Source organism: Streptomyces sp. Root1310 (assembly GCF_001426425.1).
In the GTDB taxonomy this organism is placed as follows: domain Bacteria; phylum Actinomycetota; class Actinomycetes; order Streptomycetales; family Streptomycetaceae; genus Streptomyces.
In genome coordinates, this window is the sequence record NZ_LMEQ01000030.1 from 683925 (window position 1) to 741595 (window position 57671).

The window sequence follows — 57671 nt, forward strand, 5'->3', positions numbered from 1 at the left end:
CGGCTCGTGCGGCGGCAACCACGGCGGCAGGAGCGCGCGTATTGCAGCAGCTGAGCGAAACCGGTCCGACTGCCGTCGACGATCCGTGGGACCCTCCGGATCTGAACGACCCGGTACACCGGACCAAGGCTGTTCGGGCCACTATCGAGGCCGCCGTACAACTGTTGCCAGAAAACGGCGCGGAACGATTGACCGAACTATGCGTTTTCTCCACCGACGATGCTGTCCCGCTGTCATTGGTCGAAACGCTGTGGCGGAAACAGGCCGGGCTGAGCACCACCGAATCGCAGGCCCTGCTGCGAAGGATCACAAGTCTGTCCCTCGCGAACCCGGTCTACCAAGAGACAGGAGCACTGGCGCTGCACGACGTCGTGCGCGACTATCTGCGTGCAGAATTAGGCCCTGCGCACCTCACGCAGCTGCACGAGTCGCTCGTCGATGCCGTGGCCGGCCAAATGCCGTCCGCAAGCCAGCTCCTCCCGGATCGAGCCGCTCCCAGTAGATCGTGGTGGGCGGCGGAGCACGGCTACCTGCTCGATCACGTCATCGATCACCTTCTGGCGGCCGGGCGGAACGCCGAAGCCGAAGCCACCATCAGCGATATCCGCTGGATTGAAGCACGCCTCCTGCACCAGGGGCCTGCTGCGACGCAGAACGACTGCCTCCGAGTCGCCACCGAGTCATCGATACAGCGAAGCCGTGATATTGGCCGCATCGCGCACCTCTTGGCGCCGACCGACCCCCCAGAGGCTGTCGTCGGCATCCTTCACGAGCGCCTATTTCCCATCCCCGCTTGGCAAGACGAGATCACCGCGCGGCGTGCAGAACGCCTTGCTTCGGCCCTGATCGATGATGGAGACTTGCCTGATCTGCCTGATCCTTCCTCGGAACGCACTCTTCTGGGCCACACCGATCAGGTGCTCTCTCTGGCGTTTTCACCCGATGGCACACGGCTCGCCAGCGCGGGCGACGACGGCTTCATCCGTCTCTGGGACCTTGAATCAGGTAGCACCGCTCACGCCATCAAACTCAGATTCGGATCGCTCAACCGGATCCGAGTCCTGGCCTACTCGCCCGACGGAACCCAGCTGGCCGCCGCAGGGTCCTTCGGAGTCAGGCTCTGGGACCTGACGGCTTACACCGCCACCCGCTCCCTGCCCCGCCGCCACGCCGGCAAGACCCGTGACCTCGCGTATGCGCCGGACGGGACCCAACTCGCCACCGTCGGCCACGATGACAAGGTTCGGATCTGGAACCCGGCCACCGGCAAGATCACCGCTGTCCTCAGCGGACACACGGGCCGAGTCCGCGCACTGTCCTACACGCCCGACGGCCGGAAACTCGCCACCATCGCCGACGACGGAACGATGAGGGCCTGGGATCCCGTCACCGGAGCAACCCTCGCCGCAGCGCACGGAAGCGCCTGCAAACCTCGCTTCCTGGCCACCTCCAACTCGCATTACGTCGTCGCCGGAAACAGAACCCGTGAGGATCCGTTCGTAGAAATCCATCACAGAGCCACGGGCGAACTGGTGCACGAGATCCGTCTCGACTCCAGCAGACTGGAGGCAACGGCGTACTCGCCGGACGGCGCGCAACTGGCCACGGCGGGCGCTGACGGGACAGTGCGACTCTGGGAGACTGCTACGGGCGCCGCTGTCCATGGGGTGCACCGGCGCCTTGGCCGTGTAATGGCCCTGGCCTATTCCCCCGACGGAATGCGCCTCGCCAGCGCGGGAGCGGACAATGCGGTGCGCGTCTCGAATCCCCACGCCGACTCCAGCGAGTTGCGCTTCGCAGCCGCGCGGAGCCTCGACCTCTCACGGGACGGAAATCGAGCCGCCATCGCTCTCTCGGACAAAAGAGTATTGATCATTGAGACTGGCTCCGATGGGTGGCGCGACTACACGACGCGTAGCATTACCATTCCTGAACACGCCGTCTGGCGGCTTCCGGTCGCTGTGTCCCCGGACGGAGCCCATATCGCCACCGGTGGCGCCGAGGACCATGCCATCCGGATTCGGAACCAGCAGGCCGGCGACGTGACCGACACTCTCTCCGGACACAGGCGGAAAATTCGAGCGTTGGCGTACTCACCGGACGGGACTCAACTCGCTTCGGGTGCCAGCGACGGCGTGCGGCTCTGGCAGCTGGCCTCTGGGGCGTCCAAGCTTCGTCTCATAGGCGGTAACGTGTTGGCGTACGCCCCTGACGGGGACGAACTGGCCACTGCTGGCGGTTTCGGTCTCCTCGTCTATTTGTTGGATCCGGTCACCGGCCAGCGTAAAGGGCTCTATAAGCAGCCCGAGAGTGTGTGCGCGCTTGCGTACTCGCCCGACGGAGCCGAACTCGCTGCAGGTCTCGAGAACGGCCGGGTGATCGTACGGGACCGGACAACCGCCCACACCCAACTCCATTCCTTCGGCGCCCATGCCGCAGCAGTGAACGCTGTCTCGTACTCGCCCGACGGCCTCTACATAGCAACGGCCAGCGCAGACCTGTCCTTGCGGATTTGGGGCCGCCAAGGCACTCCGGTCACCATGACGCGAACCGAGCAGGCCCTCGAATCCCTGGCGTGGGTCGCGGACGCCTCCGGTCGCGTCATCATCGGCGGTGGTGGGGGCGGTTGGTACGTCTGGAAGTTCAAAGCAGTCAACACCCGCTAGGTGAGGGTTCGGTTCTCCGTTGCCCGTTTCATTTGATTCTGGATGTTCGCAACCCCGCCCCCTTGCGGCCGCACCCGAGCCGGCGGCAGCAGGGGCCTCACCAGCTCCCACAGTCCGTCCGGAACGATCCACCCCCACCGCCCCTCCCCATGACCAGTACAGCTGCTAACTGACCATGTAGGACACGGTCTTAGGGTTCGTGCCACGGGGCCGGGCTTCATCCCACCCCAGCCGCACCGCAGGGGGACCCCGATACGAAGTGTCGCAATCTCATCGGCGGTTTCGCTGTCGCCGCAACAGCAGCCGCCGCCCCCGGCAGCACAGGAACCCGTCGTATCGGCATGTGCGACGCCGGCCGCCTACAACAGCGCTTCGCCGAGGTCATCGCGAGTGACCACCGCCACGGCGGTCAACTCGGCATCGAGCAGCGCGCCGCCGCCCTCGCCGAGGAGGCGCTGAACCTATAGAACGCCGGCAGCGCCACTCAACGCGTGCGCAGTAGCTTGTACGGATGCGCTGCATCGTTCCGCTCCTCTGCGATGCGGGCAGCGATCGACGGCCGCCGCTACGGCGACGCGAAGGCACACGTGCGCGAGGCCCAGGCCCTCGCCGAGATGTCCGGAGACCAGGCCGTCAAGTTCTGCATCTGCCGCCATGCGGGGCCATGTACCGGTACGTCGGCCGTCCGGGGGAGGCCCTCGCCGCGAACGATGTCGCACGCAACCTGCGCTTCCTGGACAGACGTCAAGTGGCCATCCGGTCCCCCGCGGAGGCGCTGACGTGGGCCGCTGTCCGCAACCTCTGAGGGGCGCTACGCTGTTGGTACGGCCCCAGACCCCGGCAGTGATGCCCTTGTTCCGCTCCGGGGAGGCCCACCGTGTTCGTTCTGCTTCTCATCCTCGTCGTCATCTTGTTCGGCCTCGGCTTCCTCAACCCCATCTGGTGGGTGGCCGCGGCGGTGTTGGTCTTCGGTGCCAACCGTCACGGTCGCGATCGCGGGGGAGGCTGGATCCGTGACGACGGTTCCGATCTCGGGGGGTACCGGGACTACGAGAACCGCCGGGATCGTCAGGACCGCTGGGACCGTCGTTACAGCCGTCGCAACCGGGCGCGCTGGAGGCGCGAGGACCGTCGGGACCATGAACGCCGCGGGTGAGCGATGAAGTTGCCCGACATCCAGAGGCTCCGGGACGGCTTCAGCCACGCCGGACGCTCTGAAAATCGTGGAGAGGTAGATGCCATGCATCGCACAACCGTGCTCCCGGAGAATTGGTGGGATCTGGCAGTCGAGGCCGCGGCAGGGAACCCGGGAGGTCAGGATGTCGTCGCGCTGCGCGCCGAGAACGATCAACTGCGGCGGGCGCTGGCTGGCCGTGCGGTCATCGATCAAGCCTGCGGCATGGTGATGGTCCTGGCCCCATGCCGTCGTGGGACGGCCAGGGGTCTGCTCGTGGACATCGCGCGGCAGTGCAACACCAAGCTTCCGGAGGTGGCCGCGGCCATGGTCGCCGCCTGGGAAGGAGTGCCCCTCTCGTGGCCGATGCAGCAGGCGCTACGGCGTGCCCTGCGGCGGCTTTATGCGGAAGACCGGGGGTGCGGTTCACCACTGGCGGATGAGCGGTCCGGAAAGGGAAGGCCGTGATCCACGCAGCGGATGTCTGCGAGTGGCGAAACCGCGACATCGTGGACACCGATTCGCACAAGATCGATGTCTTGGGGACGGTCCATGCGGGCACCACCACCGACGAGCCAGCCGTGGCCACGGTACGGACTGACGACCCGGCACCGCCTCGCTGATGCATGGATACGGGTCCTCACCCTGGGCCGTTTCCGTGGACTGCTCCGCCGTCGCTGTCCATGCTGCGTAGTACAGCAGCAGCCTGGCCATGAAGTTGATCCACAGCACGTCGGCGACCGGCTCCGCCCGGCCAGCAGCTTGCGCTGGTCGAGGACGGCGCTGAGCGAGGCGGCGAGGCTCGGGACGATCAGCGTGGCCGCGCCGGTGCCGGGGACGGTGACGGTCTGTTCGTCCAGAGTGGTGAAGATGTCCTCGACGAGCCGCTCGGCCATCCTCGGCGCCTTCGGCCGTAACAGGGTGACCAGTCGGTGTCGGCCGGCTTCGCGGATCTGGGCCGGTGACCCGAACCGTTCCAGCAGCGTGAGGACGGCCGGGTGCTGGAGCCGAGGTCCCAGCACCCGTTCCGAGGAGGGGTGGATCTGGGTCAGCAGGCCGTTAAGCCGGTTCGCGATCCTGGTGGCTTCGCCGGCCAGGTCGTCGTCGATGCCCACGATCATCTCCAGCTCGGCGATCGTCTCGTCCTCGCCGACGATGGCCCGCAGGGTGTTGGGGCATCGCGCGGGCCGCGTCAGCGATGATGAACGCGTCCCTCGCGTCCGTCTTGGCCTCACCTACTGAAGAGCTCGTGGAGTTTGGGTTCGGTGGTGGGCAGGCGCTTGTCGAAGGCCTTCCTTCCGGCCGGGGTGACGGCGGTGGCGTGGTGTTCGCCCCTGCCGACGTCCAGGCCGAGGAAGACGACGATGTCGCCGGTGTCGATCACGCGCAGGCCCCTTCATCACGCTTTCGCCCGGCCCTGCCAGGGCATCGAGCTGCACATCCACGTTACGGAGAGCTCTTCCGGCTCGGGTGAAGCCGCTGCTCAAGCCCCTCATCAGCGGTCCGTCGATGCGTTCGGACCCGGTGACACCACCCCCGGATCATGAACAACAAGGGGGGAAGTCATGCCGGCCCCGAAGGCCGGAGGCCCCATTAACGGAGCCACGAAAAGGGTAACGGGGGGCTGAAAGCAGGGACCGCACCGTTCGGGAGTCACCATCGACGGGCGGATCTACCCTGGGACACGGGCGGCCGTATCACACCGCAAGAATCGAAGGACATCATGATCGTCCTCGGAATCACCCCGGGGATCCTGGGATCCGTCGGACACAAGGCCGCCGGACGGCGGCACTCCTGGAAGCAGCCCCTGCCCAGCTTGGGCAACAACCCGTTCTCGCACGACCCCCGACCCCGAGCACGCGTACAGCACGCGGCCGTCACAACCGTCCTGCCGCGCCTCCGGCACGCGCAACTCCGAACCGAGGCAGCACGCCATGGCCCTCTTCTACCTCCTGCTGATCGCCGCGATCGTGCTGGTCATCGTCGGTGCGACCGCCGAAGGCATGCTGTACTTGCTCTCCGCCGGGGTACTGCTCCTCATCGCCGACGTGCTCTACCGCGCCGTGAGATCGGTACTGCACCAGCGTCCGGCCCACTGACCCCGCCCCGCGCGCATCAGCCGCTGCTCCCTCGCGGGTGATTTCGCTGATGAGGCCGTGGCCGTCGGGACCGGCCACCATCAGTACCAGCACGACGGCTTCCCTGCTCCCTGCTCCCTGCGCTCAAGCGCGCCGGAGGGCGGCTCTTGTGCCGACGGCATTGGAACAAGTCTGGGTCTTCCGTGGATGCCGTCTCGTGCGTTCGCCATCTCGGCGATGTCTCAGGGCGCCAGGCCGGGGAGGGGTTCGGAGCCGTCGATGAAGACGCGGGCCAGGTCGGACAGGCGCCGGTTGTGGGCGCGGGCGTAGCCGCGAAGGGCGGTGAAAGCCTCTTCCATGTCGATGCCCTGGCGTTCGGCGAGTTTGCCCTTGGCCTGTTCGATCAGCACGCGGCTGTTCAGGGCGGCCTGCAGCTGTTCGTTGAGGACAGTGCTGCGCTGGCTGGAACGTTGTTGCAGCAGGCTGATGGTGGCGACGTCGGCCAGCGCCTGGGCGATGAGGGTGCCGGCCGGGTCGAACGGGCCGGGGGCGACGCGGAAGAGGTTCAGGGCGCCCACGGTTTCGTCCCGCAGGCGCATGGGCAAGGCCTGGACCGCCTCGAATCCGCTGCGGTGGGCCGCCGTGACGAAGCGCGGCCAGCGGTCGGCCTCCCGGGTCAGGTCGGGGATGATCACAGGCGTGCCGGTGCGGAAGCACTCCAGGCAGGGGCCTTCGTCGTTCTGGAGCTGGAAGAGTTCCAGCAGCCGCACATGTTCGTTGGAGGCGGCCATGACGCGGAGTTTGCCGTCCCGGTCGGCGAGCAGCACCCCGGCGGCGCTCGCGTCGAGCATGCCGACGCAGCGGTCGGTCAGCAGGCGCAGGAAATCGATGAGGTCGAAGTCGGCGACCAGGTTGTCCGCCAGCTCGACGAAGGTCTTGGCCAGGAGCTGCTGATTCATCGTGACACCCTCGATTGAGACTAGTCCCGCCGGGAAGGGGCGGGAAGCGCAGCACGTTCATCGGATGGCACCGGTGCATCAGTCTTCCTCGCCGGTATGGTCCGGCTCCGTCTCCGGGGAGAAGCGGAGTCGGTGGGCCACCACGTCGGCGGCCACGTCGGCGAGCCGGTGCCCTTGCGTATAGGCGTGGGCGCGGAGCCGGACGAAGGCTTCTTCGATGCCGACGCCGAGTTGGACGGTAAGAATGCCGGTGGCCTGGTCGATTTCCGCCCGGTATCCGCCCAGGTCCTCCAAACCACGGTCCGGTAATGGTTCGCTGGCCGGCGCGCCCGTCTCGTAGATCTGTGTATCGAGCAGGAGCAGCGTCGCGAGATCGGCGAAAGCCAGCGCGTCGGCCAGCTCCTCCGCGTCCAGCACGGTCGGCACATTGGCGTACAGGTCCAGAACCCCCGGGCTGATCGCTCCCATCTGCAAGGGGAAGGCGAAGACCGCGCGTGCTCCGGCTTCCAGGGCCGCGTCGGCGAACACGGTCCAGCGGTCTGGCGGTGCTCCGGTCAGCAGATCGGACGCAAGGACGGCCGAGCCCTGTGTGAAGGCATCCACGCAGGGCCCCTCGCCCAGTGTGAGCTGAAGCTCCTCCAGCTGGGCGCTGATGTCGTCGGTGCTGCACAACGGATGGCTCGCTGCGGACCTCGACATCGCCGACAGCCCCGCCCCACCGACCGGCAGCGCGGCCACGGCCGCGGTGCACACATCGGCCACGTCGACACGGGCGCCGCGTCGGGCCGCTTGCGCGGCGACCAGCGTCTGGATGCGGGCCGACCGGCTGTCGGACCTCACCCGGGCCACCGGGTCCAGTCATCGCGGACAAGTCCCGCCAGCCTCGCCGCGGTTCTTTCCCCGAGGGGGAGTACCAGAGCCCGGAACGTGGGGGGTTCCGTCGGCCGCCAGACCTCTCCCATGCCCAGCCATCCCCAGGAGCGAAGCGCAGCCAGGGTCGGGTGGTCGTTCTGATTCACCAAGGTGACGCCGACGGACGCTTGGTGGGCGCGCAGCAGCCGCTCCTGCAACCGGCAGGCCACGTCCTCGTCGTGCGGGTACGGGCTGACCAGGATGCCGGTGATCGCGAAGACGGCCCCGGAGGGGATGCGTTGCTCGATGTTCAGTGGCAATGCTGCGTCGAAACCGAGCCGCCAGAAGCCGTCGCTGTGCACAGGAAATCCGATGGCGCATTCCGCCAGGCTGTCGGTCTCCGCGATCACCATGGCGAAGGTCGGCCGCCGGATGTCGCCGGTGAGACAGTTGAGGTAGTCCTGGTGACTGCGGCTGCGGTATGCCTCAGGGTCGGACGCTTTGTGGGAGTCTACGTATAGATGTGCCAGCTCCCCGGCCGGGCCCTGCGCCATCCATCGGTTGACCCGACGCAATCGCACCGCGTCCACGGCGGACGAGTCGGCATGGGGCTTGTGCAGCTGCCCCCACATGGGCTGCCCGCTCACCGCACATCGCCCGAGAGGGCGGGTGCCGGCGCAACAGTGCGATGCGGCAGAGCGGCTGGGGCCGGGACATCCCCGGGAGGAGGTGGCAGGGGCCTGGACGGAACGCCAAGGAGCAGAAACCTGGAACCGGTGAGGTCGAGGAGCAGACCCAGTGTGGGTGGCGGATGGTGCAGTCGCAGGGTCCCACCTGTCATGGTGGTCTGCTGTGCAGCGTCGAGGAAGGCGTTGAGGCCGCTGCAGTCGCAGAAGGTGACGGGGGCGAGGTCGACATCGATGGTGCGCATGCCGTCGTGCAGACACCGCCTCAGTGAGGCGCGCACCAACGGTGCCGATTCCAGGTCGATCTCACCAGCGAGGGTGATCTGCGCCCGGTAGCTTCGGTCTTGACGGTATACGGTGAGCTGTGGGACGGGCATGACGCCTCAGTTCGGAAGACCATCCGGCAACGCACGCGGTGACGCCGGGGTTTCGGGTCCCCTTGGCGCGCTGTCGGCAGGGGCGTACGTTCGGCGGAGGTGGAGCAACGGCCGGTCCGTCAGCCTGTGCGACAGGTAAGAGGATCCACCCAGTTCCCTCCAGGGATGCGCCGGGTGACGGACGAAAGGTCCGCTTCCGGCAGCCATCTGTGTCGAACAACGACAAGCCGCCGGGGTCTGGGACGTCCTACAGCAGCATAGTCCCCAACCCGGTGCGAAGGACGGCCCGAAGCCGCCCAGAATGCTGTGGACGACGCGAAAGCGCACTGGCGCGCGTATATCGGTTGCCGTGCACGGTACTTGGGCTGCGGCACGGCAGCGGCGGTCTCGTATTTGGCAGTCCGCCGACTGCGCGAGTAGGTGGCTCCGCGTGACGGAGCCGGACGGTTCAACTCCGGTGAAGCCCGACCCCGATGAGCCCGTGCCGGCGTGGGCACGGATGCTGCGCTGGCGGCATGGCGAACGGGCCTCAGCAACCGCCGGGGACGCTCCGACGGCGCCGGACCTCGCTGCTGCTCGATCCGGCTGTAGTAGTCGGCCGACATCCCGGCCGGCGCCGCCACCTCCTCGCGCCGCAGCCCGCCGGTGCGGCGCCGCTGGCCGCGGGGAAGCCCGACATCCTCCGGCTGCAACGCCTCACGACGTGGGACCGAGAGGACCGCCTCGAGGAAGTTCCCGGTGCCGACCTGCTGGGAATGCCAAGTCTGACTCCTGCGCTGAGTCCCGTACATGCAGAAGAAGTAGGGCGGGTCGCCGCTGGAAGCGGTCCGGTTGCCGACGCTCCCGTCACACCGGGCGTAGTTCTCCATGGTGATGTAGTCGCTGCCGCTGACAGCGACGGGCGTCGCGAAAAGGTAAGAGACATAGTCGTCGCCGTAGGCCCTGCGGTGCTCCTCCTGCTCGGCGGTTCCGTAGGCGACGGTCGTGATCGGGATGCCGAGCTTCGGCGTCAGATATTCGTTGACGTCGAGCTTCTTCAGCGCCTTCTTCATCTCGTCGGGATACTCCTCCAGGTACTGCTGGTAGGTCCCGCTCAGCTCGTGGGACCACTTCGTGAAGGCCGCTACGTCGCCCTTGCCCGCCTTCTTCTTCGCGTCCTTCTGTGCCTTGGCGTGCCGGCTCGACTTCTCCACCCGATCGAGGAGCGCCACCAGCGTGTCCTCCCACTCCTGGATGCCCTGGATGCTCGCGCCCTTAGCCCCGCTGACGGACTCGGCCATCTCGTTGCACCGTTGGGGCGTCCTGACGTCCGTGCCCTGCTGCTTCCTGTCCGGCACCGAGGGGATGACCTGGTGGAGGGTGACCTCGGACTTGCCGGCCCTGGCGATCTTCAGGTTGCGACTGGTGGCGACGAGGCGGACCCGCCCCTTCTGCCTCGTGTTGGCCGCATCGATGTGTGTGTCGGTGGCGATGAAGCACTTGAACGGACCGGAGGACGGCGTCTAGCGCACGCCGCCTCCGACGCCCGGGGCATGTACGTCGGCCAGTGCGGTGGCCAGGGACCGCCAGACGTGGGTGGCCAGATCGAGGTTGTGGGCGTCCGTCGCCTGCTGCCCGAGGCGGCGCAGGGCCGCGACGCCCTGGTCGACCCGGCCCTCCATGATCATCAGACGGCCCTCCAGGACCGCCAGCCGTACCCGGTCCCCGTGCGGCAGCCGGAGTTCGCCGTCCGGTGGCAACGCGCCGCACAGCGTCCGGGCCTCGTCCAACCGGCCCTGGTGGAAGGCGAGATGGGCCCGCAGGGCGCGTACCTCCTGCAACTGGATCGGGGTGCCGATGAGTTCGAGGACCACGTCGGCCTCGCCGAGCCACCGCTCCGCCGCCGCCACGCACGGCGGTGACATCTGGAGCGCGGCGGCCGTCGCCGCCGTACGCAGCCGGGTCCACAGGATCAGGTCGTCGCCGCCCCGGAGCAGTGCCAGCGCCGCCTCCAGCCGGGACCGGGCGGTCCGGTGGTCGCCCCGCCGATCGGCGACCACCGATGCGGTCCACAACGCCTCGGCGGCCGGCTGGGGAGCGGCCGTGGGCAGCAACTCGCTCTCCAGTTCGCGTACATGGCGCTCGGCCGCTTCCAGTCGGCCGAGGCCGGTCTCGACGGCGATCAGGACCGTCTGCGCGGCCATGACGTCGGCGGTCGGCAGCCCCTCGGCGCGTGCGACGGCGAGCGCGGTGACGGCGACCGGTTCCGCCGCCCGTGCCTTGCCCAGGGCGACCAGACAGCGCGCGTACTGCACGTGGGACCGCACCCGGAGGTCGGGTGCCGCGATCAGTTCGCTCAGTTCGATCAGCTCGCGCAGATGACCGCGCTCCCGCTCGAAGTCTCCCTGGCCGCCGCGGATCCGGCCGAGCAGCCACAGCGCCTGCCAGCGGCCGACGGGGTCGTCGTGCTCGTCGTCGCGCACCGCCTGGAGGAGGGCGGTGGCGCTGTCCGTGCCCGGCGGTGCCGAGGTCGCGGCGGCGAGCGCGCGGCTCAGGCAACCGCCCGCGCGCGGCTCGGTCAACGCGGCGACGTCCACGCCGAGTTGCTGTGCCAGGTAGCTGACGGTCCGTCCGGTCGGTCGGCGTTCGCCCGACTCCAGACGGGAGAGGTATCCGGTGGACATGCCCTCACCGACGACCGCAGCCTGGCTCAAGCCCCGCTCGAGCCTGAGCTTCCTCAGCTGCCGGCCGAAGTGCGGCTGCTCAAGCATTTCGCCCTCTGATCCCCTGAGGTCCTTTTGAGTCTTCTGATCGGCCCGTGTTTCCGAGGCCACGTCCGGAAGTTGCCCATACTTTAGGGAGGCTTGGCAATGGGGGCAACATGGTTGCGCACGCGAGGTTTCTCCTGTCATTTGCCATGGCTCCCTGTGTACCGAGTTTCGGAACGACCGGGCGGAGGATCCAGGTGGCTGAAATTGCCCCATGGCCAAAAGAGTTGGCAATGGACATGCCTGGATAGGCAAACACTTGCCAGGCGGGTTGTCCGGCCATAGCCTCCGAGTTGCCGACCTGATGTGATATCGCCCCGATCCGGTGGCGACCGCGCGAAAGTGACATGCTGACAACGTTGTCTCGCGGGGTTGCCGGAAAGGGCGGGCTGCATCGAAACCCCCATGTACAGAGGGAAAGACGGTATGTCCGTGGTGACCACAAGCATCACCGCCTCATCCACCACCGTCGTCAAGGCGGGCGCCGGCGTCAACCGCCGCCGCACCTACACGGCCCATGTATGTCCGAAGGGCATGACGATCACGGCCGCGGAAGCCGATTTCGCGGCACAGTTCGGGGCGAGCCCCGGCGAGATATGCGACCGCACGCTGAGCGATCTGCTCCGGGCGGGCACGCCCGAGTTGCTGCGTCACCGTTTCACCGACCTTTCCGAGGGCCGCACGAGCTGGTTCACCGAGCGGGTGGCCGGTCGGCACGACAGCGGCCGTGTCTTCGCCGCCGACCTGACGGCGATAGCGGTCACCGGCGCGACCGGGCCGGCCGGACTGGTCCTCCTGCTGAGCCCCCTGGGGGCGGCGGGCGAGCCGTACCCCCGCGAACTGACGCTCAGCGAACTCGACGTGCGGGTCCTGGAGGGCGTGGCGGGTGGTGCGTCGACCGTGCAGTTGGCCGGCCGCCTGTACCTGAGCCGTCAGGGCGTCGAGTACCGCGTGCGCCTGTTGCTGCGCCGTTTCGACGCTCCCAACCGGCCCGCCCTGGTGGCCCGCGCCCACGCGCTCGGGCTGTTCGCGCCGGGTCAGTGGCCCCCACGGGTACTGCCGGAACTCATCGAGTAACGGGCACGACGGGGGACACGGCGGGCGGTGGCCGTCGGCGGGACGATCCCGTCGGCGGCCACCGTTGCGTCCGTCCCGGGACTCGGCGGGCCGTGCGCCCGTCGGCGGGCGAGGTCCGGTGCGTGCACCGTCGGGCACCTGCTCGAAGCGCTCGGGGAATACCGGCCGTTCTCGTGCGGCGTGCCCCGGGGCTCCGGGCGGAGGCGGAGTGCGGGCGTGCCGAGCGGCGCGCCCGGACAACCGCCGCCCGCCGGGCCTTCAGGGCCCTTCTCCCCGGTCCCGCCGAGGGGCGCGGCGTCGGCAGGCGCCTCCGCCGCGTCGCGGTCACGCCCGGGCACTCCGCCCGGACTGCCTCCTCCGCCTCGCGTCCGCGCGCGGCGGATCCGGCTCGGGCCGGCCGGAAGGCAATGCCTCCGGGCGCGGCAGGATCCACAGGACGGGGCTCAAGCCGCCGAGGGCTGCCAGGCCTCCCGGAAGCGCAGTCGGGCGCGGTGCAGCCGGGACCGTACGGTGCCCACCGGCAGTGACAGGACACGTGCCATCTCCTCCTCGTTGAGGCCGTAGGCGCGCAGGGTGAGGACCTGCCGGTGGGACATGGACAGCCGGTCCAGTACATCGCTGATGTGCACGGCGTCCAGCGGGTTCGCCTCCTGCCCCGGCTCGACCCGCTGGTACGGCCCCTCCTCACCGGCCCGCTTCAGCGTGCGCACGGCCTCGCGGACCGTCACCGAACGCACCCAGCCGTAGAACGCGGTCGGCTCCCGCAGCGTGCGCAGACCCCGGTAGACGGCGAGGAGCGCCTCCTGGGTGGCGTCCGCGCCGTCGTCGTGCGTGATGGACCGGCACAGTCGTGCGACGTAGGGGACGATCCCGGTCAGCAGTTGGTTCATGGCCTGTTCGTCGCCCGCCTGGGCGCGCGGCAGCAGCGCCAGGGGCGTGGGGATGTCGCTGACGTTGTTCATGTCGGCGCAGGGCTCCTTACGGTGGCCGGTGAGGTGCGGTGCGGTGGGGCGCCTCAGCCCGCCGCCGTGGGGACGGGCTCGACGGCGGCGCAGGCGTCGAGCACCGCACCGACCCCGTCGCGGAAGGCCCGGACGAACTCCGGGCTGAAACATGCGGTGAAGTACGGGAACTCGATGGCCAGCCGTCCCTCGAACGAGACGACACAAGCCATCACCGGGCTGCGTCCGGCCGCCGGGAAGTACTGCTCCCGGGCGGGCACCAGCCGGACGTCGGTGACCTCCAGACCCTCCGGCAGCCGGGGCCCCGGGACGACGCCCATGTTCGTGGCGATCACCGTCGCCAGTTGCAGCGTGGGGTTGCGCGGGATCTCGGGCGTGATCCGCATCTCGTGGTAAGGGCCGTCACCCGCGACGAAGTCGCCGAGCCGGGAGTGGACGGTGCGGGCCAGCTCGACCGGGTCCGACTCCGGTGCGACGTCCAGGGCCTGGAGGTGGCTGGTCACGGCGGGCACCATCACCAGGGCGGGCAGCGGCGGTGACAGCCGCGAGCGCAGATCGACGGGGGAGAGGCAGCGCAGGGCACGCGGCTCGCCGCCGGGCAGACGCCGGCGCGCCGTCGTGAGCAGGGCCGCGGCGACCAGGGCGTGCACGGTCACGCCCGCCGTGCGGGCGGTGCGGCGCAGCCGGCCGGTGCGCTCCTCGTCCAGCGTCAGCCGGCACACCTCGATACGGCCCTCGACGGCGGACGGCTCCGTGACGTCGTACGCCACCAACTCCGCCGGGTGCCGGCGCGCTTCGTCCACGCGCCGTTCCAGGTACGCGGACGTCGCCGCCTCGTCCACTGCGGGCAGCAACTCGCTCACGGGCACCGCCCAGCCGGGGACGCCGTCCGCGGCGCCGGGCCGCTCCTCGCCCTCGGCCAGCGCCCGGTAGCGTTCCCAGATCTCGTTGTGCAGGGCGATGCCGCTGTGTCCGTCGACGACGGTGTGGTCCACCGAGAGCACGAACAGGTGGCCGTCTCCCTCGGGCGCGCTCACCAGGACCGCCCGGCTCAGGGGCCCGCCGACGGACAGCGGCGTGTTCAGCTCCGTGGCGTAGGCGTCCTCGGCGGCGCCGGTCCGGGTGCTCAGCCGGGGGCGCGCGGTCTCGTCCAGCAGGTCCAGCGCGAAGCCCTCGCCGTCCGGCACGATACGGGTCCGCAGCGCCGGATGCGCCTCGGTGACCGCGTCGAACGCGGCCGACAGCACCTCGATGTCGAGACGGCCGCGCAGGGTGCAGGAGAGCACCGCTCGGCTTCGCTGCCCGACGTACAGCGTCTCTACCGGACACAACGCACGGCGCATGACCCAGGCCCTCTTTTCGTCCGCTCATTCCCGGAAGCCGCGCGCCGACCATCGGCCGGCGCCGCGGATCCGGCTCAACGTCCTTTCGAGAGTGCACGGTCGGGCCGGTGTGAATCCACCCGATGTGGAGCGCCCGGGGAAAGTCTCGTGTTTTCCCTAAAGTTCGTCGCGGGCGCGGCTATCCCGGAACACGCGTTCTTTAGGGAAAAACCTGAATTCCGTCCGCGGGGCCGGATCGGGCTTGACCGGGTTCGCCCGGAAGCCCCAGCGTGAGGACCTCGTGAACCGGCGGCGGGCCGCGATTCGGCCACGTCCCCGGAGCGCGGCCGTAAATGCCGGCCCGGTGGGCCGGGGCCGCTTCCCTGTCAGACCGACCGGGCTCTTTCCGGCCGGGCCGTTACGGCTTGCCACGTGAGGGTTGTGCTATGTCACTCCACGAGGAGTCTCTCCCCGAGGACGAACGTCGACCGCTGTCCGGCGCCCAGGAAGGCCTCTGGTACGCGCAGCGGCTCGCCCCCGACAGCGCCGCGTACAACACCGCGGAGGCGGTGGAGATCCACGGCGGCCTGGACACCGCTCTCTTCGAGGCGGCGCTGCGCCGCACGGTCGGCGAGGCAGGCACCTTCGCGCTGCGCTTCCTCGACACCGACGACGGCCCCCGCTGCCGTCCGGCGCCGGACGCCGACGACTGGCCGCTGCACCGGGTCGACGTGAGCGACGCCGCGGACCCGGAGGCCGCCGCCTGGAAACTGATCCGCGCGGACCTCGCGACCCCGGTGGACACCGACAAGGGCCCACTGTTCGCGCACACCCTCCTCACCCTCGCCGCCGACCGCCACATCTGGCTGCTGCGGGCCCATCACCTCCTGCTCGACGGCTACAGCTACAAGCTCCTCGGCCGCCGCCTGGCCGACGTCCACAACGCGCTGGCCGAGGGCCGCGACCCCGGCCCCGGCGGCTTCGCGCCCGTCGGCCGGCTACGGACCGAGGAGGCCGCCTACCTCGCCTCCGAACGCCGTGACCGTGACCGCGACCACTGGACCCGCCGCCTGGCGGACCTGCCGGAACCGGCCCGCCTCACCCGCCGTACGGCCCCGCCGCGTGCCCCGTTCCTGCGCCACACCGTCGAACTCGGCGCCCCGGACGCCGAGGCGCTGTCCGCCGCGGCCGCCGGCCTGGGCATCACCCGCGCCGACCTGCTGGCCACCGCTCTCGCCGTCTACCTGCACCGCATGACCGGCATGGACGACCTCGTCCTCGGCATGGCCACCATGAGCCGGCTCGGCAGCGCCGCACTGCGCACCCCGGGCACCGCCTCCGACGTGCTGCCCCTGCGCGTCACCGCCCGACCGGACACCCCCTTGGCGGAGTTCGCGCGCACGGTGGCCGACGAGCTGGCCGCACTACGACGGCACCAGCAGTACCGGGGCGAGTTCATCCGCCGCGACCTCGGCCTCCTCGGCACCGGGCGCCGCCTGCACGGACCCGTGCTGAACATCGTCCCCTTCACCGAGGAACTGGACTTCGCCGGCAGCGCGGCGACCTGGCACCACCTGTCGGGCGGCGCCGTGGACGACCTCCAGATCAACGTCCGGCCCGGCACCCGGCCCGGCGCCCTCTGGCTGGCCCTCGACGCCAACCCCCACCTGTACGAGGAGGACGAACTCGCCCTGCACGGCGAACGGTTCCTCGCACTGCTGCGGCGGCTTGCGCAGGCGGCGCCCACCACCGCGCTCGCCGATCTGGACCTGCTGCTCCCCGGCGAGCACCCCCGCGACCGGCCGGTACGCGAGTTCCCGGTCACCGGGACGCTCACCGAGCTGTTCGAGCGGCAGGTGCGCGCCCGGCCCGGACGGATCGCCGTCACCCACCAGGGCGCACACCTCACCTACGGGCAACTCAACGAAGAGGCCAACCGGTTGGCCCGGCTGCTCGTCGAACGCGGCGCGGGACCGGGCCGGACGGTGGCCCTCGCGCTGCACCGGGGCCCGCGACTGCTGCCCGCCCTGGTGGCGGCCCTCAAGACCGGAGCCGCCTACCTCCCGCTGGACCCCGCCCACCCGGCCGAACGCCTGCGCCTGGTCATGGCGGACGCGGCGCCCGTCCTCCTGGTCACGGAGGGCGGCCTCGCCGCGGACCTCGGCGGTGACGTCACCGCCGTCGTCCTGGACGAGCCCGCCGTCACCGCCGACCTCGCCACGCGCCCGGCCTCCGACCTGACCGACGCCGACCGCGGCGGACCGATCGGCCCGACGCAGATCGCGTACGTCATCCACACCTCCGGCTCCACCGGCCGCCCCAAGGGCGTGCCCGTGCCGCATTCCCACGTGGTCCGGCTGTTCGCCGCGTCGGCCGAGCACTTCGACTTCGGCGCCGACGACGTGTGGACCCTCTTCCACTCCTACGCCTTCGACTTCTCCGTCTGGGAGATCTGGGGCGCCCTGCTGCACGGCGGCAGGCTCGTCGTCGTGCCGTACGCCGTCAGCCGTTCCCCACGGGACTTCCTGCGGCTGCTGCACGACGAGGGCGTCACCGTCCTCAACCAGACACCGTCCGCCTTCGAACAGCTGGTGGACGCCGACGAGGAACCCACCGCCGGAGCGCTGCGCTACGTCGTGTTCGGCGGGGAGGCGCTGCGTCCCGAACGGCTGCGCCCGTGGACCGCCCGGCACGGCCTCGACCGGCCGGCCCTGGTGAACATGTACGGCATCACCGAGACCACCGTGCACGTCACCCACCACCGCCTCACCCCGGACGACCTGACGGACCCCCGCCGGGGCAACGTCGTCGGCACCCCGCTCGCCGACCTGCGCGTGTACCTCCTGGACCCGCAGGGCCGGCCCGTGCCGCCGGGCGCCGTCGGCGAGCTGTACGTCACCGGCGCCGGGGTGACCCCCGGCTATCTGCACCGCCCCGAACTGACCGCCGACCGCTTCCTGGACGACCCCCACGGCCCGCCCGGCAGCCGCATGTACCGCTCGGGCGACCTGGCGCGGCTCCGCGCCGACGGCACCCTCGACCACCTCGGCCGCGCCGACCGGCAGGTGCAGCTGCGAGGCTTCCGGGTCGAGCCCGGCGAAATCGAGGCCGTCCTCGCCGAGCACCCCGGCATCGCCCGCGCCGCCGTCGTCGTGCGCCGTGCCGACCATGGCGGCGAACAGCTCGTCGCCTATCTCGTGACCACCGGTGAACGACCGCCCGCCGCGGCCGAGGTGCGCGACCACGCGGCCGCCCACCTGCCCGAGCACATGGTTCCCGCCGCCTGTGTGCTCATGGACACCCTGCCGCTGACCGCCAACGGCAAGCTGGACACCGACGCGCTGCCCGCGCCCGACCTCACCGGCGCGGCGGCCGGCACCCGCCCCGCGAGCACCGAACAGGCGCTGGTGTGCGCCCTGTTCGAGGACGTGCTGAAGCTGCCCCGGGAAACCGTCGGCATCGACGCCAACTTCTTCGACCTGGGCGGTGACTCGCTGCTCGCCACCCGGCTGCTGGCCCGGCTGCGCCACGGTTCCGGCACCGACGTGCCGATCACCGCCCTGTTCGCAGGTCCGTCGCCCGCCGCCCTCGCCCGGCTCCTCGACGGCCGCCCCGGCACGGCTCCCGACCGGCCCGCTCTCGGCGAGCGGCCCCGCCCGGAGCGCGTCCCGCTGTCCTACGCCCAGGAACGCATGCGGTTCCTGAACCGGCTCGACGACTCCACGGCGACGTACAACATCCCCCTCGTCGTGCCGCTCGGCGCCGCCGCCGACACCGAGGCGCTGCGTGCCGCTCTGGGCGACCTCGCCGACCGCCACGAGATCCTGCGCACGGTGCTCGCCGACCACGACGGCACGCCGTACCAGCGGATCCTGCCGGCCGGCGGGCCGCGCCCGCCGCTGGCCGCCGTCGACTGCCCCGTCGACGAGATCGGCGCGCACCTGGCCGCCGCCTCCCGTCACCGCTTCGACCTCACCGGCGAACCTCCCCTGCGGGCCTGGCTGTTCGGCACCGGTGAGGACCGGACCCTGCTGCTCCTCCTGCACCACAGCGCAGCCGACGGCTGGTCCCTGCGGCCCCTCGCCGACGACCTGAGCAGGGCCTACGCGGCACGCCGCGCGGGCACCGCCCCGGCGTGGGACGCGCCCCCGCCGCAGTACGCGGACTACGCGCTCTGGCAGCGCGCCCTGCTTGCCCCCGGGCCGGACGGTACGGGACACGCCGAGCGGCTCACCGCGCACTGGCGCCAGGCGCTGGCCGCGGCACCGCAGGAGTGCACCCTGCCCGGCGACCGGCCCCGGCCGACGGCACCACGCGACGGCGCCCATGTCACCGAGCACGTACCCGCCGCCCTCCACCGCGACCTCACCGGCCTCGCCGAGCGCGAGGGCAGCAGCCTGTTCATGCTGCTGCACGCCGCCGTCAGCGCCCTGCTCACCCGCTGCGGAGCCGGCGAGGACATCGTGCTGGGCGTCCCCGTCGCCGGGCGCTCCGAACCCGGCCTGGACGATCTGATCGGCCTGGTCACCAACACCCTGGTGCTGCGCGCCGACACCTCGGGCAACCCCGCCTTCCGTGAACTGCTGGCCCGCGTCCGGCCCGGCGACCTGGCCGCGCTCGGCCACCAGGAACTGCCCTTCGACCGGCTGGTCGACGAACTGAACCCGCCCCGCCGGCCCGGCCGGCACCCGCTGTTCCAGGTCATGCTCGCCCTGCAGAACAACGAGCCCGCCGTGCTCCGCCTCGACGGGCACGCGACGCTGCTGCGGCCCACCGCCACCGGCACTGCCAAGTTCGACCTCTTCGTGGACGTCCTCGAACGGCACACCGCCGAGGGCACCCCCGATGGCCTGGACCTGCACATCGAGTACGCCACCGACCTGTACGACCCGTCCACCGCCGAGGAGTTCGCCCGCTCGCTGGGCCGGCTGCTCGCGGCCGTCAGCGCCGACCCGGACGTACGGCTCGGCGGGCTCCCGGCGCCCGCGCCGCGCACACCGGCCGAGGCACCCGGCCCCGACACCGCAGGTCTGACCGAGGCGGCCCGGTCCGTGCCCGGTATCCGCGACGCCGTCGCGCTGACCGCGGCCGACGGAGGACCGCCCCGGCTGTTCGTGGTACCGGGCCGCGCGGAGGCCACCGAGGCCGTCGAACGCCTGCTGGAGCGCACCGGCACCCCGACCGTCGGCGTCACCGCCGTCAGCACCCTGCCCCGCGATGCCGACGGAGGCCTCGACCCGGCCGCCCTCGCCGCCCTGCCCGCCGTCGACCGCGCCGCCGCCGGGGCCTGGCAACAGCGCCTCGCCCGCGTCACCGGTGTCGGCGCCGCCGAGGCAGGGGTCGAGGACACCCCGCGGGAGCTGGCCCGCAGGCACGCCGCCGCCCCGCGCCGCGCCGCACCGGCGTCCGACGGCGGCACTCGTGGGGCGGCCGGGACACGGCCGGCCCTCAGCGAGGGCCCCGAGCAGGCCGAACCCACCGTGGCCACCTGGGCCCAGGCCCTGGTACGGGCCGCCGACCACGCGCGGGGCGACATCGTGCACGTACACCCCGACGGCAGCGAGACCCGCCGTGAGTACGCCTCCCTCGTCCCCGAGGCCTCCCGGGTCCTCGCCGGACTCCGGCGTGCCGGACTGCGCCCCGGCGACCAGGTGATCCTCCAGTGCGACGCCGGTGAGGACTTCCTCGCGGTGCTGTGGGGCTGCATCCTCGGTGGCTTCGTCGCCGTACCGCTCACCGTGCCCGCCTCCTACGACACCCCCTCGGCCGCCCTCACCAAACTGGAGGGCATCTGGCGGATGCTCGGCCGGCCCTGGATCGTCTGCTCGCCCGCGCTGGAGGCGGGCCTGCGCGACCGGATCGGCCGCGACGGCGGGTCCGGTCTCCGGCTGAGCACGGCCGACGCCCTGCGGGACGCGCCCGAGGACCGCGACTGGTACGCCGCGCAGCCGGACGACCTCATCCTGATGCTGATGACCTCGGGCAGCACCGGCTTGCCGAAGGCCGTCCGGCTGACCCACCGCAACGTGCTGGCCCGTTCCGCCGCCACCGAGGCCATGAACGGACTCGGCGCCGACGACGTGACGCTGAACTGGATCCCGCTCGACCACGTCACCGGCGTCGTCATGTTCCACCTGCGGGACCTCTATCTGGGCTGCCGGCAGATCCACGCGCCCACCTCCTGGATCCTCCAGGACCCGACGCGCTGGATGGACCTCGCCCACCGGCACCGGGTCAGCGTGACCTGGGCCCCCAACTTCGCCTTCGGGCTGCTCGCCGGACAGGCCCCGCGCTTCGCGGACCGCGACTGGGACCTGACCCCGATGCGGCTGGTGATGAACGCCGGCGAGGTCGTCGTGGCCGCCGCCGCCCGCGGCTTCCTGCACGCGCTGCGGCCCTTCGGGCTGCCGCAGGACGTGATGCACCCCGGCTGGGGCATGTCCGAGACCTGCTCGGTGGTCACGGACGCGGTGCTGCCCGCCGAACCGCCCGGCACCGACGAGACGTTCGTCAGCTGCGGCCTGCCCTACCCCGGCTTCGCCATGCGCGTCGTCGGCGAGGACACCACCGTGCTCGCCGAGGGCGAGGCCGGCCGGCTCCAGGTCCGGGGCACCTCCGTGACCGGCGGCTACCACGACAACCCGGCGGCCAACGCCGAGGCGTTCACCGACGACGGCTGGTTCGACACCGGCGACCTGGCGTTCCTGCGCGACGGCGAGCTGTTCATCACCGGCCGCGCCAAGGACGTCATCATCGTCAACGGCGTCAACCACTACAGCCACGAGATCGAGACCTGCGTCGAGGAACTGCCCGCCGTGGTCCGCAGCTTCACCGCGGCCTGCGCGGTCCGCTCCGACGCGTCAGCCGCCACCGACGAACTCGCCCTGTTCTTCAACCTCGCCCCCGTCCCCGACCGCGCCGCAGCGCTGCGGGAGATCGCGGGCAAGGTAACCCGCGAGATCGGCGTCAGCCCCGCCTTCCTGGTCCCGGTCGGCCCCGGCGACATCCCCAAGACGGAGATCGGCAAGATCCAGCGGACCAAGCTGCGCAAGAGCTTCGAGGCGGGAGACTTCGACGACGCCGTCCGGGAGGCTCAGCTGCTGCTGGGCACCGCCGCCACCCTGCCCGACTGGTTCCTGAAGCCCGTGTGGCAGCCGGCCGCCCCTCGCGCCCCGCGCGTCCTGCCGCCCGGCCGGCACACCCTGGTCCTGGCCTGCGACGGCCCCTGGACCCACCGCCTCGCCGACCGCCTGGCCCGGGCCCTGCGCGCCGACGGCGCGCGCTGCACCGTCGCCACGGACGGACCGTCCTACGAACGCCTCGACGCCGCCCGCTACCGGATCCGGCCCGCCGAGGACACCGACCACACGGCGCTGCTGCGGGACCTGGCGGCCGACGAGCGGCCGGTCGACGCCGTCGTCCACCTCACCGCCCCGCATGGCGGCGACGCGGCCCCGGACGAGTCGGCCGCCCGCACCCTGCTGGCGCTCGCCCGGGCGCTCGGCACCCGGCCCGCGGACCTGCTCCACGTGACGGTGGACGCCCAGGCGGTCGGCGCGGGCGAAGCGCCCTCCCCGGCTCAGGCCATGGCCGGCGCGGTCCTGAAGTCGCTGCGGGAGGAGTCACCGGGGCTGCGCTGCGTTCATCTGGACGTCGAACGGGACACGGACCCCGTACCGCTCGTGACGGCGGAGGCCGCGCAGCACCTCGTGGACACGGAGGTGGCCCACCGCGGCGGACGGCGGCACGTGCGCCGGCTGGCCCCGCTGCCCGAGGCGCCGGACCGCAGGGAGCCGCCCGCCACCGACGGCTTCCACCTCGTCAGCGGAGGGCTCGGCGGAGTCGGCGGCGCACTGGCCGCCCACCTGCTGGCTACCCCCGGCGCCCGCCTGCTCCTCCTCGGCCGCAGTCCGCTGCCCGAGGACGGCGGAACCCACCAGCGGCTACGGGAGCTGGGCGACGTGCGCTACGCGTGCGCCGACGTCACCGACGAGGACCAGGTGCGGGCGGCGGTGGACGAGGCCACCGAGGCCTGGGGCGTCCCCCTGACATCGGTCTGGCATCTGGCCGGCGCACTCGTGGAGCGGCCCGTCGGCGACCTGGACCCGGACGCCTGGCGCTCGGCGCTGGACGCCAAGGCGCACGGCGCCTGGACCCTGCACCGGGTCAGCGCCGACCATCCGGTGACCTCGTTCGTGCTGTTCTCCTCCGTCAACGGCTGGTTCGGCGGCGCCATGAACACCGCCTACGCCGCGGCCAACGCCTACCTCGACGCGCTCGCCCTGCACCGCCGGGCCCAGGGCCTGCCCGCGCAGAGCCTGGCCTGGAGCATGTGGCACGAGCGGGGTATGAGCAGCGGCTACGGTCTCACCGCACTCACCGAGGCACGCGGCTACCGGGTCCTGGACGCGGCCGCCGCACTGCGCTCCCTCGATCTCGCCCGCACCCTGGACGAACCCCATCTGCTGATCGGCGCCGACCGCACCGCCCCCTGGGTCCGCAGCCATGTCGCCGAACCGGCCCGGCAGGTGCGGCGGCTGGCCGCCCGCGTCGCGCTGGAGGAGGGCGCCGACCTCGGCGCCCTGCACCGGGCGGCCGCCGACGCCGCGGGCGTCGCCCCATGGGTGCTGCGCGCCGCCGGCAGCGCCGACCGGCCGGAGGCCGCCGACGACACCGGGGGACGGATCCACGTCCTGGAACAGCGGCTCGCCGAGCTGTGGTGCGGAGTGCTGCACCGCGACCGGGTCGGCCGGGACGAGAACTTCTTCGACCTGGGCGGCAACTCCTTGCTCCTGGTCGGCGCGCAGAGCGCCGTCAACCAGGAGTTCGGCTGCGAGCTGACCGTGGTCGACCTGTTCGCGCACCCCACCGTGCGCGACCTGGCCCGCCACCTCGTCGGCCGTACGACGGCCCCCGGAACCCCGACCGACGCCGCCGGGGACCCACCGAGCGGGCTGGACCGGGCGAAGGAACAGGCACGACGGCAGCGCGCGGCCCGGACCCGCCGCTCCGCACGGAACGGAAAGGGCCAAGGCCATGCATGAGACCGACGGGCCGCTGGACACACCGGAGGAGGACCTGCCGGCCGTCGCCGTCATCGGCATGGCCGGCCGGTTTCCCGGCGCCGACGACCTCGACGCGTTCTGGGACAACCTGGCCGCGGGCCGCGAAGCCGTACGTCCCGTCTCCGACGAGGAGTTCCTGGCCGCCGGCGGCGACCCGCGCGACCTGGACGACCCGTCGCTGATCCGCATGGCGTCCGTCGTCGAGGGCATAGACCGCTTCGACTCCGGATTCTTCGGCTACCTCCCCGCCGAGGCCGCCGTGGTCGACCCCCAGCAGCGCCTGCTGCTGGAGACCGCCTACCACGCCCTGGAGAACGCGGGCCGCCTCGCACCCGGCACCGATCACGGCACCTTCGGCGTGTACGCGGGCGCCGGCGACAGCCGGTACTACCCCGCCCACCTCCACCCCCGCCACGCCGGACAGCCCGGCTCCGTCGAGCTGGTGCACGCGGCCACCGCCAACTCCCTGGGCACCCTCGCCCCCCGCATCTCCTACGAACTGGGTCTGACCGGCCCTAGTGTGTCCCTCCAGACGGCCTGCTCCACCGCGCTCGTCGCCGTGCACACCGCCTGCCAGGACCTGCTCGACCACCGCTGCGACACCGCCCTCGCCGCCGCCGTCTCCCTCAACCCCTCGGCGGCGCTCGGCTACCGGCACGTACCCGACGGGCCCTTCTCGCCCGACGGACACTGCCGGGCGTTCGCCGCGGACGCCGCCGGCACCTCCTCCGGGGACGGCGTCGGCGCGGTCGTCCTCAAACGGCTGGCGGACGCCCTGGCCGACGGCGACCGCGTCCGGGCCGTGATCCGAGGCAGTGCCGTCAACAACGACGGACGGCGCAAGGTCGGCTTCAGCGCGCCCAGTTCCGCCGGACAGACCGAGGTCGTGCTGGCCGCGCAGGCCCAGGCGATGGTGGACGCCGACAGCATCGGCCTGGTCGAGGCGCACGGCACCGCGACGCGCCTCGGCGACCCCATCGAGGTGGCCGCGCTCACCGAGGCGTTCCGGGAGTCCACCCGACGGCGCGGCTACTGCGCGCTGGGCTCGGTGAAGACCAACATCGGCCATCTGGGCGCGGCGGCCGGCATCGCCGGACTCATCAAGGCGGTCCTCGCCCTGGAACACCGGCAGATCCCGCCCAGCCTGCACTTCGACCGGCCCAACCCGCTCATCGACTTCGCGGCCGGACCGTTCCGCGTTCCCACCGCGCTGGAGGACTGGCCCGCCGACGGCCGCCCCCGGCGAGCCGCGGTCAGCGCCTTCGGGATCGGCGGCACCAACGCCCATGTCGTGCTGGAGGAGGCCCCCGCTTCCGCGCCCGCACCGCCGCGCGCCCCCGAGGACGGCGGCCGCCTGGTGCTGCCGTTGTCCGCCCGGACCGTCGGCGCCCTGCGCGGCCAGGCCGAAGCCCTTGCCCACCACCTGGAACGCCACCCGGACCTGCGCCTCGACGATGTGGCGCACTCGCTGCGCACCACCCGCCCGGCCCTGCGCCACCGCCTGACCGTCAGCGCCGCCTCCCGCGAGGAGGCCCTGTCCGCCCTGCGGGCCGCCGCCCCCGCCACCCCGACCGTGCCGGACGAACCCGCCCGGGTGGCGTTCCTGCTGCCGGGCGGCGGTACCCAGTACCCCGGCATGGGCGCCGAGCTATACCGCGACCAGGACGTCTACCGCGACACCGTGGACGAGTGCGCCCGCATCCTGCGCCCCGTCCTCGGCACCGACCTGCGCACCTCCCTCTTCGAGGGCACACCGGCCGACCACACCGCCACCTTCCTCGGCCTGGTCGTCACCGAGTACGCCCTCGCGCGCACCCTGATGGCCGCCGGGGTCCGCCCCGACGCGCTCATCGGCCACTCCCTGGGCGAGTACACGGCGGCCTGCCTGGCCGGGGTCATCGACCTCGCGGACATGCTGCCCCTGGTCACCGAACGGATCCGGCTGATCAGCGAGGCGGGCGGAGCGACCGTCAGTGTGGCGGCCCCGGCCGAGGAGGTACTGCCGCTGCTCGACGAGGAGTTGTCCCTGGCCGCGGTGAACGGGCCCGCCGCCTGCACCGTCGCCGGACACGAGGAGGCCGTGGCCCGCTTCGAGCGGGAACTCGCCCGCCGGGACCTCCCCTTCCGCCGGGTGCGGATACCGGCCGCCGCCCACTCCCACGTCCTGGACCCCGTGCTGGAGACGTACGAGCGGCACCTGCGCGGCGTCACCCTGTGCCCGCCCCGCATCCCGTTCGTCACCAGCGTCACCGGCACCTGGATCACCGACGCCCAGGCGACCTCGGTCCGGCACTGGCTCGACCACACCCGCCGCACCGTGCGGTTCACCGACGCCATCACGGCCCTGTGGGAGCGCGGGCGCCCGGTCCTGGTGGAGATCGGACCGGCGGACACCCTGACCCGACTGGCCACCACCCAGCTGGACCCGGACACACCGGTCACGGTCACCACCATGCGGCACGCCAAGGCCGACGCCCGCGACGGCTTCGTCCTCGCCGAGGCGCTGGGCCGGCTGTGGTCCGCCGGTGCGGACACCGCGCTCCCGCCGGTGCCGGGCACGCCACGGCCGGTGCCGCTGCCCCCGTACGCCTTCGAACGCCACCGCCACTGGATCGACGCGCCGGGCGCCCGCTCCACCGCGTCCGACACCTCGGACACGGTCCGGGACGAGCCGCACCTCGCGCCCCGACCCCGGCTCACCACCGAGGCCGTGCCGCCGCGCACCGAGCGGGAACAGGCCGTCGCCCGGCTGTGGGAGCAGACCCTCGGCATCGGCGGCATCGGCGTCCACGACAACTTCTTCGACCTCGGGGGCGACTCCATGAGGGCCGTCCTGCTGGCCGGCCGGCTCCGCCGGGCCGGGGTGCTCGACGTACCCGCCGCCACCCTGCTGGCCGCGCCGACCGTCGCCGGTGTCCTCGCCGCCACCGAGGACACCGACGACCAGCGGTCCGGCGGCACCGCGAACGCCCTCGCCCCCCTGCTGCCGCTGCGCCGCGAGGGCGGCGCCGCACCGCTGTTCTGCGTCCACCCCGGCGCCGGCGTCTCCTGGCGCTACACCGGCCTGCTGCCCCACCTCGGCGGCGACCAGCCGGTGTACGGCATCCAGGCCGCCGGTCTCGACGGCACCCGGCCGCCCGCACCCGACGCCCCGGCCATGGTCGCCTCCTACGTCGATCTGGTCCGCGAGGTCCAACCGCACGGCCCCTACCGGCTCCTGGGATGGTCGTACGGCGGCTTCGTCGCCCACGCGATGGCCTGCGCGCTCCAGGAACAGGGGGAGCGGGTGGAACTCCTGGCCATGCTGGACGCCCCGCAGCCCTACTCCAGCGCATACGACGCCGAGACGGCCGAGCGCCAGGTGGCGGCCCTGCTGATGCGGGTGGCCGGCCTGCCCGTGCCCTCGGACGGCGAACCGCCCGCGGTGGCGACCGTCCTGGACCGCATCGACGCCAAGGTCACGGCGGATCCCGCCGGTTCTCCGGTCGACCGCGCGCAGGCCGCCGCCGTCGCCGACGTCATGCGCAACAACCTGCGCCTCGCGCCCCGGTTCGAGCCCGGTGTCTTCCACGGGGACGTCCTGTTCTTCAGCGCCGACGACGAACCGGCCACGGACTTCGCCGGCGACCTCGCCGTACAGCCCGGCAAGGCGGACGCCTGGCGGGCCCAGGTGCGGGGCACCCTGCACGACCACCGGGTGCCGTGCGGGCACTACGAGATGACCGAACCCGAGCCCCTCGCCCTGATCGGATCGGCGGTCGCCAAGGCACTGCGCGGCACCGCCGATCCCACCGCGCCCGTACCCGTTCCGCCCCCCGGGGGCCCCGACCGCTCAGGAGACCCCGCATGACCGTGACCGCACCCCAGGACCTCTACGAACTCGGTGACGCGCCCGAACCGGGCACCGTGCCACGGAAGATGTACGCCTCGCTGATCCGCCGGGAGCGCTACGGGCAGCCCGTCGACGCGTTCCGCACCGAGGTGGTCGACGTCCCCCCGGTCCGCCGTGGCCAGGTGCTGGTCAAGGTGATGGCGGCCGGCGTCAACTACAACAACGTCTGGGCGGCGCTGGGCAAGCCGCTCGACGTGATCGCCGCCCGGCAGAAGGCCGGTGGGGTCGAGGACTTCCACATCGGCGGCTCCGACCTGTCGGGCATCGTGTGGGCCGTCGGAGAGGACGTCAAGGGCGTTCGGCTCGGGGACGAGGTCGTCGTGCTCGCCAGCCGCTGGGACGAGTCGGCCGAGGACATCCGCCTGGGCGGTGACCCGGCCGCGTCCGTCAGCCAGCGGGTGTGGGGCTATGAGGAGAACTACGGCTCCTTCGCCCAGTTCGCGGTCGTCGACGACTACATGAGCCACCCCAAGCCCGCCCGCCTGTCCTGGGCGGCCGCCGCCTGCTACATGGCGACCGCGGCCACCGCCTACCGGCAGTTGTTCGGCTGGGACCCGCACACCGTCCGCCCCGGCGACCCGGTGCTGATCTGGGGCGGCGCCGGTGGCCTGGGCAGCATCGCCATCCAGCTCGTCCGGCACGTCGGTGGCATCCCGGTCGCCGTCGTCTCCAGCGAGGAACGCGGCGCGTTCTGCATGCGGCTCGGTGCCCAGGGCTGGATCGACCGGCGCGACTTCGACCACTGGGGCCGGATGCCCGATACCTCCGACGACGCCGCGATGAGCCGTTGGCTGTCCGGGGCGCGGGCCTTCGGGCGGCGCTTCTGGGACGTGCTCGGCGAGCGGCGCAGCCCCCGGATCGTGCTGGAGCACTCCGGAGCCGACACCATCCCCACCTCTCTCTACCTGTGCGACAACGCGGGCATGGTCGTCATCTGCGGCGGCACCACCGGCTACAACGGCGACATCGATCTGCGGTTCCTGTGGATGCGGCAGAAGCGGCTCCAGGGCTCGCACGCCGCCTGCGCCCGCGAGGCTCGGGAGATCACCCGGCTGATCGACAGGGGTGCCATCGACCCGTGCCTGTCCCGGACCTTCGGTTTCGACGAGATCGGCCTGGCCCACCAACTCATCCACGAGAACCGTCACCCGATGGGGAACATGGCGGTCCTGGTCAACGCGTCGGAGTAGAGCGTGCGGTGGCCGGGCCGTACGACGGTCGGCCCGGCCACCGCCCCTCCGACCGAAGACCCGCGGTCCGGCGCGGCACGGCGAGCCGGCCCGCGAGGGACTCGACACCGGCCGGGCCCGGCCACCGGGGGAGCGGTGGCCGGGCCCGGTGCCGGCGGTCGGGGAGGCCGCGGGGAGGCGTGTGCCCTCAGGTCCGCAGCAGCTTCTTGACGATCTTCCCGGCGGGGTTGCGGGGCACCTGCTCGATGAACTCCACTCGCCGCGGCCTCTTGTAGGGGGCGAGCAACCCCGAGATGTGGCCCAGCAGTTCCCGGGCGCCGGTGTCCGGCTCGGCCACCACGTACGCCAGCGGCACCTCGCCGTAGTCCTCGTCCGCCATCCCGACGACCGCCGCGTCCCGTACCGCCGGGTGGCTCATCAGGGCGCGCTCGATCTCCGAGGGGTAGACGTTCTGGCCGGCCCGGATGATGACGTCCTTGGTGCGGTCCACGAGGTGGATGCGTCCCGCCTCGTCCACGAACCCCAGGTCCCCGGTCCTGATCCACCCGTCGAGGTCGATCTCCCGCGTGGCCTGCGGATCGTTCCAGTAGCCCTGCATCACACCGGGTCCGCGCACCACGATCTCGCCGATCTCGCCGCGCGCCGACTCCGTCCCGTCCGAGCCCACCGCGCGGGCGGACATACCCGGGATCACGCGACCGCAGGGGATGCGCGCGGTGGCGTTCCCGGGCGAGGGGTGCTCGTCGGGGCCGAGGGTGACGAACGGGCCGCCGACCTCCGTCATGCCGTACACCTGCCGGAAGCCGCAGCCCAGGCGCCGCACGGCCTCCTCGTACACATCGAGGGGCATGGGGGCGGCGCCGTACAGGATCTCCCGGAGGGTGGACAGGTCGGTGCGGTCGGCGCCCTTGGCCTGGAGCATGAAGCGCACCATCTGCGGAACCATCCACATGTGGGTCGCCCGGTGCCGTTCCACCGCGGCCAGCGCCCGCTGCGGGGTGAAGCCCGGCATGAGCACGATGGTGGCGCCCGTCGCCATGTAGGTCAGGGACACCACCATGCTGCCGTGGTACAGGGGGCAGCAGTTGACCATCACGATGTCGTCGGTGGGCCGGGCCTGCACCAGCCAGCCCAGGGCGATGGCGCGGAACGAGGCGCTGTCGACCGTGACGCCCTTGGCCCGCCCGGTGGTCGCCGAGGTGTGCAGCACGGCCACCGGATCGGTGTCGGCCACGGGCGGCAGCTCCCGCCGCGCCGCCACCCTGCCCAGTGCCTCGAAGGCCGGCTTGTCGAACGCCATCGTGATCCGCACCGAGGCGGGCAACTCCGGCTGCCGGTCGAGCAGTTCGGACTCGCCGAACACGGCGACCGCGCCGACGCGCGCCACGATGTCGGCGACCTCGGGCACGGCCAGGCTGTGGTTCAGCGGGACGAACAGCGCGCCGAGGCGGGCGAGCGCGAAGTAGGTCTCCAGTACCTCGATCCGGTCCTTGGAGAGCACGGCGACACGGTCACCGTGCTCGATTCCGAGCTCCGCGAATCCCCGCGCGAGTTCGAGCGTACGGTCGTGGAAACCGGCCCAGGTGACCGCGCGTTGCTCGTCGACCAGTGCCGTCCGCCCGGGAAAGCACTGCCGGTTGCGTTCCAGCAGCTGCGTGAGCCACATCAGGCACCGCCACCGGCACCGGCAGCGGACCGCTCGGCCACGAAACGCTCGTAGTCGGCGATTGTCTGAAGCCTTTCCATGTCGTCTGCGGTGATCTCCACTCCGGCCCGCTGCTCGACCAGCAGCACCAGCCGCACCAGGTCCCCGGAGTCGATGCCGCTCGAGGCGAGGTCGAGGTCGTCACCGACCCGCGCGGCGTCGGCGAACTCCTCCGTGCCGGTCAGCTCGACCAGCAACTCCCTGACGGTGCTCATGGTTACCCCTTTCGCCCGGCAGGCCGACCGCCGAGCGGATCGCGTCCTTCGCCTGTCACCCGAACAAGAGGCCCCCGCGCCGAACCGCAATCCCCGCACCCCCGCGTGACGTTTGTCACGCGCCCCATCCGGCACGCCCGGGGATTGCGGGCCTCCCGGACGGCCTCTTTCCCAGACGGAGGCCGCGCCCGATCCACCGGGCGAGGCGGGTGCAACGGCGCCCGGGAAGCACCGAAGGAGTGATGCCAGTGCCCAGGCGAGGGGTCCGGTCCAGGGGTGTGTACGTCCCCGCCCCGGCGCGGATCGGCCGGGGAGGCGCGGCATGAGCGCGGCAGGGCCCGCCGACACCGCGGATGCCGGCGAGGACGAACTGACGGCGAGGTTCGAGGCGCTCGTCGGCGCCGGTGAGGCCGTCGAACCGCGCGACTGGATGCCCGACGGCTACCGCCGCATGGTGCTCCGGCAGCTCGCGCAGCACGCCCACTCCGAGATCATCGGCATGCAGCCGGAGGGTGCCTGGCTCACCCGGGCGCCCTCCCTGCACCGCAAGTCGGTGCTCATCGCCAAGGTCCAGGACGAGGCCGGGCACGGCCTGTACCTGTACTCCGCCGCCGAGACGCTGGGCGTGGACCGCGCCGACCTGCTGGACGCCCTGCACCAGGGCCGCCAGCGCGCCTCGGCGACCTTCGACCACCCCGCGCTGACCTGGGCCGACACCGGCACCATCGCCTGGCTGACGGACGGCGCCGCCGTCATCAACCAGGCCCCGCTGTGCCGTACTTCGTACGGACCCTACGCGCGGGCCATGCGGCGCGTATGCCAGGAGGAGGCCTTCCACGTACGGCAGGGCTATGACCTGATGCGCGCCCTGTGCGAGGGGACACCGGCACAGAAGGCCATGGCGCAGGACGCGGTGGACCGCTGGTGGCTGCCGGCCGTGGCGCTGATGTTCGGCCCGCCCGACACCGAGGCGGGCGGCGCCGACGCGCGCACCGCGGCGGTCGGTGCCGCGGTCTCGCGCCGCGCCATGGCCTGGGGCATCAAGCGGCACACCAACGACGAACTACGCGCGCGGTTCGTCGACAGCTGCGTCCCGCAGGCCGAACGCCTCGGCCTGACCCTGCCCGACCCGGCGATCCGCTGGAACGAGGAACGCGGCCACTACGACTTCACCCCGGTCGACTGGGACGTCTACCGGCGCGCGCTGGGCGAGGACACGCACTGGGCCCGGCAGCGCGTCGCCCACCGGCGCGCGGCGCACGAGGACGGCGCCTGGGTCCGGGAGGCCGCCGCCGCGTACGCCGCCCGCACCCGGGACGACGACGGGGCGGCCGGCCAGGGCGCCGGTGCGCACGAGTACGGGCACGGGCAGGAGCACGGCCACGACCGTACGGAGGCAGGGGCATGAGCGGCGGGCAGCCGTTAGGCGCCCCGGAGGCGCGGCCGGTTGGCGCCCCGGAGGCACGGACGGAGGGCGCCCCCGGGTCCTGGGAGGTCTTCCTGCGGCCCCGGCGCGGACTCTCCCACCAGCACGTGGGCTCGGTACGCGCCTACGACCCGGACACCGCCCTGCTCAGGGCACGCGACCTCTACACCCGCCGGGGCGACCCCCTGTCGCTGTGGGTGGTCCGCTCGGACGCGGTGCACACCGCCTCCCCGGACGAACGCGACCCGTACTTCGCCAACGCGCGGCACAAGCCGTACCGGTACCCCCAGCAGTTCGCGCCGCTGACGACCGAGAGGAGCCCCGACGGTGGCCACGACGACTGAGCGGGTGGCCGCCACCGAGGCGGACGGCCACACCGACCCCCGGCTCGCCGTCCAGCTGCTGCGCCTCGGCGACGACGCCCTCGTCCTCGGCCAGCGGCTGTGCCAGTGGATCACCCGGGCGCCCACCATCGAGGAGGACCTGGCGCTGTCCAACATCGCCCTCGACCTCGTCGGCCAGGCCCGGCTGTTGCTCACCCTCGTCGGACGCCTCGACGGCACCGGACGCGACGAGGACGACCTCGCCTTCACCCGGACCGACCGCGAGTTCACCAACGCCCTGCTCACCGAGCTGCCCAACGGCGACTTCGCGGCCACCGTCGCCCGGCAACTCGTCTACACGCACTACGCCGTGGCGTACTACAAGGCGCTCGGCGGCTGCGCGGACCCCGAACTGGCCGCGTTCGGACAGCGGGCCGCCAAGGAGATCGCCTTCCACCGGCTGCACGCCGACACCTGGACCGAACGCCTCGGCCTCGGGACCGCCGAGAGCGCCCGCCGCATGCAGGAAGGCCTCGATCACGTGTGGCCGTACACGGCGGAACTCTTCGACGAGGACGACCCGGTACGCGAGCTCGCGGCCGCCGGAACTGCCCCCTCGCCCGCCCCGCTGCGCCCGGGATGGGAGCGGAGCACGACGGAGGTGATCACCCGGGCCGGACTCACCGTGCCGTCCCCCCGCTGGCGGGCCCGGGGCGGCCGTGCGGGCCTGCACACCGAGGAGTTCGCGTCCCTGGTCGCCGAACTCCAGTCGGTGCGCCGCCAGTTTCCCGGAGGCACCTGGTGAACGGCGCCACGGCCCTCGCGGCATCGGAGATCCGCGCCCGGGTGGAGGCGCTGCCGGACCCGGAACTGCCCTTCATCGCCCTCGGCGACCTCGGAGTGATCGGCTCGGTCGGCCCGGCCGCCGACGGACGCCTCGAGGTTGAGTTCACCCCCACCTATCTGGGCTGCCCGGCACTGGCCGCCATCGCCTCCTCGATCCGCGAGGTCCTGACGGACGGCGGCCACCCCGACGCCCGGGTACGGCAGGTGCTGTCCCCGGTGTGGACGACGGACCGCGTCACCGCGGCCGGCCGCGCCAAGCTCGCCGCCCACGGCATCGCCCCGCCCGCGCCCGCATCGGGGGACGGCCCGGTCCTCGTCCGGCTGACCGGGGTTCCTTGCCCGCACTGCGGTTCCCGGGCCACCCGGCCGCACAGCGCGTTCGGCCCCACCCGCTGCCAGTCGATGCTGCGCTGCACCGCCTGCCGCGAGCTGTTCCCCCACCTGAGCGCGCTATGAGGACGCGCCCGAACCCCGTCCTCGCGCCCGACGGCACCCGTCGGCGCACCGGCTGGCACCGGCTCCCGGTCACCGCCGTCCAGCACCTCACCGGCGACGCCGTCGCCGTCACCCTGGACGTACCGGACACCCTCCGCGCCACCTTCGCGCACCGGCCCGGCGAGCACGTCGTCGTCCGGCACCGCCGCTCGGGCGAGGAACTGCGCCGCAGCTACTCGGTGTGCCCGCCGCCCGAGGAGCCCGGCGCGCTGCGGCTGGTGATCAAGCGGGGCGCCCCGGACGGCTTCGGCGCGTACGCGCTGACCCGGCTTGCACCCGGCGACCGCCTCGAACTCTCCGCGCCCGCCGGGGCCTTCGCCCTGCCCGAGCTGCCCGGAGCCCACCACGTGCTGATCGCGGGCGGCTCCGGCATCACCCCGCTCGCGGCCATGGGCGCGAGCGCGCTGCGCACGGACCCCACCTGCCGGGTCCACCTCGTCCACTCGGTGCCCACGGCCGCGGACGCCCTGCTCGCAGACGAACTCGCCCTGCTCAAGGACGCGTTCGTCGACCGGTTCACCGTGCTCCATCTGCTGACCCGCGAAGGACGCCCGCCCCTGGACGGCCGGATCGACGCGGAGCGCCTGCCCCGGCTGCTCGCCGCGCTGGACGTCCGGCCGGGCCCGGACACCACCTTCGCGCTGTGCGGCCCGGCCGGTCTGATCGCCACCGTCCGACGGGCGCTGAAGGACGCGGGAGCCGACCCGGCCCTGGTCCGCTCCGAACTGTTCGCCCTCGGCGACACCCCGCCGCTCCCGCCCGTACCGAGCACCCCGCCCGTACCCGGTGCCGTACCCGGCGCGCCGCGCACCCTTGAGGGCACCCGGGTCACCGCCCTCTACGACGGCCACCGCAGGGTCGTCACCGCCGGGCCGCGGGACCCCGCGCTCCTCGACGCGCTGCTGCGCGACCACCCGGACGTGCCGTACGCCTGCCGCGAGGGCATCTGCGGCAGCTGCCGTGCCAAGGTCCTCACCGGCGAGGTCGCGACCGGCCCCCAGTACGCCCTCGACGCCGGGCAACTGGCCGCCGGCTACACGCTCACCTGCCGCGCCAGGCCCCTCGGCGGCGAGGTCACCGTCGACTTCGACGCATGACATGACGGCACCCGCCCCGGCCACCACCCACCCCAGCAGAAGGAGAAATCGATGACCACCCCCTTGCGGCACGAGGGCAGGACCGCGCTGGTCACCGGCGGCAGCCGCGGCATCGGCCGGGCCGTCGCCCGCCGGCTGGCCGGCGAGGGCGCCCTCGTGGCCGTCCACTACGGACACGACCACGAGGCCGCCGAGCGCACCGTCAAGGAGATCGAGACCGACGGCGGACGCGCCTTCCCGGTCCACGCCGAACTGGGCGTGCCCGGTGACGCCGACACCCTGTGGACGGCCTTCGACCACGCCCTCGCCGGGCAGGACGCCGCCCCAGGCCTGGACATCCTCGTCAACAACGCCGGCATCACCGTCCCGCGCCGGATCGCGGACGTCACCGAGGACGACTACGACCGGGCGTTCGCGATCAACACCAGAGCGCCGTTCTTCATCATCCAGCGCGCTCTGGACCGGTTGCGCGACGGCGGCCGGATCGTGAACGTCTCCTCGGTCGCCACGCGCGTCGCCTTCCCGCCGATCATCGCCTACACCATGACCAAGGCCGCCCTCGACTACCTCACCCTGGCCCTCGCCCAGGAACTGGGACCGCGGGGCATCACGGTGAACAGCGTCGCGCCCGGCTACACCGAGACGGAGATCAACCCGACGCTCGCCGTCCCGGAGATCCGCCGACGGTACGAGGCTGCTTCCGTGTTCGGCCGGCTCGGGGCCCCGGCGGACATCGCCGACGTCGTCTCCTTCGTGGCGAGCGACGACGCCCGCTGGGTGACCGGCCAGTGGATCGACGTCTCCGGCGGAGTCCACCTCGGCCCGTGAGCCCCGCGCCCGTACCGCCGCGCCGCCCGCGGCAGCAACAGGAGGCCCTCACCATGAACGACGGCACGTCCGCACCGGCCCGGGCCGCGGACGACTCACTCACCCGGCCCTTCGACGGTGCCAGCCCCTACGACGCCTATGTGCACGCGTCCGTCCTGAACAACCTCCAGCAGCCCCTCACCGAGGCGCCCGACGAGATGGGTTTCGTCGTCACCACCCAGGTGATGGAGCTGTGGTTCACCCTGATCGTCCACGAGTGGCGCAGCGCCGGCACGGCCTTCGCCAAGGACGACCTGGACGCCGCCATGGACGCCCTGGCCCGCAGCCGCCGCGCCCTGACCGCCCTCAACGCCGCCTGGGCGCCCCTGGCCGCGCTGACCCCCGCCCGCTTCAACGGCTTCCGGGCCGCGTTCGGCAAGGCCTCGGGTTTCCAGTCCGCGATGTACCGGCAACTGGAGTTCCTGCTCGGCGACAAGTCCGAGGCGATGCTCCGCCTGCACCGGGGCGACCCCGACGTGCACGAGGCGCTGAGCGAGACCCACCGCCAGCCGTCCCTGTACGACGAGGTGCTGGGCTGTCTGCACCGGCGGGGGCTGCCGGTTCCGGAGCACGTCCGGGAGCGCGACGTGAGCGCGCCCTACACGTCGGACCCGGGCGTCGTGGAGGTGTGGCGGCTGATCTACTCCGGCCCCCAGCACCATCCGCTGCTCGGCCTCGGCGAACTGCTCACCGACATAGCGGAACTCGTCCTGCGCTGGCGCTTCGACCACGTCATGGTCGTCCGCCGGGCCATGGGCACCAAGAGCGGAAGCGCGGGCTCGACCGGCCTCGCCTGGCTCGAACAGCGCGCGAACAGGCCGGTCTTCCCGGAGCTGTGGGAGGTGCGCGGTGGGGTCTAGGGTGATCTCCGCCTTCGCGGCGGAGGAGGAGCAGCGGGTACTGAGCCTGAAACCGGTGCTGGCACCGGCGCACGGCCGCTACGGCGACCACCCGCACCAGGCCTACGACGCCTGGCCGGCCGAAGACCCCGGCGCCCCTCTGGTGATCCTGCTGCACGGCGGCTACTGGCGCTACGACCGGATGCACCTCACTCCTTTCGCCGCCTACCTCGCCGAGCAGGGCTTCGACGTGCTGCTGCCGGGCTTCCGCCGCTCCGGCGGGGCCGGCGGTCATCCCGAGACGTTCGACGACGTGGCCCGGATCGTGGACACCCTTCCCGCCGGGCGGCCCTACCTCCTGGCCGGTCACTGTTCCGGCGGGCATCTGGCCCTGTGGTGCGCGGCGCGCGGCCTGCTGCCCGCCGGCTCCCGCTGGCACACCGGCACCCTCCCGACCGGCGTCCTCGCACTCGCCCCGATCACGGACCTCACCGCCACCCGCCGGGACGGCCTCAGCAACGACGCGGCCCTGCAACTCCTCGGGGGAGAGGCCGTGTTCGAGGAACGGCTGCCCGCCGTCGACCCCCTCACCCTGCTGCGCGGGGCCGGTACCACCGGTGTGCCGACGGTGCTGCTGCACGGCGCCGTGGACGAGGAGGTCCCGCTCACCCAGTTCACCGACTACGCGGCCGTGCACGAAGACCTGAGGACGGTCGTGCTGCCCGGCACCGGCCACTACACCCTCATCGAGCCCGGAGCCCCCGGAGCCCGCGCGGTCGCCGACACCCTGTGGGAGATGTCCGCCGGCTTCGCCGCACCGCGCGACGGCACCGACGCGGCCCCCGCACACCGCACCGATACCGGCACCGCCCCAGGGAGGGCCACGCACCCATGACCGCCGCCACCCCGCTCGAAGACCGGGCCGCCCTCGCCGACGCCGAGGACGCCTTGGCCCCGCTCGCCGAGCGGTTCGTCCTCCCTGAGGGCGTCATCTACCTCGACGGCAACTCCCTGGGCCCGCTGCCCGCCGCCGTCCCGCCCGCCCTCGCGGACGTCGTGGCCCGCCAGTGGGGCACCGGCCTGATCGGCTCCTGGAACGACAGCGGCTGGTGGGACGCGCCCCTGCGGATCGGCGACACCATCGGCCGCCTCGTCGGCGCCGCGCCGGGGCAGACGGTGGCGGGCGACTCCACCAGCGTGCAGTTGTTCACCGCGCTCAGCGCGGCCACCGCACTGCGCCCCGACCGGCCCCTGCTGGTCACGGATCCCGGCCACTTCCCCACCGACCGCTACCTCGCCGACGCGGTGGCCCGCCGCGGCGACGCCCTGGAGGTGTGCCGGATACCCCCGGCCGACCTGGAGAAGTTCCTCGCCGAACAGGGCCCCCGGGTGGCGGCGGTCAGCTACTCACCGGTCGATTTCCGCACCGGCGAGCTGTGCGACATGGCGGCGCTGACCGAGGCCACGCACCGGGCCGGCGCGCTCGCGGTGTGGGACCTGTGCCACGCCGCCGGGGCGATGCCGCTGCACCTCGACGCCCTGGAGGTGGACCTCGCCGTCGGCTGCGGCTACAAGTTCCTCAACGGCGGCCCCGGCGCGCCCGCCTGGCTCTACGCCGCCCGCCGTCACCACGATGCCCTCGACACCCCGCTGACCGGCTGGAACGGCCATGCGAGCCCCTTCGCCATGGACCGGGACTACACCCCCGCCCCGGGCATCGCCCGCGCCCGTATCGGCACCCCGCCCATCCTGTCCCTGCTCGCCCTGGAGGCGGCCCTCACCGTCTTCGAGGACGTGGACCTCGCACAACTGCGGGCCAAGAGTGTGTCGTTGACGGAGTTCTTCCTGGCCTGCGCCGAGGAACTGCTCACCCCGCTGGACATCACTCCGGTGACACCCCGGGACGCGGCCCGCCGGGGCAGCCATGTGTCCCTGCGCCACCCGCACGCCCTCGGCCTGACCCGAGCCCTGGCGGACCGGGGCGTCGTCATCGACATGCGCGCCCCCGACCTGCTCCGCTTCGGCGTCAACGCGCTCTACACCACCCACACCGAACTGTTCACCGCCGCACAGCGCTTGAGCGCCATCGTGCGCGAGTCGTCCTACGACCCCGCGCCCTCACGGTCGGGCCCGGTCACCTGAGCCTGAACTCCGCGTCGAACCCCCGCCCCTTGCGGGCGTGCTGGTCTTTCAGCTGGCTGCGAGGACGGCCGTCGACGCCTCGGTCCGGTAGTGGGGTCGTACCAGGCGGCGGGACATGAGCGTGATGAACGCCCGCTGAATGTGGACTTCGGCGTGGGACATCAGGGGCTGCCCGCGCCAGTGCCGGGGTGAAGATGGGCTCGCGGTCGTCGAAGTGGTCGCGCCTGCCCCGACGGCCGTTCGTGAGCCCGGCCGGCGCGGCACCGGCGGGTCGGCGCTCGGCGGAAGCCACGGCTGCACCGGCGCCCCGGCGGAAGTCGCCGCGGACTGCCCGCCCGTAGTGGGCCCCTGCTTCCGGGCGTGTCGGGTCGGCGGGATATTGTCCCGCTGCTTGTTCACTTTTTCTCACAGGAGCCTCATGCGCCTCAGACAGGTCTCCCTGGTCGCGACCCTCTCGCTCGTGGCCGGCCTGACCACCGCCACCGTCGGACTGGCCGGCTCCGCGGTGTACGCCGACGACACGGCCGCGCTGCCGCTGTCCGGTTACGCGCACCTGGTGGTCGACCCCGCCCACCAGCACGTCTTCGTCAGCCAGGGAGCCGGCTCGACCGGCATAGTGGTGACCGATCTTTCCGGCACCCCGATCACCACCGTTGCGGGGGAGCAGGGCGCCATCGGTCTGGCGCTGTCGCCTGACGGCGGCACGCTGTACGCGGCGCTGGCGGACGGCGGAGCGATCGCCGCGATCGACACAGCGACGCTCAGCGAGACCGCCCGCTGGTCCACCGGCGCGGGCAGCTCCCCCGTCTCCGTCGCGGTGGCGGGCGGCCGCGTCTGGTACGGCTACACGGCCGACGGCAAGGGCGGTATCGGCTCGGTCGACCCGTCCGCGCCCGCGCCGTCAGCGGTCCCGCAGCCTGGCCTGTCGCAGTGGACGACCGCACCGCTGCTCGCCACGGGCGGCGATGTGCTCGTGGCCGAGGAACCGCAGGGCAACCTCAGTCATGTGGCGACCTTCGGCGTAGCTTCGGGCACGGCGTCGGTCAAGGCGGACACCCTGGTCCACGGAGGCACGGCAACCGGGCTCGCCGTCACCGGCGACGGCACGGGGGTGCTGCTGGCCGCCCCGCAGCAGCTCGCCCTGCGGGCGTACCGCAGCACGGACCTCGCGGCCGCAGACCCCGCCGCGTACTTCACCGGCGGCTCCGGTTCCGCGCCTGGCTCGGTGGCCGTCGACACCGACGGCACGGTTGCCGTCGCCGGCACCTCCGGCGTTTACCTCTACGCCGGCCCGAACACCCTTGCCGAGAACCACCTCACCTTGCCGTCCGGCACGGTCGCTCCGGACGGCCTGGAGTGGGGCGCCGACGGCACGACCCTCTACGCCGTCACCAAGGACTCCGCGGGTGCCTACAGCCTGAACGTGCTGGGCGCCCCGAAGCTGACGGACAGTGAACTCGCCCTGCGGCACCCGCAGTACGCGGTGCCGACCGAGCGGTACACGGTCAGTGGCTTGCTGAGCACCCGCGGTCTCCTGCCGGCAGGCGCCGCGCTGAAGGTCACCCGCGACGGCACCGCCCTGCCCGACACCACACTCGGCGCGGACGGCACGTTCACGTTCACCGACCTCCAGCAGGACGAGGGCACATACACCTACCAGGTGGCGTACGCCGGCGACGCCACCCACCGCTCCACGGCGGCCTCACTGGCCGTGAACGTGGCGAAGCTGCCGACCGATGTCGTGGGCACCGACATCACCTCGGCGAACCCCGGCTCGGTCGTCCTCACCGGCCGCCTCATGGCCCAGCTGGGCCTGGGCACCTTTCCGCAGGGCACCACCGTCCAGGTGGCCCGGCGCGACGAGAGCACCCAGCAGACCGTGCCGCTGGGATCCGTACCCGTGGACCCGACCACCCTCCGGTTCACCGTCACCGACGCCCCGGGCGGCGCCGGCTCGTTCATGTACGTCTTCACGTACGCCGGGGACGCCACCCACCAGCCGTCCGAGAGCGGCATGAGCCTCGTGGTCGCCCCGTACGCCCCGGCGCTGACGCTGAGCGCCCCGGCGACCGCTGTCCGAGGGGCGGCCCTGTCCTTCGGCGGCAAGCTCGGTGACGGCCCGTACGCCGCCGGCCGGACGGTCACCGTCTCCCGCAAGGACGCCGCCCGCAGCACCCCGGTGACCTGGACCACGCCGGTGGCCGCCGACGGCACCGTCACGGTGAACAACACCCCCGACATCGGCGGCGCCAACACCTACACGGTCACCTACCCGGGTGACGCCTCCCACAAGGCGGCCACCGCGGTCGCCACCGTCCAGGTGTCCCGCGCGGCGACCGCCCTGACCGTCACCAGCAGCGCGCCCTCATACGCGTACGGCGCGACGGCCACCGTCACCGCCCACCTGGGCACCACCTACAACGGCCGCACGGTGTCCATCCACGCCATGCCCTACGGCGGGGCGAAGACCCTGGTAACGACGGGCACCGTGGACGCTTACGGCAACCTGAAGACCACCTACAAGGTCACCCGCAACACCACCTTCACCGCGTCCTTCGCGGGCGACTACCGCTATGCCCCCGCGACGGCCACCCGCGCCGTCAACGGCTACGTGAAGATCGCGACGGCGCTCGGCGGCTACTACACGAGCACCACGTACAGCGGGATCACCTACCGCGTCTTCCACAAGACGGTGAAGCCCACGGTGACCGCGACCGTCACGCCCAACAAAGCCGGCCAGTGCGAGCGCTTCGAGGTCCAGCGGTACTACAGCGCCGCCTGGCACACGCTCACCACGTCGGGCTGCTACGCCCTGTCGTCGGCGAGCAGCGCGAAGGCGCAGCTCAGCCTCACCAACGCGCTCAACCAGAAGTTCCGCGTCCGCCCCAAGTACGAGCGCTCCACGAAGGACCTCAGCAACGTGAGCACGTGGGGCGGTTGGCTCTACTTCGTGGTGCGCACCTGACACCCGTGACCCGGCCGGAGGCCGCCCGGACGACGCCCGGCCGTGCCCGCCGTGTGCAGCCTGGCGTACGCCGCCCTGGTCCTGCTGGACCAGGGCAGGCACGGGCCCGGTCCAGGCGCCGGTGGTGATGGTGCCTGCCCGCTGGTGACAGGAGCGGCACCGCGACCGGCCCGCCGGTGCGGCGGCCGGCCCGGCCGGGTCGCTGTTGGCGTGCGTGCTGCTCGGCCAGCTGCGCACACGTGCATGAGGACGAGAAACAGGTCGTCCAGGACGAAGTCGGACCGGCCAACAAAGGGATCCACGCCACATCGACCGCCACCCAGGTCATGGCCTCCCGACGCTTCGCAGGGTTGGTGATCCAGGCGTTCGGAGCCTGCCCTCAGCACGCGCCACTACCACCGCCGGCACGACTGGCCTCCGCATCACCGCACGGCTCGCCGCGGTAAATGCCGGATTTGCTGCGGCAGTACCGGAAGGGTGGGACGGACGGTCCGCCGCAGGTCGCGACGATCACGGCGAGGGCTCCCTCGCAGCAAATCCGTTATTCACTACGGCAGTTGTCAATACGTCTCCGTGATCGCACAACTGCCCGAGTGTGGGTCTGCTGTGCAGTGCGCGACGCCGACGAGGCCTAGCGCCAACATGTTTGCCTGGGTCATGCCCGCAGATCTTCCGTCAAGGGCAGGCACTCGGCGAGCAGGTCTACGACGTCGCGCCAGGCTCGCTGCGCGTGCTGTGGGTGGTAGCCGACGCCGGGGACCGTGGGGTGGTGGACCGGCGGGTGGTGGAAGGCGTGCAAGGCGCCGCCGTAGACCGCGAGGCGCCAGTCGACGCCCGCAGCCTGCATCTCGGCGGTGAACGCGTTCCGTTGCGCGGGCGGCATGATCGGGTCTTCCGATCCGACGCCGGCCCACACCGGGCAGCGAATGCGCGCTGCCTCGCCCGGTCGGCCCGTGGTCAGTGCGTTGACTGTCCCGATCGCGCGCAGACTGACGCCGTCGCGCCCGAGTTCCAGTCCGACGGCGCCCCCGGTGCCGTAGCCGACGGCGGCGATCCGGTCGGGATCGGTCCGCGGTTCGGTGCGCAACACGTCGAGCGCCGCATGGCCGATGCCCCGCATCCGGTCGGGATCAGCGAGCAGTGGCATGCAACGGGCCAGCATCTCCTCGGGGTCACCCAAATAGCGCCCGCCGTGAAGGTCGAAGGCCAGCGCTACATATCCCAGCTCGGCGAGAGCATCGGCCCGGCGGCGCTCGACGTTGCTGAGCCCCATACCCTCTGGTCCGAGCAGCACCGCAGGCCGGCGGTCGACACCGGCCGGGAGTGCGAGGTGCCCGATCATCGTCAAACCGTCGGCCGGGTACTCAACCGTACGCGTCGTGATCGTCGTCATGAGACTGGACTGTAGTGATCGTCGAGCCCGGTCCGGCCGGTGTTCTGCCGCTGGCAGAACAGCGCGGGTGCCCCTCTGAGATAGGGCGAGGGCCCCGGCGGTCAGGGCTTCAAGATCATCGAGGGTCGGCCTTCGGGGCGATCCGGTACGCGGTGCCGGGCGGGCCAACCGGTCAGGCGAGGGCGGCCGTTCCGCGAAGCCGCGGACCACGGCGGCGAGTTGGGTCATCGCGGGGCAGACTGCGGTGACCCGGTCCAGCAGATCACGGTGCTCGGCCTCGAGGTTGTCGGGCCTGGTGAGGGGCATCCGGGCGGGGAGGCGCGGGGGAGTTGTGGCTGCGGTCAGCGTCCGCGCGGCCCAAGGTGACCTACGTGTGCAGGCGGTTGAGGCATCCGGTGAACCCTTGGCCTCTGATCTCACCGAAGAGGTGCTTGACCGGGACGGTGGGGTCTTCGGTTCCTCGCCCACGATGACCGTCGTCACGACGACCCGCCCGAAGCCCGGCTGTCACCTGGTGGCCGTGAACCGGCCGAAGCCTTCGCGGCCGCGCGGCCTGTGTCGACGCCCCGACGGGATCGGTACGTCACTGAGGTCGCGCTCCCCGCGACGGGCACGGGCAAGGGGCCCCGGCACGGGGTGTGCACCGGCGGACACCAGCCGCATCGCCCCGAAGGCCAGGCCGCGGCTGCTGTCCGTCGAGGCCGAGGGCTGCACCGAGGACGCCCCGGTCGGCGCAGCCGAGTTCGACAAGCACACGCGTCATGTCCGCCGTGAGGTGAAGGACACCGACGGCCGGCCCCGTCGCTCGATCAGCTCCTCAGGGCGTCCACGGCCCGAGCATGTTCTTCATCGCATCCGTCATCGCGAACTGCAGCAGCGGGCCGTAGGTGATCCGGCCGACGCCCAGGCGGCGGAAGCGTTCGAGATCGTGCTTGACGGGATGGGCCGTGGAGTTCACCGGAACGGCGACGGCGCCAATCACCGCCGCGAGCAGGCCGTCGTCGTCCTGAATACCCACCGGGTAGACGCTGTCGGCGCCGGCCTGCTCCAGGGCTCGCAGTCGCTCGATTGCCTCGTCGAGGACACCGGAAGCGTCCTTCGCGTGCAGGAAGAGGTCGGTGCGCCCGTTCACCCAGACCGGAACTCCGGCGTCGTCAGCCGCCCCGCGCAGGCCGGCGATGTAGCTCGCGTGCTCCTGTGTGCTGCGCACACGGCCGCCGTCCGAGTGGACGGTGTCCTCGATGTTGAGACCGGCGCCGCCGACTTCGATGAGCCCGGCGACGAGATCCGCGGGCTTCTGTCCGTATCCGGCCTCCAGGTCCACGGACACGGGGATGTCGACCGCCGCGATGATCGGCCTGACGGCGGTGAGTACTTCCTCGAAGGTCTGCCCCTCGTGGTCGTCGGCTCCCCGGGAGTCGGCGAGCGGATGGCTGCCGACCGTCAGCGCGGGGAACCCGGCGGCGGCTGCCGTCCGGGCGGACCAGACGTCCCAGACGGTCGGCAGCACGAGCGGCTTGTACTCGGCGTGCAGCTGCTTGAGGCGTTGAGCGCGCTCAACAGTGGTGCGAGAGTCCATGCCGAGGACGCTACACCTGGATTGCCACGAATATCGTGCCGGAGGGGCGCCGCCCGGTGACGGAAAGACGCAGCCTGGTTCCATTCTGGGTTGCCGACGTGGGCAGTGGGCGGGGCGATCTGAGGGATGCCACATCTGGCTCCGAACATCATCGGATGCATGGCGTTAGCCGTTGATCCTGTGACTGAGGGCGGTCTCACCAGTGGCTTCGCCCAGCTGCCGTGCCATCCCCTCGAACTGCACCGGGTGGATCCGCGTGCCCGACCTGACGTGGTCCCGCATCGATCACCCCTCAGACGCGGTCGAGGGCGACCAGCGGATCACCGGTGAGGTGATCACGCCTCAGACGCGTAATGGCCAGGTCGTGATCTCCCTGAAAGCTCTCCCGGAAGACCCCCTCGTGCGGTTCGCCGATCTATCAGGTCATGTCGTCAACGGGACTGTCACGAAGATCGTCCCGTTCGGCGTGCTCGTGTGGCTCGCCCCTGGCCTCGAGGGGCTTCTACACGTCTCTGAGACGACCGACCCGCCAGTCGGAAGCCCAGACCAGCTCGTGAGCGAGGGGGACGGGATCACGGTGCGGGTTGCGGAAGCCGATCTTCAGAGACACCGCGTCAGGCTCTGCATCCATGACTCTTGAGTCCGGGTCGCCGGGGCAGGGCAGGATGGCACATGGCCTGACCGCTCCGAGGAGAGTGGTCGATGGTGGACATGGCGTGTTCCCCGGCGCTTTGAGGTCGAGGCCGCAGAGCAACGGGTGGTCAATGGTGGCCGGGCCATATCAGCGGCGCCCCCACTTACAAGATCACGATCTACGGCTGGAGTATTAGCGGAAGCTGAAAGGATCCAGTACCTGCATCACCTGGACGACGGCTGGTCTGCCACCCACCGGTCTGACCATGGACGATGACGCGATCAGATCGCCGAACTCCACGAGTTCAACCCGAGTGACTTCTTTGTGGCGACTGCGAACCCGGTACCGCCCGAGGACCGGACGCAGGGTTCTGCCTCGTCGGTGTGCCTTGGAGGTACGGTCAAGGTCCGGACCGGCGCCGACGCCGACCCCGGCCCGGACCTTCTCCGGTGTCGGGCGGTACACCGTGGAGGGGTTCAGGCCGCATGTGTGCTGCCGACCCGCCCGTGGCTTTTTTTCCGCAGGTAACGCCGGTTGCGCCGTGATGAGTAGCGGAAGCCCCCCGGGTCGCCTCTGACGCACTTCGGCTGCGGTCTCGCAGCGCACTGCGGTGACGAACTTGCAGAAACCGCGCGGCCCAGGAAGGGGTTCTGTCGCGTGACAGTTCCGCGTCGGCTCCGGCACTCCAACCGTCCCTCCGCCTTGGAGCGAGGTGGTCCAGGACCTTGACGCTGGTGTCGGACGACGGTCAGGTCGCGGTCGACAGAGGCGCTCCGGGCTCCGGTCGAGTGGCGGCGGTGGGAGTCGTGCGCACCGTCAGGGTTGGGCAGCATCCGCCAGGGGGAGCCTGTGTCCTGCGGACCGCTGACTGACGCGGAACCCCTGTGGTGTAGCGGCCGTTGTTCGAAAGCCGGAAAAACTTCAGGGATGGAGTTGATGCACGGTGGAACGACGCATGCCGGTGGCGACGCACTGGGGCAGTTTCGTAGCCGTGGTCGATTCGGGTCAGCTGGTGCGCATTGAGCCCCGGGGTGATGACCCCGCGCCGTCGCCGATCGGCCCGGGCATGGTGACGGCTGCTGAGGACAGTGCGCGTGTGCTGCGTCCCGCGGTGCGCCAGGGGTGGCTCAACGGCTTGCCGCGCGCCGATGAAACGGCCAGAGGTGCGGACGCCTTCGTAGAGGTCAGCTGGGACGACGCGCTCACGCTGGTGAGCGAGGAACTGCGCCGAGTGCGCGCACAGCACGGGGACAGCGCGGTGTTCGGAGGCTCGTACGGCTGGGCCAGTGCGGGCGGGTTCCACAATGCGCAGGGTCAGCTCCAGCGGTTCCTGGCGTTGGGCGGGGGCTACACCGACTCGCGCAACACGTACAGCACCGCCGCTCTTGAGGTCATCCTTCCGCATGTGATCGGCGGGGCTCCGTGGAGCTACCAGTCCCGGATGCCGATGTGGGACGAGATCGCCGAGAGCTGTGAGCTCGTGGTGGCGTTCGGGGGGCTGGCTCTGAAGAACAGTCAGATCAACCCTGGCGGGCTGGCCCGGCACCAGACGCGGGACCTGCAGCGGAAGTGCCGTGAGGCCGGCGTGCGGTTCGTGAACGTCAGCCCGATCCGCAGTGACACCGCCGACTTCCTCGACGCCGAGTGGCTGCCGGTCATCCCCAACACCGACACCGCCTTGATGCTCGGCATCGCGCACACGATGCTGGTCAACGACTGGTACGACGAGGACTTCCTCATCCGCTGCTGCGAGGGGTTCGACCGCTTCGCCTCCTACCTAACCGGCGACGTGGACGGCGTCGTCAAGGACGCCGACTGGGCCGCGAGGATCACGGGCGTCAGCCGCGACACGATCCCCGATCTCGCCCGCCGCCTGTCCACACAGCGTTCCCTCATCATGGTCAACTACGCCGTACAGCGGGCGGACCACGGTGAGCAGCCGATCTGGATGTCGGTCGTGCTGGCGGCCATGGCGGGTTCGCTGGGCCGGCCCGGCTGCGGCTGGGGCGCGGGCTACGCGACGATGGACGCGACCGGTGTTGCCCCGGGCCGACCGTCTGTGGCGTCGATGCCGCGGGCGGCGAACCCTGTCGCGGACTTCATTCCGGTCGCCCGGATCGCCGACACCCTGCTGGAACCGGGTGCGACCATCGACTACGACGGTCAGCGCCTGACCCTGCCGGACCTGCGCCTGATCTACTGGTGCGGAGGGAACCCCTTCCACCACCACCAGGACCTCCACCGCCTCACCCGAGCCTGGCAGCTCCCGGACACGGTGGTGGTCCATGAAGCCTGGTGGAACACCACGGCGAAGTTCGCCGACATCGTGCTTCCCGTCGCGACCAGCCTGGAGCGTGACGACTTCGCCGCGGGGTTCTCCGACCCTCACCTCGTCGCGATGCCGAAGGTCCGCGAGCCGGCCGGCGAGGCACGCACCGACCACCAGATCTTCGCCGCTTTGGCTGCCCGGCTCGGCTATGAGCGCGAGTTCACCCAGGCGCGTTCCGAGATCGAATGGGTCCGGCACCTTTACGTCCAGACACGGGCGAACCTCGGCGACGACGCGGCCCTGCCAGACTTCGACGATTTCTGGCAACGCGCCTCCGGTGTCGAACTGCCGGCACTCAGCGGGCCGTTTCCTGGCAGCTTCGAAGCGCTGCGCGTCGATCCGCAGCGCTTCCCCCTGACGACGCCGTCGGGCCGGATCGAGATCTTCTCCGAGGAGATCGACTCGTTCGGCTACGACGACTGCACCGGACATCCGACGTGGTTCGAACCCGTGGAGTGGCTTCGCGCCGGCCTGGCGGATCGCTTCCCGCTGCACCTGATCTCGAATCAGCCTGCCTCACGCCTGCACAGCCAGTACGACAACGGTGGCCAGAGCCTCAAGTCAAAGATCCACGGCCGCGAGCCCGTAACGATCAACCCGCAGGATGCGGCATCACGCGGTATCGAGAACGGCATGATCGTGCGCCTCTTCAACGACCGAGGCAGCTGCCTGGCGGGCGCGATCCTGTCGGACGCCGTTATGCCCGGCGTCATCCAGCTGTCCACCGGAGCGTGGTGGGACCCGGCCCAGCCGGGCCGGAGCGGAACCTTGGACCGCCACGGCAACCCGAACACTCTCACCGGGGACCGCGGGTGCTCGCGTCTGTCCCAGGGACCCAGTGCGCACAGTGCTCTCGTCGACGTCGAGGTATACGACGGGCCGGTCGAGGAGGTACGCGCCTTCACACCACCACACCTCGAACACTGAAACGAAGCCGACTCGACGACGGGCGAGTTTGCCGTGTTCACCCTCGTCGGGCGCCCGGTCGGCAGGTCCGACCTGGCGCCCAGCCTCCACTCGGACGTTTGCGTCGCCGTAACTGTGTGAATACGGTGCGCAGTCATGACTGCACTTCAAGATCTCAAGTACGGCCAGTGGTTCAGGGGCGCCGATGTCGACGGCGACGGGTTCATTACCCAGCACGACGTCCGCAAGATGAGCGAGCGCTACATCAGCGCCCGCGAGACCACCCCTGATGCCGAGACCGTCCGCCGGCTCACCGAGGGGATGGACCAGTTCTGGTCGAACGTCATCGCCCCGATGGATCAGGACGGTGACGGGAAGGTCGATGTGCGGGAGATGACCGAAGGCTTCAAGAGTGTCCTGACTGACCGCGCGCTCTACCCGCAGCAGATTGCGCCGGTCACTGACTGCTTCTTCGACCTCGTCGACCTCAACGGAGACGGCAAGATCGACCAGGCCGAGTTCCAGCAGATGTTCGACTCGGTCGCCGCCGTCCCCGGCGGGGACTGCGTCGCCGTTTTCGCCGCTCTGGACCTCGATGGTTCCGGCGGACTGGACCGTGACGAGTTCCACCAGGCACTCGAAGAGTTCTTCTACGGCAACGACCCCGCCGCTCCCGCCAACCACATCTTCGGCAAGGTCACCGCCTGACAGTCCCCGGAGCCGCGCTTATGCCAGGGCCTGCCACCTGGCTGGTGCTGTGACCGCCTAGGTTCACCGGGTTGGAGCGGTGCTTCCCTTGCGCCGAGCGGGCGCTCAGCCGCTCAGGAACGCTCGTGCGAGGAACCCGTCGCGGGAGTGTGAAGGAGTCACCGGCGGTCGGATGACCTTTGTCGTCGAGAGAGAACCAGCCTGCGTCGCTCCCGGTCGATCTCAGTGACGACGACCGTGACCTCGTCGCCGGCCTGGACGACATCTGACGGACTTTCCACGGGCGTCGAGGTGAGCTCACGCAGGTGGACCAGTCCCTCGATCCCGTCAGTGACCCGGACGAAGACGCCGAACCGGACCAGTTTGGTGAACCGTCCGTGCAGCTTTTGCCCCACCGCAGTGCGGTCGGGGTTCTCACCGGTCTTCACCCGGTACAAGGCCATGTCCGCGCCGCGCAGGAGGCGGGACGCACCGGCAGCGTCGGGCAGGTCGGAGGCGCGGGCGGTCCCGCTGGACACGGCCGGGGTGAGGGTCTGCCCGCCGTGGCGGCGGGCTGCGCGAGCAGCTGGTGCAGCGCGGTGACCTCCCGCAGCGTCGAGGTCGGCTCGAGCAGCACGGCGACACCGAACTCGTCACCCCCGAGCCGGGCGGCGGGACCGCTGCGTGCCTGCGCCCACGCCCCGAGCCGATGTCCTACGGTGGCGATGAGGGTGTCGCCGGCGGCGCGTCCGAGGGCGTCGTTGACGCCTTTGAGCCGTCTGCGTCGGCGACCAGGACGTGCAGGAGGCTGCGGTGCGCACGGGGCAGGGACGCGGTGCGGGTCGCGGCGGGCGGCTTGAAGGTGCCGGCGGACCCCGACGTCGTCGGCGACGGCAACCGCGAGGGGCACCGCGACGGCGGCGAGCGCAAGGATCCGCGAGCGCTGCCGTAGGGCGGGAGCGAGCCGTACGTCCCGACGGCGCGGGTGCCGCGGCGGGCCGCGGGCGGGTGGCCGGTCGGCCCGTCCGGTCCTCGCCCGGCCCCGCGCGTAGCAAGGCGGGGCGAGGACCAGGCGGATCGACCGGAGGTCAGTGCTGGCGCGGACGGGTGACGGCGCTGCTGGGGATCAGCCGTCGCTGTCGTTGCTCAGGGCGGCGAGGTAGCCGGCCCAACTGTCCTGAGCCAGGGCGGCCCATCGGGTGGCGGTGTTCCTGTGAATCCCGAAGAGGTCGCACATAATGATCGGCGGAAGTTCACCGGCCATGCCGAACAAGGCCGTGTTGCGGGCCGCGAGGGTGGGCAGACCATGCTTCGCGAGCTGCGGTGCCTCACGGACGCGTCGCTGCCCCTCTGAGTACCGGCCGAGAGTGGCGCGTCGGCGGCATCGCGGATGATGAACCACCCGGCGGACGGTCGAGCAATCTCCGAGTGTGCGGCGGGCAGGTGCTGGGCGGCGGCACGGAACCACAGCTCCCGCACGGCCGCCGCGAACGCCCTGTCTGTCCCCTTCCACCTGGCGGCACAGCTCGGCGAGCCGACCGGCACATGACCAGATCCTGGGGTCCGATGCGGCGACCGAGGACGTCCCCGACTGCTGAGACCCCGGCCCGTGAACACGGCCGGGGTCTTCCGCTGTGCGAAGCCGCCGGCGGTGGCGGCGGTCGGCTCAGTCGGCGGCGAGCAGGTGGGCGGGGGCGATCCGGGACAGCCCCCGGATCGGCACCGTCAGAGCCGCCACCACCAGGGCGGTCGCCGCGAGCGTGGCCAGCAGCGCGGCGCCGACGACCGTGAACAGGTGTCCGTGCAGCACGCCCCGGCCGAGGGTCAGCACCCCGGCCAGGCCGGCCACCGCACCGGACAGGCCGCCCAGCAGAGCCAGTCCGATGCCCTCGTAGAGGGTCAGCTTGGCCAGCTCGCGGTTGGTCCAGCCGGTCGCCCGCAGCACCGCGAGATCGGCGGCGCGTTCGCGCTGCGAGATGACCAGGACGTCGATGGCGCCGGCGGCGCCCAGCAGCAAGGACAGGGCGACGCTGAGGTAGTCGGCCTCGCGCGCCTGCGCCACCACGGCGCTGCCGAGCAGCGACCCGGCCACCTCGCCCCTGAAGGCCAGCGTCAGGGCGAGCAGCACCGTGAAGGCGGCCACTCCCAGCGCCAGTCCTGCCGCACCCAGCAGCGTGCGGCCCCGCACCCGCAGCAGGTTGAGCATGGCCAGTCCGGCCACCGAACGCACCGGGCGTGCGCGGAGGGCCGCCGTCACCGGGGGCCGGACGGCTTCCATAGGTCCCAGCCGGGTGGCGAGCCAGGCGGGGATCAGTCCCGCCGCCGTGGCCAGGAGGAGCGCCACCGGGAGCACGAGGAGTGACTTGGAGCCGGCTTCGGACTGGCCCAGCACCCGGCCCAGCACATATGCGAGTACCGTGCCCGCGGCTCCGGCGGCGAGGCCGATCACCGCCAGTTCGCCGAGTACCAGGCGGAGCACTTCGCCACCGCTCCAGCCCAGGCAGCGCAGCGTGCCGATCTCGATGCGACGTGACCGCACCGAGGCCAGCGCAGCCTGGCCGAGGAAGAGCGCGCACACGACGAGGACCAGCACGAAGAGCACCGCGCTCTTGGTGTCCACCGCCTTGAGAATGCGCAGTGCCACGCCCTTGGCGACCCAGCGCTCCGTCACCTGTGCCGAGGCACTCAGCGTCACCGTCTGCGGCGCGGGCGAGCTGCCGACGGTGACGTCGACCTGGAGCCGGGGGTAGGCGGCCCGGATCGCCCCGGCCACGGCGTTGACCCGAGCCCGGGAGGCGGTGTCGACGCCGGTCACTCCGGCCACCCGGATCCTGATCGCGCTGACCGGTGCCTTGTCCTGGAGGCTCGGGACCCGGCGGCTCTTGGTGAGCGCGGTGATGGAGTCCATCGTCGTCAGCATGGTGGGCGGCGGGCTGACGTAGCCGCCCAGGTTGCGGTCGGGCTGCAGCGGCTTGCCGTGGAGCTTCGCTCGGGTCGCGCTGTCCGCGCCGGTGACCTGCGGCGCCTGGTAGGTCTCCAGCGGGGTGTCGGACAGGGGTGAGAAGCCGGGCAGTTCGCCGGTGTCGTAGCGGCCGACCAGGTGGACGAAGGGATTGGGCAGGCGTCCGGAGTCCACGCCGTCGCAGGTACCCAGCCCGATGCAGTTCGTGGCGGCGTGACTGGTCACCTCACGGTACTGAGTGCCTTGGTGGTTCTCCTCGGGGACGTTGGTGAACGGCTGCTCGTTGAAATTGGTGATCCACAGGCTGGGCTTCTGCGGCGGCTTCGGCTGCGCGGCGAGTTCGCCGTCGGAGGTCCGGCGGTAGGTGACCGGGCCGACCGTCCAGTAGGCCCCGGTGTCGAACGAGTTCTCGGTCAGTGCCTTCCGGTAGCCCTTGCTCAGGTCGACGCGGGTCCTGCCCACCGTGGTGCCGTGCAGGCCTCGGACGAAACTGCCGGCTGTCGGGTTGCCCAGTTTCGCGGGCAGCTCCGCCGGGTCGCCGACGTCCAGCCGCTCTACGCTGGCGTCGAGCGTGCCGGTGGTCAGCGGGTTGTCGCTGAGCAGCGCCGGGATGTAGGAGTCGTGCTGTCCGTGGACGCTCTTGGCGGACGACACCGTCCACGGCTTGTCCTGCTCGGTGAGCATCCGGCCCGAGACGATGGTGTCGCCCAGGCCCACCAGCCGGTCCTCGGCCACCGGGTCGATGGCGGACAGCAGCACGGGGTAGCTGACCGGAACGTCGATGGTGGCCTTGTCCTGGCCGGACTGGCAGTTCATCCGCGAACTCAGGTTCGGGTCGAACGGCGACTTGTCCCTGAGGTCCTCGGCGATGATGTTCGGCTTCAACGGCAGATTCAGGTTGAACTCGGTCTGCTCTGTCTTGTCCCAGTTGAAGTAGAAGCAGACGTCGTACTTCCCCTTGATCCGATACCGCTGGGTGCTCTTGTCGGCCTCGCCCGTCTCCAGGGTGTCGGACTCGAAGAGGCCGTCCGACTCCGACGCCGACGTGAGGGGGGAGCGGGTGAGGTAGACGTACTCGTCGGAGGTGCGGTAGGTGCCCAGTCCGGAGGTGAGCGTCGGGCTGATGCGCAGGATCTGCCGGGACGCCTTGCCGTCCAAGAAGCGGGACACGTCCACGGTGACGGTGCTCGCCACCATGAGGTAGCCGATGTTGGCGACCGGCGCGGCCACGTCGACCCCGGCCATGCTGCCGATGCGCCGGTACTGGGCCATGGTGATGCCACCGAACGTCCCGGACAGGAAGTTCGGCGAGACCAGACCGCTCTGCCGCTCCACGTCCGTCTGCGAGTCGGGCGGGCGCACCAGGACGTCGTAGGCGGACCGTGCGTTCTTTTGTACCGTGCCCACGGTGGTCGCCTGGCTCGTGCTCACCGTCGCGGTGAGCAAGGTGAAGCTGGTCGCCGCCACCAAAATTCCGGCGGCCAGGGCCAGCGCGCGCCCGCGCCGCCGCCGGAGCTGATCGAGGATCATCGCTATCACGGCCGCAGGCCCCCCAGCCGGTCCAGCACGTCGCCGGACGGTGTGACCCGCTGGTCCGAGGTGATCCTGCCGTCCTGCAGACGTACCACCCGGTCGCCGTTGGCGGCGACTTCGGCATCGTGGGATGCGATCAGCATCGTCATCCCGTAGCGCTCGCGCAGCGACATCAGCAGGTCGATGATCTCCCGCCCGATGACGCTGTCCAGGTTGCCCGTGGGCTCGTCGGCCAGTAACAGTCCTGGCCGGTTGATCAACGCGCGTGCGACGGCGACGCGTTGCTGCTGTCCGCCCGACAACTGCGAGGGCAGGGCGTCGGCCCGCTGGTCCAGGCCGACAGCTTCGAGCAGTTCCATGCCGCGCGCACGCCGGTCGAAGTCCACTCTGCGCGGCAGGACGGGGGCGAGTACGTTGTCCAGCACGGTCAGCGCGGACAGCAGGTGGAAGCGCTGGAAGACGAAGCCGATACGCCGCCGGTGACGGTCCAGGGCCCGGGGCACCAGCTGTGTGCCGTCGATCTCGACGTGCCCCTCGTCGGGCTGGTCCATGCCGCCCGTCAGATGCAGGACGGTGGATTTGCCGGCGCCGGACGGCCCGGTCAGCATCACCACCTCGCCGGCCGCGACCTCCAGGTCGACCTCGTCCAGAGCGGTCAGCCCGGGATACCGGCGGCTCACCCCGCGCAACGCCACGCTCACAGCCATCGATGCAGCCTCGCCCTCGTACATTGCGCCACATACATTGTGGCAATTCAGGGGTATGTTGTCACAATGTAGAAGGGACGTATATGCCGCTCCACCACGCCGTGCTCGCGCTGCTGACCCACCGACCGAATCACGGATACGAACTCAAGGCCCGGTTCGAGGAGGCCGTCGGTCCGCAGTGGGGTGGCCTGAACATCGGTCACCTCTACCAGATCCTCGAACGGCTGGTCCGTGACGGCTATGTCTCGCGCTCGCAGGTCACGCAGACCGACCGGCCCGACAAGAACCTCTACACGCTCACCGAGGCGGGCGAGGCCGAGCTGCGCTCGTGGGCGACCACCGCCTGGGTGCGCGTCGGCGGCTTCCGCGACGAGCTGTTCCTGAAGCTCCTCGGCGCTGTCGCGCTGGGCCCGCAGGCCCTGACCACGCTGATCGATTCGCAGCGGCAGACGTACCTGTCCGAGCTCGCGGGCCTGGCACAGCAGCGCCGCGCCCACGCCGACGAGCCGCTGGTCGCCGTCCTGATCGACGCCGCCATCGCGCACACCAAGGCCGACCTCGGACTGCTGGACAGCGCCGCACAGCATCTGGGCCCGCTCGCCACGACACAGAGCGTGCAGGCGCCGGAGCGCTCACACGCACAGGCGCAGGGCGACACCGACGAGACCGGCGGTCATGGCGAGATGAGAGGGGACCGTACGGAGTCCGCTTAGGGGCAAGGCCGGGACTCTGTTGGTGATGGCGGAGGGGTGCTGACGTCCGGGCTGGTGGCGTGCCTGGCTGTTTGAGAGCGGGGCGGTGCCGCGGGTGGGGGGCGGTCGCGGTGTCGCTGTGGTCGGAGAGTCATCAGCGGATCCCGGTCAGGACGGTGCGGGCTGTGTGTCCTGCGATCTCACGGTCGCTGGGGGTGAAGCGTCGAGCGGTCCGATGCGCCCATCGTGAAAGATGTATTCGCCTGGGCCAAAGCCAAGCTGCAGCGAGGCTAGCGATCGCCTGAAGATCACTGCAGCCCCTGGCAGGCGGGGGAGCTCGCGCCTGGCGACACCCGGCGGGGCGCTGGTTGGTAATTGACATGATGGGCGGCGGCAAGATTTCAGCTGTCTCCAGGGGCGACTATGACGTTCAGGACCGAAGCCGATTCCGGAGTCGCCGATCGGGACGAGTGGTCCTATGCGCCGGCTGTCGGCGTCGGACCACTCCGGTTCGGCATGACCGTCGAGGAAGTGGTCGAGGCGGCTCAGGTTCTCGGCCAGACGCAGGTCAGCGATTGCGCACGGGATCACGCGATCTTCTCGCCGACTTGGAAGATCGAGGTCCGTCGCGGGGCCCCTATTCCGCTGGCCGTCACGGCTTATGTGAGCCGGGCTGTGGGATTGTTCTGTATCGCGGCCGATGCCGTCCACGGTCCCCAGGTGGGGTACGACGGAATCTCGCTGGTCGGAAGGGACCTGTCGGAACTCGAGAGCGACGCGATCGCGCATGCCGAGGCAGTGGACGGGCACTTGCGCTACACGCCCGAGGGCTATGCGGGACCGGATGATCCCGGGGTGGTCGTGCGGGGGCAACTCGTCGGGGAGGTCCTGCGATCGCGTCCGTTGTTCATGGTGAGGCGCGACGGCGCGCATACCGAATGGGACTCGATGCCTTCCGAGGAGTATCGCCACGGTCGGTCAGCGCCTGACGTGGCGTGACTCATGGCGAGGGGTTAAGGAGATCGCCGAACCATCGTCGGCTGGGGCCACCCGAGACCGGAAGCCGCGGCCGCGTCAAGCCAAGGACCCCGGCACAGGCAAGACCCGTAAGCAGCCCTACTTCATCCACCCCGGCATCGTAGAGGTCCCGGGTCACCGCGTTGACGGCCTGGTCCATCGCTTCCTTGGATAGGTCGCCGCAGGCGCCATAGCCGGGGGCGGCGTTGCTGGCGTCGGAGGAGTCCAGGAGTTCCCTTTCGATCCAAGCGCCTCACCCGGCGGAGATATCGGGCCCGGTCGGGACGGGGACGGGTGTGGCGCTCTTGAGAGCGTCCTCGGCGACCTTGTCGGCCTGGTCACTTTCCATCCACTCGGTGGTGACCTCGCTGGTGATGCGTAGGAAGGTGGCGTCGTCGATGCCGCTGCACGCGGCCGGTCGACTGTCGGTGGGCATCGGGCTGCCGTTGGCCCTGGCGGACAGGCCTTGTTCGAGCTGCTTGGCCATGGCGGTCTTGCAGGCCTGTGGCTCGGCTGCTGTGTCGGAGCCTGAGCTGCATCCGACGAGGGCTGCGAGGGTGAGCAGGGTAGCGCAGGCCGCGGCGCGGGCGTTCATGGTCCCCCCAAGGACATGCGGTGCTGAGGGAGCATCATCTGCCGATTGCTGGGCGTCTGGAACACTTGTGCCCGTGTTGTGACCCGTATAGGTGGCCCGCCAAGACTCCGGCCGTGGGCACGAGACGGGCTTCGTCGTAAGTCTCGAAGGATCCCGGCTGCTCTCTGCGGCGAGTGTTGAGCCGGTCCCCAGGCTTGGCAGTTGCCCGCGAGTGGCGGTCCTGGGCGGCGTCGGACCTCGTGTGCTTAGGGCTGGCCAAAGAGGTTGGGTGCCGGAAGAGGGCACAGTTGTCCTGCTTCCCGCGGGCGGCTTCTCCGAGTGGGAACGTCGCCCCCACCGACGACGTGTGGGCCGTCCTCGAGCGAACACCTCGCGACAGCGCCGGTGACGCCGGAGTTCGGCGGGAGCTTCGATCGCTGCGCTGGTGGCTGGTGCCGTCCTGGGCCGAGGACGTGAAGAGCGGCTCACGCCTGATCAACGCGCGGGTGGCGACCGTGCACGAAAAGCGGGCCTACCGCCGTGCGTTCACCCGGCGTCGCTGCCTGCTCCCCGCGGACGGCTTCTACGAGTGGGAACAGATCAGCGCTCGTCCCAGATCCGGAGTGTTGCCTTGTGGTCCAGCGCGGCCATCAGCCGGTCGTTGCAGGCCAGGACGGCGGTCACGGCAGGG

39 protein-coding genes and 5 pseudogenes (2 of these 44 cut by a window edge) are annotated in these 57671 nt (G+C 71.4%); 25 read left to right on the forward strand and 19 right to left on the reverse strand.

Translation table 11 applies throughout. The features are described from left to right. The 4 genes and pseudogenes from ASD48_RS30275 to ASD48_RS45720 form a co-directional block, all read left to right on the forward strand. Window positions 1-2666 carry the 3' portion of an NB-ARC domain-containing protein gene (locus ASD48_RS30275; RefSeq protein WP_282438354.1) on the forward strand. It extends 628 nt beyond the left edge of the window, so the window shows 2666 of its 3294 coding nt (coding positions 629-3294); its start codon lies beyond the left edge, outside the window; the stop codon is at window positions 2664-2666. 199 nt (window positions 2667-2865) lie between these two features. Beyond that, a pseudogene (locus ASD48_RS30280) lies at window positions 2866-3393 on the forward strand (XRE family transcriptional regulator); the annotation flags it as partial. Window positions 3394-3543: 150 nt separating this feature from the next. Continuing rightward, entirely contained in the window at window positions 3544-3822 is a 279-nt protein-coding gene (locus ASD48_RS30285) for a hypothetical protein (RefSeq protein WP_057604934.1), read from the forward strand. Between the two features lie 249 nt (window positions 3823-4071). Further along, complete coding sequence (locus ASD48_RS45720; RefSeq protein WP_242432785.1) at window positions 4072-4308, forward strand: hypothetical protein; 237 nt, start codon at window positions 4072-4074, stop codon at window positions 4306-4308. A 293-nt stretch (window positions 4309-4601) separates the two neighbouring features. Here ASD48_RS45720 and ASD48_RS30295 read toward each other — a convergent pair. Beyond that, window positions 4602-5224: pseudogene (locus ASD48_RS30295) on the reverse strand (transposase); the annotation flags it as partial. Between the two features lie 550 nt (window positions 5225-5774). Here ASD48_RS30295 and ASD48_RS44915 point away from each other — a divergent pair. Further along, a complete protein-coding gene (locus ASD48_RS44915; protein WP_199876025.1) occupies window positions 5775-5939 on the forward strand; it encodes a hypothetical protein in 165 nt (54 codons plus the stop codon). A 221-nt stretch (window positions 5940-6160) separates the two neighbouring features. On the opposite strand, the gene ASD48_RS30300 is transcribed toward ASD48_RS44915, so the two are convergent. From ASD48_RS30300 to ASD48_RS30330, 6 genes and pseudogenes are all read right to left on the reverse strand, one after another. Next, window positions 6161-6877 carry a GAF and ANTAR domain-containing protein gene (locus ASD48_RS30300; RefSeq protein WP_057604935.1) on the reverse strand — a complete coding sequence of 239 codons (717 nt, stop codon included), beginning with the start codon at window positions 6875-6877 and terminating at the stop codon, window positions 6161-6163. Between the two features lie 78 nt (window positions 6878-6955). Further along, on the reverse strand, window positions 6956-7726 hold the full coding sequence (locus ASD48_RS30305) for a GAF and ANTAR domain-containing protein (protein WP_242432772.1): 771 nt from the start codon (window positions 7724-7726) through the stop codon (window positions 6956-6958). After that, window positions 7714-8376, reverse strand: a complete 663-nt coding sequence (locus ASD48_RS30310; RefSeq protein ID WP_242432773.1) for a hypothetical protein — start codon at window positions 8374-8376, stop codon at window positions 7714-7716. Before ASD48_RS30310 ends, ASD48_RS30305 begins: the two co-directional genes overlap by 13 nt. Continuing rightward, window positions 8373-8792, reverse strand: coding sequence for an STAS domain-containing protein (locus tag ASD48_RS30315; protein ID WP_057604937.1), 420 nt, complete (start codon window positions 8790-8792; stop codon window positions 8373-8375). The genes ASD48_RS30310 and ASD48_RS30315 overlap by 4 nt, the downstream gene beginning before the upstream one ends. A 548-nt stretch (window positions 8793-9340) precedes the next feature. Then, window positions 9341-9484: pseudogene (locus ASD48_RS45725) on the reverse strand (helix-turn-helix transcriptional regulator); the annotation flags it as partial. Window positions 9485-10294: 810 nt separating this feature from the next. Continuing rightward, complete coding sequence (locus ASD48_RS30330) at window positions 10295-11542, reverse strand: helix-turn-helix domain-containing protein (RefSeq protein WP_057604940.1); 1248 nt, start codon at window positions 11540-11542, stop codon at window positions 10295-10297. Between the two features lie 423 nt (window positions 11543-11965). Between ASD48_RS30330 and ASD48_RS30335 the strand changes: the two genes are divergently transcribed. Then, the gene (locus tag ASD48_RS30335) at window positions 11966-12616 is read left to right on the forward strand and encodes a LuxR family transcriptional regulator (protein ID WP_057604941.1); all 651 of its coding nucleotides are present in this window, start codon (window positions 11966-11968) and stop codon (window positions 12614-12616) included. A gap of 443 nt (window positions 12617-13059) precedes the next feature. Here ASD48_RS30335 and ASD48_RS30340 read toward each other — a convergent pair whose 3' ends face one another. Together ASD48_RS30340 and ASD48_RS30345 are read right to left on the reverse strand one after the other, a co-directional pair. Continuing rightward, window positions 13060-13578 carry an RNA polymerase sigma factor gene (locus ASD48_RS30340; protein WP_057604942.1) on the reverse strand — a complete coding sequence of 173 codons (519 nt, stop codon included), beginning with the start codon at window positions 13576-13578 and terminating at the stop codon, window positions 13060-13062. 53 nt (window positions 13579-13631) lie between these two features. Beyond that, window positions 13632-14921 carry a condensation domain-containing protein gene (locus ASD48_RS30345; protein WP_057604943.1) on the reverse strand — a complete coding sequence of 430 codons (1290 nt, stop codon included), beginning with the start codon at window positions 14919-14921 and terminating at the stop codon, window positions 13632-13634. A gap of 425 nt (window positions 14922-15346) precedes the next feature. On the opposite strand from ASD48_RS30345, the gene ASD48_RS30350 reads away from it, so the two are divergent. Genes ASD48_RS30350 through ccrA form a run of 3 tightly spaced genes read left to right on the forward strand, consistent with a single transcriptional unit; the run spans window position 15347 to window position 29047 of the window. Beyond that, window positions 15347-23944, forward strand: a complete 8598-nt coding sequence (locus tag ASD48_RS30350) for a non-ribosomal peptide synthetase (RefSeq protein WP_057604944.1) — start codon at window positions 15347-15349, stop codon at window positions 23942-23944. Then, window positions 23937-27815: a type I polyketide synthase gene (locus ASD48_RS30355; protein ID WP_057604945.1), complete on the forward strand. Its 3879-nt coding sequence runs from the start codon at window positions 23937-23939 to the stop codon at window positions 27813-27815. The genes ASD48_RS30350 and ASD48_RS30355 overlap by 8 nt, the downstream gene beginning before the upstream one ends. Window positions 27816-27817: 2 nt before the next feature. Continuing rightward, complete coding sequence (ccrA, locus tag ASD48_RS30360; protein ID WP_057605064.1) at window positions 27818-29047, forward strand: crotonyl-CoA carboxylase/reductase; 1230 nt, start codon at window positions 27818-27820, stop codon at window positions 29045-29047. A gap of 187 nt (window positions 29048-29234) precedes the next feature. On the opposite strand, the gene ASD48_RS30365 is transcribed toward ccrA, so the two are convergent. Together ASD48_RS30365 and ASD48_RS30370 are read right to left on the reverse strand one after the other, a co-directional pair. Further along, on the reverse strand, window positions 29235-30713 hold the full coding sequence (locus tag ASD48_RS30365; protein WP_057604946.1) for an AMP-binding protein: 1479 nt from the start codon (window positions 30711-30713) through the stop codon (window positions 29235-29237). Then, a complete protein-coding gene (locus ASD48_RS30370; protein ID WP_057604947.1) occupies window positions 30713-30967 on the reverse strand; it encodes an acyl carrier protein in 255 nt (84 codons plus the stop codon). Before ASD48_RS30370 ends, ASD48_RS30365 begins: the two co-directional genes overlap by 1 nt. Before the next feature lie 322 nt (window positions 30968-31289). Between ASD48_RS30370 and paaA the strand changes: the two genes are divergently transcribed. The 10 genes from paaA (at window position 31290) to ASD48_RS30420 (ending at window position 41967) form a co-directional block, all read left to right on the forward strand. Then, on the forward strand, window positions 31290-32375 hold the full coding sequence (paaA, locus tag ASD48_RS30375; RefSeq protein ID WP_057604948.1) for a 1,2-phenylacetyl-CoA epoxidase subunit PaaA: 1086 nt from the start codon (window positions 31290-31292) through the stop codon (window positions 32373-32375). After that, window positions 32372-32737 (forward strand): 1,2-phenylacetyl-CoA epoxidase subunit B, encoded by a 366-nt coding sequence (locus ASD48_RS30380; protein WP_079074063.1) that lies wholly within the window; start codon window positions 32372-32374, stop codon window positions 32735-32737. Before paaA ends, ASD48_RS30380 begins: the two co-directional genes overlap by 4 nt. Window positions 32738-32741: 4 nt before the next feature. Beyond that, a complete protein-coding gene (paaC, locus tag ASD48_RS30385) occupies window positions 32742-33521 on the forward strand; it encodes a 1,2-phenylacetyl-CoA epoxidase subunit PaaC (protein ID WP_057605066.1) in 780 nt (259 codons plus the stop codon). Beyond that, window positions 33518-34018, forward strand: coding sequence for a 1,2-phenylacetyl-CoA epoxidase subunit PaaD (gene paaD, locus ASD48_RS30390; protein WP_057604949.1), 501 nt, complete (start codon window positions 33518-33520; stop codon window positions 34016-34018). Before paaC ends, paaD begins: the two co-directional genes overlap by 4 nt. Then, window positions 34015-35154: a 2Fe-2S iron-sulfur cluster-binding protein gene (locus tag ASD48_RS30395; RefSeq protein ID WP_057604950.1), complete on the forward strand. Its 1140-nt coding sequence runs from the start codon at window positions 34015-34017 to the stop codon at window positions 35152-35154. The genes paaD and ASD48_RS30395 overlap by 4 nt, the downstream gene beginning before the upstream one ends. 51 nt (window positions 35155-35205) lie before the next feature. After that, window positions 35206-35982 (forward strand): SDR family oxidoreductase, encoded by a 777-nt coding sequence (locus ASD48_RS30400; protein ID WP_057604951.1) that lies wholly within the window; start codon window positions 35206-35208, stop codon window positions 35980-35982. 53 nt (window positions 35983-36035) lie between these two features. Next, the gene (locus tag ASD48_RS30405) at window positions 36036-36881 is read left to right on the forward strand and encodes a tryptophan 2,3-dioxygenase family protein (RefSeq protein WP_057604952.1); all 846 of its coding nucleotides are present in this window, start codon (window positions 36036-36038) and stop codon (window positions 36879-36881) included. Beyond that, complete coding sequence (locus ASD48_RS30410) at window positions 36871-37755, forward strand: alpha/beta fold hydrolase (RefSeq protein ID WP_242432774.1); 885 nt, start codon at window positions 36871-36873, stop codon at window positions 37753-37755. Before ASD48_RS30405 ends, ASD48_RS30410 begins: the two co-directional genes overlap by 11 nt. After that, window positions 37752-39002 carry an aminotransferase class V-fold PLP-dependent enzyme gene (locus ASD48_RS30415; RefSeq protein ID WP_057604954.1) on the forward strand — a complete coding sequence of 417 codons (1251 nt, stop codon included), beginning with the start codon at window positions 37752-37754 and terminating at the stop codon, window positions 39000-39002. The genes ASD48_RS30410 and ASD48_RS30415 overlap by 4 nt, the downstream gene beginning before the upstream one ends. A 418-nt stretch (window positions 39003-39420) precedes the next feature. Continuing rightward, window positions 39421-41967: a hypothetical protein gene (locus ASD48_RS30420; protein WP_057604955.1), complete on the forward strand. Its 2547-nt coding sequence runs from the start codon at window positions 39421-39423 to the stop codon at window positions 41965-41967. 655 nt (window positions 41968-42622) lie between these two features. On the opposite strand, the gene ASD48_RS30425 is transcribed toward ASD48_RS30420, so the two are convergent. From ASD48_RS30425 to ASD48_RS30430, 3 genes and pseudogenes are all read right to left on the reverse strand, one after another. Continuing rightward, window positions 42623-43360 (reverse strand): dienelactone hydrolase family protein, encoded by a 738-nt coding sequence (locus ASD48_RS30425; protein ID WP_057604956.1) that lies wholly within the window; start codon window positions 43358-43360, stop codon window positions 42623-42625. 189 nt (window positions 43361-43549) lie between these two features. After that, window positions 43550-43814, reverse strand: a pseudogene (locus ASD48_RS45735) (ISL3 family transposase); the annotation flags it as partial. Window positions 43815-44177: 363 nt separating this feature from the next. Continuing rightward, window positions 44178-44939 carry an isocitrate lyase/phosphoenolpyruvate mutase family protein gene (locus tag ASD48_RS30430; protein WP_057604957.1) on the reverse strand — a complete coding sequence of 254 codons (762 nt, stop codon included), beginning with the start codon at window positions 44937-44939 and terminating at the stop codon, window positions 44178-44180. Between the two features lie 256 nt (window positions 44940-45195). On the opposite strand from ASD48_RS30430, the gene ASD48_RS30435 reads away from it, so the two are divergent. From ASD48_RS30435 to ASD48_RS30445, 3 genes are all read left to right on the forward strand, one after another. Beyond that, a complete protein-coding gene (locus tag ASD48_RS30435) occupies window positions 45196-45579 on the forward strand; it encodes a S1 RNA-binding domain-containing protein (protein ID WP_057604958.1) in 384 nt (127 codons plus the stop codon). Between the two features lie 949 nt (window positions 45580-46528). Beyond that, the gene (locus tag ASD48_RS30440; protein ID WP_057604959.1) at window positions 46529-48829 is read left to right on the forward strand and encodes a molybdopterin-dependent oxidoreductase; all 2301 of its coding nucleotides are present in this window, start codon (window positions 46529-46531) and stop codon (window positions 48827-48829) included. 135 nt (window positions 48830-48964) lie between these two features. Continuing rightward, on the forward strand, window positions 48965-49516 hold the full coding sequence (locus tag ASD48_RS30445) for an EF-hand domain-containing protein (RefSeq protein WP_057604960.1): 552 nt from the start codon (window positions 48965-48967) through the stop codon (window positions 49514-49516). Window positions 49517-49674: 158 nt separating this feature from the next. Here ASD48_RS30445 and ASD48_RS30450 read toward each other — a convergent pair whose 3' ends face one another. The 3 genes from ASD48_RS30450 to ASD48_RS30460 all read right to left on the reverse strand — a co-directional run bounded on the left by ASD48_RS30450 (window position 49675) and on the right by ASD48_RS30460 (window position 54697). Further along, entirely contained in the window at window positions 49675-49959 is a 285-nt protein-coding gene (locus ASD48_RS30450) for a S1 RNA-binding domain-containing protein (RefSeq protein WP_242432775.1), read from the reverse strand. A gap of 1202 nt (window positions 49960-51161) precedes the next feature. Then, entirely contained in the window at window positions 51162-53987 is a 2826-nt protein-coding gene (locus ASD48_RS30455) for an ABC transporter permease (protein WP_057604961.1), read from the reverse strand. A 5-nt stretch (window positions 53988-53992) separates the two neighbouring features. Continuing rightward, window positions 53993-54697: an ABC transporter ATP-binding protein gene (locus ASD48_RS30460; protein WP_057605067.1), complete on the reverse strand. Its 705-nt coding sequence runs from the start codon at window positions 54695-54697 to the stop codon at window positions 53993-53995. 83 nt (window positions 54698-54780) lie between these two features. On the opposite strand from ASD48_RS30460, the gene ASD48_RS30465 reads away from it, so the two are divergent. Both ASD48_RS30465 and ASD48_RS30470 read left to right on the forward strand, forming a co-directional pair. Continuing rightward, window positions 54781-55410: a PadR family transcriptional regulator gene (locus tag ASD48_RS30465; RefSeq protein ID WP_057604962.1), complete on the forward strand. Its 630-nt coding sequence runs from the start codon at window positions 54781-54783 to the stop codon at window positions 55408-55410. 402 nt (window positions 55411-55812) lie between these two features. Next, window positions 55813-56388 carry a hypothetical protein gene (locus ASD48_RS30470; protein WP_057604963.1) on the forward strand — a complete coding sequence of 192 codons (576 nt, stop codon included), beginning with the start codon at window positions 55813-55815 and terminating at the stop codon, window positions 56386-56388. 271 nt (window positions 56389-56659) lie between these two features. Here ASD48_RS30470 and ASD48_RS30475 read toward each other — a convergent pair whose 3' ends face one another. Further along, the gene (locus ASD48_RS30475) at window positions 56660-57001 is read right to left on the reverse strand and encodes a hypothetical protein (RefSeq protein WP_057604964.1); all 342 of its coding nucleotides are present in this window, start codon (window positions 56999-57001) and stop codon (window positions 56660-56662) included. 311 nt (window positions 57002-57312) lie between these two features. Here ASD48_RS30475 and ASD48_RS45740 point away from each other — a divergent pair. Beyond that, window positions 57313-57582, forward strand: a pseudogene (locus ASD48_RS45740) (SOS response-associated peptidase family protein); the annotation flags it as partial. Between the two features lie 78 nt (window positions 57583-57660). Here ASD48_RS45740 and ASD48_RS45745 read toward each other — a convergent pair. After that, window positions 57661-57671: the 3' end of a hypothetical protein gene (locus ASD48_RS45745; protein WP_242432787.1), read on the reverse strand. The gene runs 133 nt beyond the window's last position; the window shows 11 of its 144 coding nt (coding positions 134-144); its start codon lies beyond the right edge, outside the window — the gene reads right to left on this strand; its stop codon occupies window positions 57661-57663.

What these genes read in the sequence shown, in the direction of transcription:
- ASD48_RS45720 (WP_242432785.1), top strand. Translation starts at nt 4,072, where the DNA reads ATGGTCCTGGCCCCATGCCGTCGTGGGACGGCCAGGGGTCTGCTCGTG.
- ASD48_RS44915 (WP_199876025.1), top strand. Translation starts at nt 5,775, where the DNA reads ATGGCCCTCTTCTACCTCCTGCTGATCGCCGCGATCGTGCTGGTCATC.
- ASD48_RS30300 (WP_057604935.1), bottom strand. Translation starts at nt 6,877, where the DNA reads ATGAATCAGCAGCTCCTGGCCAAGACCTTCGTCGAGCTGGCGGACAAC.
- ASD48_RS30315 (WP_057604937.1), bottom strand. Translation starts at nt 8,792, where the DNA reads ATGCCCGTCCCACAGCTCACCGTATACCGTCAAGACCGAAGCTACCGG.
- ASD48_RS30330 (WP_057604940.1), bottom strand. Translation starts at nt 11,542, where the DNA reads ATGCTTGAGCAGCCGCACTTCGGCCGGCAGCTGAGGAAGCTCAGGCTC.
- ASD48_RS30335 (WP_057604941.1), top strand. Translation starts at nt 11,966, where the DNA reads ATGTCCGTGGTGACCACAAGCATCACCGCCTCATCCACCACCGTCGTC.
- ASD48_RS30340 (WP_057604942.1), bottom strand. Translation starts at nt 13,578, where the DNA reads ATGAACAACGTCAGCGACATCCCCACGCCCCTGGCGCTGCTGCCGCGC.
- ASD48_RS30345 (WP_057604943.1), bottom strand. Translation starts at nt 14,921, where the DNA reads ATGCGCCGTGCGTTGTGTCCGGTAGAGACGCTGTACGTCGGGCAGCGA.
- ASD48_RS30350 (WP_057604944.1), top strand. Translation starts at nt 15,347, where the DNA reads ATGTCACTCCACGAGGAGTCTCTCCCCGAGGACGAACGTCGACCGCTG.
- ASD48_RS30355 (WP_057604945.1), top strand. Translation starts at nt 23,937, where the DNA reads ATGCATGAGACCGACGGGCCGCTGGACACACCGGAGGAGGACCTGCCG.
- ASD48_RS30365 (WP_057604946.1), bottom strand. Translation starts at nt 30,713, where the DNA reads ATGTGGCTCACGCAGCTGCTGGAACGCAACCGGCAGTGCTTTCCCGGG.
- ASD48_RS30370 (WP_057604947.1), bottom strand. Translation starts at nt 30,967, where the DNA reads ATGAGCACCGTCAGGGAGTTGCTGGTCGAGCTGACCGGCACGGAGGAG.
- paaA (WP_057604948.1), top strand. Translation starts at nt 31,290, where the DNA reads ATGAGCGCGGCAGGGCCCGCCGACACCGCGGATGCCGGCGAGGACGAA.
- ASD48_RS30380 (WP_079074063.1), top strand. Translation starts at nt 32,372, where the DNA reads ATGAGCGGCGGGCAGCCGTTAGGCGCCCCGGAGGCGCGGCCGGTTGGC.
- ASD48_RS30395 (WP_057604950.1), top strand. Translation starts at nt 34,015, where the DNA reads ATGAGGACGCGCCCGAACCCCGTCCTCGCGCCCGACGGCACCCGTCGG.
- ASD48_RS30400 (WP_057604951.1), top strand. Translation starts at nt 35,206, where the DNA reads ATGACCACCCCCTTGCGGCACGAGGGCAGGACCGCGCTGGTCACCGGC.
- ASD48_RS30405 (WP_057604952.1), top strand. Translation starts at nt 36,036, where the DNA reads ATGAACGACGGCACGTCCGCACCGGCCCGGGCCGCGGACGACTCACTC.
- ASD48_RS30415 (WP_057604954.1), top strand. Translation starts at nt 37,752, where the DNA reads ATGACCGCCGCCACCCCGCTCGAAGACCGGGCCGCCCTCGCCGACGCC.
- ASD48_RS30420 (WP_057604955.1), top strand. Translation starts at nt 39,421, where the DNA reads ATGCGCCTCAGACAGGTCTCCCTGGTCGCGACCCTCTCGCTCGTGGCC.
- ASD48_RS30425 (WP_057604956.1), bottom strand. Translation starts at nt 43,360, where the DNA reads ATGACGACGATCACGACGCGTACGGTTGAGTACCCGGCCGACGGTTTG.
- ASD48_RS30430 (WP_057604957.1), bottom strand. Translation starts at nt 44,939, where the DNA reads ATGGACTCTCGCACCACTGTTGAGCGCGCTCAACGCCTCAAGCAGCTG.
- ASD48_RS30440 (WP_057604959.1), top strand. Translation starts at nt 46,529, where the DNA reads ATGCCGGTGGCGACGCACTGGGGCAGTTTCGTAGCCGTGGTCGATTCG.
- ASD48_RS30445 (WP_057604960.1), top strand. Translation starts at nt 48,965, where the DNA reads ATGACTGCACTTCAAGATCTCAAGTACGGCCAGTGGTTCAGGGGCGCC.
- ASD48_RS30450 (WP_242432775.1), bottom strand. Translation starts at nt 49,959, where the DNA reads ATGGCCTTGTACCGGGTGAAGACCGGTGAGAACCCCGACCGCACTGCG.
- ASD48_RS30455 (WP_057604961.1), bottom strand. Translation starts at nt 53,987, where the DNA reads ATGATCCTCGATCAGCTCCGGCGGCGGCGCGGGCGCGCGCTGGCCCTG.
- ASD48_RS30460 (WP_057605067.1), bottom strand. Translation starts at nt 54,697, where the DNA reads ATGGCTGTGAGCGTGGCGTTGCGCGGGGTGAGCCGCCGGTATCCCGGG.
- ASD48_RS30465 (WP_057604962.1), top strand. Translation starts at nt 54,781, where the DNA reads ATGCCGCTCCACCACGCCGTGCTCGCGCTGCTGACCCACCGACCGAAT.
- ASD48_RS30470 (WP_057604963.1), top strand. Translation starts at nt 55,813, where the DNA reads ATGACGTTCAGGACCGAAGCCGATTCCGGAGTCGCCGATCGGGACGAG.
- ASD48_RS30475 (WP_057604964.1), bottom strand. Translation starts at nt 57,001, where the DNA reads ATGAACGCCCGCGCCGCGGCCTGCGCTACCCTGCTCACCCTCGCAGCC.